The sequence below is a fragment of the Carnobacteriaceae bacterium zg-84 genome (genome assembly GCA_013874835.1).
GTDB lineage: Bacteria > Bacillota > Bacilli > Lactobacillales > Aerococcaceae > WM01.
The window spans coordinates 1384113-1441783 of record CP059430.1 but is presented as its reverse complement, the minus strand read 5'-3'; the positions used below and the strand labels follow the sequence as shown (position 1 = coordinate 1441783).

49 protein-coding genes and 1 other RNA gene (2 of these 50 cut by a window edge) are annotated in these 57671 nt (G+C 33.1%); 42 read left to right on the top strand and 8 right to left on the bottom strand.

Annotation, left to right across the window (positions count from 1 at the left end):
* The 5 genes from arcA to arcC all read left to right on the top strand — a co-directional run.
* Nucleotides 1–1017 carry the 3' portion of an arginine deiminase gene (gene arcA / locus H1220_06745; protein ID QMI85412.1) on the top strand. Its footprint begins 216 nt before the window's first position, so 1017 of the gene's 1233 nt are visible here — the last part of the coding sequence; its start codon lies off the left edge, out of view; the stop codon is at nucleotides 1015–1017.
* Nucleotides 1018–1044: 27 nt separating this feature from the next.
* The gene (gene argF / locus H1220_06740) at nucleotides 1045–2058 is read left to right on the top strand and encodes an ornithine carbamoyltransferase (protein ID QMI85411.1); all 1014 of its coding nucleotides are present in this window, start codon (nucleotides 1045–1047) and stop codon (nucleotides 2056–2058) included.
* 86 nt (nucleotides 2059–2144) lie between these two features.
* Entirely contained in the window at nucleotides 2145–3674 is a 1530-nt protein-coding gene (locus H1220_06735; protein QMI85410.1) for a YfcC family protein, read from the top strand.
* A gap of 17 nt (nucleotides 3675–3691) precedes the next feature.
* Entirely contained in the window at nucleotides 3692–5029 is a 1338-nt protein-coding gene (locus tag H1220_06730) for a Sapep family Mn(2+)-dependent dipeptidase (protein ID QMI85409.1), read from the top strand.
* 23 nt (nucleotides 5030–5052) lie between these two features.
* A complete protein-coding gene (gene arcC / locus H1220_06725; GenBank protein ID QMI85408.1) occupies nucleotides 5053–5997 on the top strand; it encodes a carbamate kinase in 945 nt (314 codons plus the stop codon).
* Nucleotides 5998–6043: 46 nt separating this feature from the next.
* On the opposite strand, the gene H1220_06720 is transcribed toward arcC, so the two are convergent.
* On the bottom strand, nucleotides 6044–6229 hold the full coding sequence (locus H1220_06720; GenBank protein ID QMI85407.1) for a hypothetical protein: 186 nt from the start codon (nucleotides 6227–6229) through the stop codon (nucleotides 6044–6046).
* A 62-nt stretch (nucleotides 6230–6291) separates the two neighbouring features.
* Here H1220_06720 and H1220_06715 point away from each other — a divergent pair, with 62 nt between their 5' ends.
* Entirely contained in the window at nucleotides 6292–7182 is an 891-nt protein-coding gene (locus tag H1220_06715; protein QMI85406.1) for an ISL3 family transposase, read from the top strand.
* On the top strand, nucleotides 7179–7691 hold the full coding sequence (locus H1220_06710) for a transposase (protein ID QMI85405.1): 513 nt from the start codon (nucleotides 7179–7181) through the stop codon (nucleotides 7689–7691). The genes H1220_06715 and H1220_06710 overlap by 4 nt, the downstream gene beginning before the upstream one ends.
* On the opposite strand, the gene H1220_06705 is transcribed toward H1220_06710, so the two are convergent.
* From H1220_06705 to ssrS, 3 genes are all read right to left on the bottom strand, one after another.
* A complete protein-coding gene (locus tag H1220_06705) occupies nucleotides 7633–8931 on the bottom strand; it encodes an IS1182 family transposase (GenBank protein QMI85404.1) in 1299 nt (432 codons plus the stop codon). The genes H1220_06710 and H1220_06705 overlap by 59 nt on opposite strands.
* Before the next feature lie 267 nt (nucleotides 8932–9198).
* Entirely contained in the window at nucleotides 9199–9666 is a 468-nt protein-coding gene (locus tag H1220_06700; protein QMI85403.1) for an arginine repressor, read from the bottom strand.
* 71 nt (nucleotides 9667–9737) lie between these two features.
* Nucleotides 9738–9928, bottom strand: a non-coding RNA gene (gene ssrS / locus H1220_06695) — 6S RNA.
* Between the two features lie 189 nt (nucleotides 9929–10117).
* Between ssrS and topA the strand changes: the two genes are divergently transcribed.
* From topA to mutS, 14 genes are all read left to right on the top strand, one after another.
* Nucleotides 10118–12190 carry a type I DNA topoisomerase gene (gene topA / locus H1220_06690; protein QMI85402.1) on the top strand — a complete coding sequence of 691 codons (2073 nt, stop codon included), beginning with the start codon at nucleotides 10118–10120 and terminating at the stop codon, nucleotides 12188–12190.
* A gap of 112 nt (nucleotides 12191–12302) precedes the next feature.
* Nucleotides 12303–14096, top strand: coding sequence for an oligoendopeptidase F (gene pepF, locus H1220_06685; protein ID QMI85401.1), 1794 nt, complete (start codon nucleotides 12303–12305; stop codon nucleotides 14094–14096).
* A gap of 121 nt (nucleotides 14097–14217) precedes the next feature.
* The gene (gene holA, locus H1220_06680; protein QMI85400.1) at nucleotides 14218–15324 is read left to right on the top strand and encodes a DNA polymerase III subunit delta; all 1107 of its coding nucleotides are present in this window, start codon (nucleotides 14218–14220) and stop codon (nucleotides 15322–15324) included.
* Nucleotides 15281–17533 carry a bifunctional glutamate--cysteine ligase GshA/glutathione synthetase GshB gene (gshAB, locus tag H1220_06675; protein QMI85399.1) on the top strand — a complete coding sequence of 751 codons (2253 nt, stop codon included), beginning with the start codon at nucleotides 15281–15283 and terminating at the stop codon, nucleotides 17531–17533. The genes holA and gshAB overlap by 44 nt, the downstream gene beginning before the upstream one ends.
* Nucleotides 17526–18569, top strand: a complete 1044-nt coding sequence (locus H1220_06670) for a hypothetical protein (protein QMI85398.1) — start codon at nucleotides 17526–17528, stop codon at nucleotides 18567–18569. Before gshAB ends, H1220_06670 begins: the two co-directional genes overlap by 8 nt.
* A complete protein-coding gene (locus tag H1220_06665; protein QMI85397.1) occupies nucleotides 18570–19697 on the top strand; it encodes a cysteine desulfurase in 1128 nt (375 codons plus the stop codon).
* Between the two features lie 31 nt (nucleotides 19698–19728).
* Nucleotides 19729–20862 (top strand): endolytic transglycosylase MltG, encoded by a 1134-nt coding sequence (mltG, locus tag H1220_06660; GenBank protein ID QMI85396.1) that lies wholly within the window; start codon nucleotides 19729–19731, stop codon nucleotides 20860–20862.
* A 58-nt stretch (nucleotides 20863–20920) separates the two neighbouring features.
* Nucleotides 20921–21544, top strand: coding sequence for a uridine kinase (udk, locus tag H1220_06655; GenBank protein ID QMI85395.1), 624 nt, complete (start codon nucleotides 20921–20923; stop codon nucleotides 21542–21544).
* Between the two features lie 183 nt (nucleotides 21545–21727).
* Nucleotides 21728–22222, top strand: a complete 495-nt coding sequence (locus H1220_06650; protein QMI85394.1) for a dihydrofolate reductase — start codon at nucleotides 21728–21730, stop codon at nucleotides 22220–22222.
* Nucleotides 22223–22271: 49 nt separating this feature from the next.
* Complete coding sequence (locus tag H1220_06645) at nucleotides 22272–22445, top strand: hypothetical protein (protein QMI85393.1); 174 nt, start codon at nucleotides 22272–22274, stop codon at nucleotides 22443–22445.
* 18 nt (nucleotides 22446–22463) lie between these two features.
* Entirely contained in the window at nucleotides 22464–22811 is a 348-nt protein-coding gene (locus tag H1220_06640; GenBank protein ID QMI85392.1) for a cysteine desulfurase, read from the top strand.
* 63 nt (nucleotides 22812–22874) lie between these two features.
* Complete coding sequence (locus H1220_06635; GenBank protein QMI85391.1) at nucleotides 22875–24194, top strand: CBS domain-containing protein; 1320 nt, start codon at nucleotides 22875–22877, stop codon at nucleotides 24192–24194.
* 11 nt (nucleotides 24195–24205) lie between these two features.
* The gene (locus H1220_06630) at nucleotides 24206–25147 is read left to right on the top strand and encodes a bifunctional oligoribonuclease/PAP phosphatase NrnA (protein ID QMI85390.1); all 942 of its coding nucleotides are present in this window, start codon (nucleotides 24206–24208) and stop codon (nucleotides 25145–25147) included.
* Nucleotides 25148–25161: 14 nt separating this feature from the next.
* On the top strand, nucleotides 25162–27717 hold the full coding sequence (mutS, locus tag H1220_06625) for a DNA mismatch repair protein MutS (GenBank protein QMI85389.1): 2556 nt from the start codon (nucleotides 25162–25164) through the stop codon (nucleotides 27715–27717).
* A 62-nt stretch (nucleotides 27718–27779) separates the two neighbouring features.
* Here mutS and H1220_06620 read toward each other — a convergent pair whose 3' ends face one another.
* Nucleotides 27780–28391: a hypothetical protein gene (locus H1220_06620; GenBank protein ID QMI85388.1), complete on the bottom strand. Its 612-nt coding sequence runs from the start codon at nucleotides 28389–28391 to the stop codon at nucleotides 27780–27782.
* A 162-nt stretch (nucleotides 28392–28553) separates the two neighbouring features.
* Between H1220_06620 and H1220_06615 the strand changes: the two genes are divergently transcribed.
* The 11 genes from H1220_06615 to H1220_06565 all read left to right on the top strand — a co-directional run bounded on the left by H1220_06615 (nucleotide 28554) and on the right by H1220_06565 (nucleotide 42251).
* Nucleotides 28554–30272: a phospho-sugar mutase gene (locus tag H1220_06615; protein ID QMI85387.1), complete on the top strand. Its 1719-nt coding sequence runs from the start codon at nucleotides 28554–28556 to the stop codon at nucleotides 30270–30272.
* Nucleotides 30273–30688: 416 nt separating this feature from the next.
* The gene (locus tag H1220_06610; GenBank protein ID QMI85386.1) at nucleotides 30689–32506 is read left to right on the top strand and encodes a DUF2207 domain-containing protein; all 1818 of its coding nucleotides are present in this window, start codon (nucleotides 30689–30691) and stop codon (nucleotides 32504–32506) included.
* 228 nt (nucleotides 32507–32734) lie between these two features.
* Nucleotides 32735–35158 carry a hypothetical protein gene (locus H1220_06605; protein QMI85385.1) on the top strand — a complete coding sequence of 808 codons (2424 nt, stop codon included), beginning with the start codon at nucleotides 32735–32737 and terminating at the stop codon, nucleotides 35156–35158.
* Between the two features lie 38 nt (nucleotides 35159–35196).
* Nucleotides 35197–35670, top strand: coding sequence for a DUF5590 domain-containing protein (locus H1220_06600; GenBank protein QMI85384.1), 474 nt, complete (start codon nucleotides 35197–35199; stop codon nucleotides 35668–35670).
* Nucleotides 35671–35682: 12 nt separating this feature from the next.
* A complete protein-coding gene (locus H1220_06595; protein ID QMI85383.1) occupies nucleotides 35683–36879 on the top strand; it encodes a pyridoxal phosphate-dependent aminotransferase in 1197 nt (398 codons plus the stop codon).
* 26 nt (nucleotides 36880–36905) lie between these two features.
* Complete coding sequence (gene asnS / locus H1220_06590) at nucleotides 36906–38204, top strand: asparagine--tRNA ligase (protein QMI85382.1); 1299 nt, start codon at nucleotides 36906–36908, stop codon at nucleotides 38202–38204.
* 323 nt (nucleotides 38205–38527) lie between these two features.
* Nucleotides 38528–39115, top strand: coding sequence for a dephospho-CoA kinase (locus H1220_06585; GenBank protein QMI86683.1), 588 nt, complete (start codon nucleotides 38528–38530; stop codon nucleotides 39113–39115).
* Between the two features lie 41 nt (nucleotides 39116–39156).
* A complete protein-coding gene (nrdR, locus tag H1220_06580) occupies nucleotides 39157–39618 on the top strand; it encodes a transcriptional repressor NrdR (protein ID QMI85381.1) in 462 nt (153 codons plus the stop codon).
* 15 nt (nucleotides 39619–39633) lie between these two features.
* On the top strand, nucleotides 39634–40947 hold the full coding sequence (locus H1220_06575) for a DnaD domain protein (GenBank protein QMI85380.1): 1314 nt from the start codon (nucleotides 39634–39636) through the stop codon (nucleotides 40945–40947).
* A 10-nt stretch (nucleotides 40948–40957) separates the two neighbouring features.
* Nucleotides 40958–41875 (top strand): primosomal protein DnaI, encoded by a 918-nt coding sequence (gene dnaI, locus H1220_06570; GenBank protein QMI85379.1) that lies wholly within the window; start codon nucleotides 40958–40960, stop codon nucleotides 41873–41875.
* 124 nt (nucleotides 41876–41999) lie between these two features.
* Nucleotides 42000–42251: a type B 50S ribosomal protein L31 gene (locus tag H1220_06565; GenBank protein QMI85378.1), complete on the top strand. Its 252-nt coding sequence runs from the start codon at nucleotides 42000–42002 to the stop codon at nucleotides 42249–42251.
* A 324-nt stretch (nucleotides 42252–42575) separates the two neighbouring features.
* Here H1220_06565 and H1220_06560 read toward each other — a convergent pair whose 3' ends face one another.
* Nucleotides 42576–43751 carry a GTP-binding protein gene (locus H1220_06560; GenBank protein QMI85377.1) on the bottom strand — a complete coding sequence of 392 codons (1176 nt, stop codon included), beginning with the start codon at nucleotides 43749–43751 and terminating at the stop codon, nucleotides 42576–42578.
* Between the two features lie 165 nt (nucleotides 43752–43916).
* On the opposite strand from H1220_06560, the gene H1220_06555 reads away from it, so the two are divergent.
* From H1220_06555 to cysE, 4 genes are all read left to right on the top strand, one after another.
* On the top strand, nucleotides 43917–45107 hold the full coding sequence (locus H1220_06555) for a glycosyltransferase family 8 protein (protein ID QMI85376.1): 1191 nt from the start codon (nucleotides 43917–43919) through the stop codon (nucleotides 45105–45107).
* A gap of 18 nt (nucleotides 45108–45125) precedes the next feature.
* The gene (locus H1220_06550; protein ID QMI85375.1) at nucleotides 45126–45287 is read left to right on the top strand and encodes a hypothetical protein; all 162 of its coding nucleotides are present in this window, start codon (nucleotides 45126–45128) and stop codon (nucleotides 45285–45287) included.
* A 99-nt stretch (nucleotides 45288–45386) separates the two neighbouring features.
* Nucleotides 45387–46292, top strand: coding sequence for a cysteine synthase A (gene cysK / locus H1220_06545; GenBank protein ID QMI85374.1), 906 nt, complete (start codon nucleotides 45387–45389; stop codon nucleotides 46290–46292).
* On the top strand, nucleotides 46292–46822 hold the full coding sequence (cysE, locus tag H1220_06540) for a serine O-acetyltransferase (GenBank protein QMI85373.1): 531 nt from the start codon (nucleotides 46292–46294) through the stop codon (nucleotides 46820–46822). Before cysK ends, cysE begins: the two co-directional genes overlap by 1 nt.
* 118 nt (nucleotides 46823–46940) lie before the next feature.
* Here cysE and H1220_06535 read toward each other — a convergent pair whose 3' ends face one another.
* Nucleotides 46941–48545 carry an ABC transporter ATP-binding protein gene (locus tag H1220_06535; protein ID QMI85372.1) on the bottom strand — a complete coding sequence of 535 codons (1605 nt, stop codon included), beginning with the start codon at nucleotides 48543–48545 and terminating at the stop codon, nucleotides 46941–46943.
* A gap of 152 nt (nucleotides 48546–48697) precedes the next feature.
* On the opposite strand from H1220_06535, the gene H1220_06530 reads away from it, so the two are divergent.
* The 6 genes from H1220_06530 (at nucleotide 48698) to lpdA (ending at nucleotide 56460) form a co-directional block, all read left to right on the top strand.
* Nucleotides 48698–49288 carry a ComEA family DNA-binding protein gene (locus H1220_06530; protein ID QMI85371.1) on the top strand — a complete coding sequence of 197 codons (591 nt, stop codon included), beginning with the start codon at nucleotides 48698–48700 and terminating at the stop codon, nucleotides 49286–49288.
* A 26-nt stretch (nucleotides 49289–49314) separates the two neighbouring features.
* Nucleotides 49315–51321, top strand: coding sequence for a DUF4131 domain-containing protein (locus H1220_06525; GenBank protein QMI85370.1), 2007 nt, complete (start codon nucleotides 49315–49317; stop codon nucleotides 51319–51321).
* 237 nt (nucleotides 51322–51558) lie between these two features.
* Nucleotides 51559–52668, top strand: coding sequence for a pyruvate dehydrogenase (acetyl-transferring) E1 component subunit alpha (gene pdhA / locus H1220_06520; protein QMI85369.1), 1110 nt, complete (start codon nucleotides 51559–51561; stop codon nucleotides 52666–52668).
* Nucleotides 52669–52670: 2 nt separating this feature from the next.
* Nucleotides 52671–53648, top strand: a complete 978-nt coding sequence (locus tag H1220_06515) for an alpha-ketoacid dehydrogenase subunit beta (protein ID QMI85368.1) — start codon at nucleotides 52671–52673, stop codon at nucleotides 53646–53648.
* A 75-nt stretch (nucleotides 53649–53723) separates the two neighbouring features.
* Complete coding sequence (locus H1220_06510; GenBank protein QMI86682.1) at nucleotides 53724–55022, top strand: 2-oxo acid dehydrogenase subunit E2; 1299 nt, start codon at nucleotides 53724–53726, stop codon at nucleotides 55020–55022.
* Nucleotides 55023–55050: 28 nt separating this feature from the next.
* Nucleotides 55051–56460, top strand: a complete 1410-nt coding sequence (gene lpdA / locus H1220_06505; protein ID QMI85367.1) for a dihydrolipoyl dehydrogenase — start codon at nucleotides 55051–55053, stop codon at nucleotides 56458–56460.
* A 171-nt stretch (nucleotides 56461–56631) separates the two neighbouring features.
* Here the strand turns inward: lpdA and H1220_06500 are convergent, their stop codons facing one another.
* Nucleotides 56632–57671: the 3' portion of a restriction endonuclease subunit S gene (locus tag H1220_06500; protein QMI85366.1), read on the bottom strand. It continues 232 nt past the right edge of the window; the window shows 1040 of its 1272 coding nt (coding positions 233–1272); the start codon falls outside the window, past its right edge; its stop codon occupies nucleotides 56632–56634.

Genomic DNA, 57671 nt, shown 5'->3' with positions numbered 1-57671 from the left:
GATTTAGCAGCTCAATCACTTACAACGCCAGAAATTCGTGAACAGTTTATTGATGAATATTTAAATGAAGCAAATATTAGAGGGGCAAAAACAAAAGAAGCAATTCGCGAATTATTATTGAATATTGAAGATAATAAAACTTTAGTGGAAAAAACAATGGCAGGGGTACAAAAAAGTGAATTACCAGAAATTAAAGATAAAGGTTTGACAGATTTAGTTGAATCTGATTATCCATTTGCGATTGATCCAATGCCAAACTTATATTTTACACGTGATCCATTTGCGACAATGGGACATGGGGTTTCTTTAAATCACATGTACTCAGAAACACGTAATCGTGAAACATTATATGCAAAATATATTTTCAAATATCATCCAGAATATAAAGATGCACAAGTACCACTTGTTTACAATCGTGAAGAAACAACACGTATCGAAGGTGGCGATGAATTAGTTTTATCAAAAGATGTATTAGCTGTAGGTATTTCTCAAAGAACAGATGCAGCATCTATTGAAAAATTGATGAAAAATGTATTTGATAATAATTTAGGATTTAAAAAAGTTTTAGCGTTTGAATTTGCAAATAATCGTAAATTCATGCATTTAGACACAGTGTTTACAATGATTGATTACGATAAATTTACTATTCATCCAGAAATTGAAGGAGATTTACGTGTCTTTTCTGTAACACCTGACGGACAAGGTGGATTACATATTGTTGAAGAGCATGACTCTTTAGAACATATTTTAGCAGTTAATCTAGGTGTTGAAAAAGTAACATTGATTCGTTGTGGTGCAGGTAATTTTGTAGCAGCAGGACGTGAACAATGGAATGACGGATCAAATACATTAACAATCGCTCCAGGTGTTGTTGTTGTATATGATCGCAATACAGTGACAAACCAAAAATTAGAAGAATATGGTATTCGTTTATTACGTATTCGTGGAAGTGAATTAGTTCGTGGTCGTGGGGGCCCTCGTTGCATGTCTATGCCATTAGTTCGTGAAGATATTTAATATAATAGAAGAAAGAGGTAGTATATAATGACACAAGTATTTCAAGGAAGAAGTTTTTTAAAAGAGAAAGATTTTACACGTGCTGAATTAGAGTATTTAATTGATTTTTCTGCACACGTTAAAGATTTGAAAAAACGTGGTGTACCACATAAATTTTTAGAAGGAAAAAATATTGCTCTATTATTTGAAAAAACATCTACACGTACACGTGCTGCTTTTACAACAGCTGCCATTGACTTAGGTGCACATCCTGAATATTTAGGTAAAAATGATATTCAATTAGGGAAAAAAGAATCAGTTGAAGATACAGCTAAAGTGTTAGGTCGTATGTTTGACGGTATTGAATTCCGTGGTTTTAGTCAAGAAGTAGTGGAAGATTTAGCAAAATATGCAGGTGTTCCAGTATGGAATGGTTTAACAGATGCATGGCATCCAACACAAATGATTGCCGACTATTTAACAGTTAAAGAAAACTTCGGTAAACTTGAAGGATTAACATTAGTTTATTGTGGAGATGGTCGTAACAATGTTGCCAATAGTTTATTGGTAACAGGTGCTCTTTTAGGTGTGAATGTACATATTTTCTCACCAAAAGAATTATTCCCTGAGCAAGAAATCGTTACATTAGCACAAAAATACGCAACAGAAAGCGGAGCACATGTGTTAATTACGGATAATGCAGATGAAGCTGTAAAAGGCGCTGATGTATTATACACAGACGTATGGGTATCTATGGGTGAAGAAGATAAATTTGCAGAACGTGTTGCTTTATTACAACCATATCAAGTAAATATGGATTTAGTACGTAAAGCAAATAACGAAGATTTAATCATTTTACATTGCTTACCTGCATTCCATGATACAGAAACAGAATATGGTAAAAAAATTGCTGAAGAATTTGGTGTAAAAGAAATGGAAATTACAGATGAAGCATTTAGAAGTAAATATGCTCGTCAATTTGATCAAGCTGAAAACCGTATGCACTCAATCAAAGCAATTATGGCATTAACAGCAGGAAATTTATTTGTGAATAAAGTTTAATCTTTTATCGTAAATGGAACAAAATCGTTCTGGTTTTGAGTTTAAATCAGAACCAGAACGATTTTTTGATTAGGGAGGGATATAAAATGAGTAAAGAAAAACGATTCAAAATGCCGTCTTCTTATACAGTTTTAATGATTATTATTTCATTGATGGCTATTTTAACATGGTTTATTCCAGCAGGTCGTTATCAATCAGATGCCGACGGTAATGTAATGTCTGGTACATACGAAAAAGTAGAAAATACACCTCAAGGTGCTTATGATGTGCTAATGGCACCAGTAAATGCCATGCTAGGAAAAGATACTGTTGTCAACGAAGGAACAGATAAAGAATATACCATTCATACAGACGGAGCGATTAAAGTAGCGTTCTTTATTATTATGGTTGGTGCTTTTTTAGGTGTTGTAACAGAAACAGGAGCATTAGACGTAGGGATTGCCTCAATTGTTAAAAAATTCAAAGGACGAGAAAAATTACTTATTCCAATATTGATGTTTTTATTTGCTTTAGGCGGTACAACTTATGGTATGGGGGAAGAAACAATGGCGTTTTATCCTCTACTTATTCCAGTTATGTTAGCTGTTGGATTTGATACAATTACAGCCGTAGCAATTATTTTAGTGGGGTCACAAATAGGGTGTTTGGCCTCAACAGTAAATCCATTTGCAACAGGTGTTGCTTCTGATGCAGCCAATATTAGCGTGGCTGATGGTATTGTGTTACGTTTAATATTCTTCTTCGTTTTATTAGCGTTAGGTATCCTATTCGTTTATCGTTATGCAAGTAAAATTGAAAAAGATCCAACAAAATCATATGTCTTTAAACAACGTGAAGATGATTTAGCATTCTTTAAAGTTGGAGAATCAGTAGAGCAACAATCATTAACAAAACGTCAAAAATATGTATTGGGCGTGTTTGTTGCGACATTTATTATTATGATACTAAGTTTGATTCCATGGACAAAATTCGGTATCAATTTATTCGTTGATATCAATAATGGTATTCAAAATATCCCAGGTGTTGGGCAAATATTTGGACATTCATTAGAATTAGGTGAATGGTATTTCCCAGAAGTAACGATGTTGTTTGTTTTCATGGGTGTTCTAGTCGGTATTGTATCTGGTATGGGAGAACAACGCTTTATTAAAGCTTTTATGAATGGAGCAGCTGATTTATTAAGTGTTGCTTTGATTTGTGCAGTAGCTCGTGGTATTCAAATTATTATGAATGACGGTCAAATTTCTGCGACAATTTTACATTCAGCAGAAGGATTTTTAAGTGGATTTTCTTCACAAGTCTTTATCGTGTTGACATATATTTTCTATTTACCAATGTCATTTTTAATTCCGTCATCTTCTGGATTAGCCGGAGCGACTATAGGTATCATGGCGCCTTTAGGCGAATTTGCCAAAGTTCCTGCTTCATTAGTGGTCACTGCTTTCCAATCTGCTAGTGGTGTGTTAAACTTATTAGCACCAACATCTGGAATTGTGATGGGAGCATTAGCAATAGGACGTATTGATTTAGGCACTTGGATAAAATTTATAAGTAAATTTATCGTCATTGTGGTCGTTGTTAGTATATTATTGTTAATATTGGGAACAATGATTTAAAATAAAGGAGAAACAACATGAAAAACTTTGTGACAGAAACACATCAAAAAGCATGTATTGATGCGATTAAAACACTCGTAAGTTATCCATCTGTTTTAAACGAAGGAGAAAATGAAACACCATTTGGGCAAGCTATTCAGGATGTTTTAGAAAAAACATTAGACATTACGGCATCACTTGGTATGCGCACGTATATAGATCCAAAAGGTTATTATGGCTACGCTGAAATCGGACAAGGGCAAGAGTGCTTAGCTGTTTTATGTCACTTAGATGTTGTTCCTGCAGGTGATCTAAGTAAATGGCAGACAAATCCATTTGAAGCAGTTATCAACGGTGATACGATTTATGGACGAGGGGTTCAAGATGATAAAGGACCTTCTATGGCTGCTCTATTTGCTTTAAAAGCACTTATTGATGCAGGTGTTACGTTTACGAAACGTGTACGTTTCATTTTTGGGACAGATGAAGAAACATTGTGGCGTTGCTTGAATAGATATAACGAAAAAGAAGAGAGTGCCACAATGGGATTCGCTCCTGATTCATCTTTTCCGTTAACATTTGCTGAAAAAGGTCTATTACAAGTGAAATTACATGGAAAAGGTAGTCAAGACTTTAACTGTCACTTAGGAGAAGCTTTTAATGTGGTACCTGCAAAAGCATTGTATAGTGGAATATATTTACAAAGTGTCAAAGAAAAACTTGATGCATACGGCTATGAATATAGTCAAGATGATACAAGTATTACGGTACTTGGAGTATCGAAACATTCAAAAGATGCTCCAAAAGGTATCAATGCGATTATTCGCTTAGCTAAAGTATTGAATGATGAAATCTCTCATGATGCACTGGCATTTTTAACAGAAGCTATTGGAGAAGATGCCACAGGAAGTCAGTTATTTGGAGAAATTAAAGATGAACCAAGTGGTTCATTAACAGTTAATGTTGCTGGTTTAACAATTACACCAAAAAATTCAGAAATCAGAATTGATATGCGTATACCAGTTTTAGCCGATGTTGACTTTTTAGTAGAACGTTTAAAAGAAAAAGCGTCTATGTATCATTTAATATATGAGCAATATGATTTCTTAAATGCTTTATATGTACCGTTAGACAGTGTATTAGTCAAAACTTTAATGTCTGTTTACCAAGAAAAAACAGGTGATATGACACCAGCAAAATCATCTGGAGGTGCAACATTTGCACGTACTATGAAAAATTGTGTGGCATTTGGAGCTTCTTTCCCAACGACTGTTCAAACAGAACATCAAGAAAATGAGCGCACATTATTAACAGATATTTATCGCGCAATGGATATATACGCTGAAGCTATTTATCGTTTAGCGTGTCATGAATAAAGATATTAGGAGGCTATTATAATATGGGTAAAACAATTGTAGTTGCTTTAGGAGGCAATGCCATTTTATCAACGGATGCATCGGCAAAAGCACAACAAGAAGCACTAGTAAAAACATCTAAATATTTAGTAAGATTGATTGAAGAAGGTCATCGTTTAGTTATCACACACGGAAATGGACCACAAGTTGGTAATTTATTGTTACAACAAGCTGCTGCACATTCTGAAAAAAATCCAGCACTGCCATTAGACACATGTGTTGGGATGACAGAAGGTAGCATTGGATATTGGTTACAAAATGCAATGGGCAATATTTTAAAAGAAAAAAATATTAATCGTCCAGTTGTATCTGTTGTGACACAAGTTGTCGTAGATGAAAAAGATGAAGCATTTGTAAACTTAACAAAACCAATTGGACCATTTTTAACAGAAGAAGAAGCAAAAGTTGCAGCACAAGAAACAGGCGACACTTATAAAGAAGATTCAGGTCGTGGATACCGTAAAGTTGTTGCTTCTCCAAAACCTGTACGCATTCATGAAATTGAGGTCATCAAAAAATTAGTTAAAGATGATGTAATTGTTGTTGCTGTTGGTGGTGGTGGTATTCCAGTTGTGGAACGTGCAAATGGTCAGTTAGAAGGTGTAGAAGCTGTTATTGATAAAGATTTTGCAAGCCAACGTTTAGCAGCAGATATTGAAGCAGATTTGTTTATTGTGTTAACAGGTGTAGATAATGTATACGTGAACTTTAATAAACCAGATCAACGTAAACTTGAAGAAGTGACCTTAAACGAATTAGAAGAATATATTGCTCAAAATCAATTTGCTCCAGGTAGTATGTTACCTAAAGTGGAAGCAACAATGTCTTTTGTAAGAAGCTTCCCTAAAGGAAAAGCGGTTATTTCTTCATTAGAAAATATTGAAGCAGTCGTATCTGGAACAGGTGGAACGGTAGTTGTTCCTGACTAATATACAAAAATCTTGATAAAGACATCGCAGATGTCTTTATCAAGATTCAGACTGTTGACAATATATCTAAAAAATCCAACGTATTTTTCAAAACTGGAAAAATACGTTGGATTTTGCATTTAAAAATGATAAATAAAGAACTATATTGTAAAAAATGGCTATCTCTCGTGAGCAGAATTGCCATTTTTTTCATGTTTTGGGCAGCACAAGATAACCAAGTGTACTGCTGCATCTTGGCTACTCCTCTATATTGTGCAAACCGATACCCATGATTTTGTGGCTCTATAATAAATCGTGTTGGTGGGAATAATCCACCAACACGATTTTGTATATAAAAGTGGACAAAAAAAGAGAAATACCTGTATGATTAAATCACCACAATTAAACAAGGAGGTATTTCTCATGGATTATTATACAAAAAAATTATTGACATTAACAGATAAATCTTTCATAGCTGATGAACATTGGTTAGAAGAAAAAACAATAAATGGTATTCCACACCACTTTATTAAAGGTACTTGGACAAAGCCTTGCCACACCTGTCCACATTGTCATGCTAAAACACTCATCAAACATGGGACATATCAAACGAAAACATTATTACCAAAGTTTAGACAAATCAAAACTGTTTTACTTCTTAAAAGAACCCGTTATCGCTGTAAAACGTGTCTAAAAACCTGTTCTTCTTCGTGTTCTTTAGTCGATAAACATTGTTGTATTTCTAAAGAATTAAAACAACTTATTGCACTTGATTTAACGAAAAATATTTCAAGAAAACATATCTGCCAAGACCACTTTGTATCTGATGTGACCGTACAACGTGTCTTAGATAAATATACAAAACAAGTTAAACCGTCTTTTCATTATCTACCTAAGGTACTATGTATCGACGAATTTAAGTCTGTGACATCTCATTTAGGGAAGATGAGTTTTATCTGTGTAGACGGATTGACGCACCGTATTATTGATGTGTTACCTAGTCGCCAATTAGACCATTTAATCACTTATTTTAAACAATTTTCTAAAAAAGCAAGACATAGCGTTCGCTATCTTGTTATGGATATGAATGCCAATTATGGCAAACTTATTCAGAAGGTTTTTCCTAATGCCGTTATTGTCACAGATAGATTTCATATCATACAACATATACATCGGAATTTAAATACACTACGTATAAAAAAATGAACACCTTTAAAAAAGAAGAAAAGGCTTATAAACACTTAAAGAAATACTGGAAATTATTATTAAAAGATGCCTTTGATGTAAATGATACAGACTATCACTATCACCAATCCTTTAAAACATATCTGACACACGCACAAATCCTGGATAGATTATTAGACTATAGTCCTGTTTTAAAACAAGCATATGAGTTTGTACAAGAGTTGAGATATGCTTATAGACAGCGAGATTTTGAGTCATTTATGGAGGTTATTCATCATATTGACCCGTCATTACCAGAGTGGTTTAGAAAGAAATTTGATATTTTTAAAACCTATCAGAATGGTATTTATCAAGCTTTTACCACACCTTATTCAAACGGTATCACAGAAGCTATCAACAATCATATTAAAGTCATCAAACGGATTGCCTATGGCTACAGACGTTTTTCTTATTTTAGATTGCGTATTTTAATCATACAACACCATTCTCAGTGGCAGAAAAAGAATGTGAAAAAGGTAGTGAATGGTTAATGCCATTCACTACCAACATACTCACTATTTCTCTCCACCAACACAATTTGACGAAGAGCCGATTTTGTTTAGAGTCTGCAAAGCTACGCTCAATCGTTTCTTTCCGTCGTTTATATAGTGCTTTCCCAAACGTAGATAATCGACGTTCACGACATCTATCGTATACATCAGCATCTATCGCTCGACGTAGTATCCGTTTATTACTGTTATCGCTTATACGATACTGCTTATATCCTTGTCTATCAATGTTTCTGTAGGTGTAAATTTCTCCCGTACGTGTATCCGTAAAACAATCTCTAGATGAATCATAGCGAAAAAACTTATGGTCAGGATTGCGATGAAAACGTCTATACCCAATCACAGAAAATATCTTTTTCTCTTCTAAAAATTTTAAAATGTCTTTTTTATAATATCCGCTATCTAACGCGACACAATTCACATTAAAATGAAATGTTTCTATTATATGTGTTAATCGTGACACATACGGTACACTATCATGCACGTTCCCCGGTGTAATAAAGCAGTCTACAATAAAATTGTGTTTACCATCGACACTACGATGGTCTAAGTACATAAATCCTTTTTCTTTATTATCCCGATGGTAATATCCGCTTTCTTTATCAGTCGTACTTTCTTTTATGTTTTTAGAGATGATTTTATCTGTGTAGCTAAAAGGCTTTTTTCCAATAGCTTCTCGTTCGGCGTTGATTTCGTTTTCTAAATCTCGCTTACGTTCTTGAACCACTTCAATAACGGCGTTTCTAAATTTATTTTTATTGGCGTTTGCTTTAATGTGTGTGGAATCTGTAAATAAAGCTGTGCCGCTAATTAAATGATGTGAGATAGCTTGGTGTACAATAGTATTAAATATATCTTCAAACACAGACGTCCCTTGAAAACGGCGAATATAATTTTGAGAGAAAGTAGAATAATGTGGGGTAGGTTTAGAGAAAGGGAGGTTTAAAAACCATCTAAACGCTACATCCGTTTCGACACGTTTAATGGTTTCTCGCATGGATTTAATGCCATAAATATCTTTTAAAAAGACCAATTTAAATAAAACAACAGGGTCTAAACTATTGCGACCATTCGTATGGCTATAATAAGGAGAAGTAATCTCATAAATAAAATTGAAATCAATTGATTTATCAATTTTACGTAGTAAATGGTCTTTTGGTACTAATTCGGACAATGTGTTTAATATGATTTCATCATTTGGGTGAGTTTCTTTATAAAACATAGATTTCTTCCTCCTTTTTCTTATCTCTATTATACCACTTTTAAGCGTTATTATTGTATCAGACGTTGTGGTACGAATGGCTTCGTTCTCGCACGTAGTAGAGAACGAGCGATGTATCGTGTACATCGTGGTAAGCCGTATAACTTAACGTCTGATACGAAAAAAGACTGTTGACACTCTTACTTTGTCAACAGTCTGAATCTTGATAAAGACATCGCAGATGTCTTTATCAAGATTTTATTTTTTACAATAGAACTATTGGATTGGTTACTCAAAAAAGTGAGGTGGAGCGTATTGTTTTAGACGATCGAAGCAAAGAAGAGCATGCTCATTGTCTTTGCAAATGATAAGGCATGTATCATCTCCACAAATTGTAGCAATCGCTTCGGGGAACATAATGCCATCTAAAATGGCACCAAAAGATTGTGCAACACCAGGCATCGTTTTAATGACAACTTGATGTTGAACTGGCAAAATATTGATAAGCGCGTCTTCCATATGGAAACGTAGACGCTCTTCCCATTTGATTTTTGTAAAGCTATGTATGACATATTGGGAATCTTCATCAGAAGAAATTTTTACTAAGTTTAAATCTTTAATATCACGGGATAGAGTTGCTTGTGTTACTTTAATACCGTGATCACGTAAAGCTTGTTGTAATTCTACTTGTGTACTGATTCTGTTTTCTAATACAAGCGAACGAATAAGTTGATGTCGAATTTCTTTTTTGTTCATAATCATACACTCCAAATCCAATAATGTAGTTCTAATTTTTTATTTAAAAAAACAAGGGCAAACGCCCTTGAAAGACATCCGGTGATGCCGTTTGATATATTTCTTTGTCTTGAACCTGCTTAAAAACAGGTGGGCTCCAAAGTAAATGTTATTTAACTACCAAGTGAAAGGGCTTGTTATCACATGTATCTAAAGGATCCCTAAATCAATAAAAATATGTAAGGTCAACACATTAGAAATATGACGTACATCTCAGAAATCTATGCCCTTATTATAGCAAAAAATAACAAAAAATCAACCTTTTTCTGTAAATGCTTACAGAAAAATGAGAGTGTCTGATGCATTTTCCGTTGACAATATAAAAAGAATGGCATAAGATGAAAGACGACTTTGACGTTATAAATGAAGTATACACAAAAAGCATGTACATGAAGAGAATTGAGGAGGATATATGGCATACAAAAATCTTGTTATAGTAGAATCCCCAGCAAAAGCGAAAACAATCGAAAAATATTTAGGTAAACAATACAAAGTAGTGGCAAGTAAAGGTCATTTAAGAGATTTACCTAAAAGTAAGATGGGTGTCGATATTGACAACAATTATGAGCCATACTATATTTCGATTCGTGGTAAGGGAGATTTAATTAAAGAATTAAAAAAATATGCGGATAAGGCAGAGAAGGTTTACTTAGCATCTGACCCGGATAGAGAGGGAGAGGCTATTGCGTGGCATTTATCTTATTTATTAGGGTTAAATCCAAAAGACAATATCCGTGTTGTGTTTAATGAGATTACAAAAGATGCTGTTAAATTGGCATTTAAAGATCCTAGACCGATTGATATGAGTTTAGTCGATGCACAACAAGCAAGACGTGTTTTAGATAGACTTGTTGGATACACGATTTCACCAATCCTTTGGAAGAAAGTGAAAAAAGGATTAAGTGCAGGGCGTGTCCAATCTGTTGCTCTAAAACTAATCATTGATAGAGAAAAAGATATTCAAGAGTTTGTACCAAAAGAGTATTGGCAAATTGTTGGAGCATTTATAAAAGATAAAAAAGTATTTTCAGCGCAATTTTATGGTGTAAATGGAAAAAAAGTAGAGTTGAAAACAAAAGAAGATGTAGAAGATATTCAAAAGAAACTAACAAGTAGAGATTATCAAGTAACGGATGTTGTGAAAAAAGAAAGAAAAAGACAGCCTGCGTTACCATTCACAACGAGTAGTTTACAGCAAGAGGCTGTGCGCAAATTAAATTTTAGAACTGGACGAACAATGGCAATAGCACAACAACTTTATGAGGGTGTGTCTATTGGTCGTACTGGAACAGTAGGGTTGATTACATATATGCGTACTGACTCTACACGTATTTCTGATGTTGCCAAAACAGAGGCGATTGATTTTATTACTCAAACTCACGGGCAAGCATATGTAGGGAAAACGACGTCTAAAAATAGTAAAGCAGCTCAAGATGCTCACGAAGCAATTCGTCCAACCAGTGTTTTTCGTACACCGGAGAGTTTGGAAAAATATTTAACAAAAGAACAATTTAAATTATATGCGCTAATTTGGGCAAGATTTGTGGCTAGTCAAATGTCACAAGCTGTGTATGACACCGTTCAAGCAACGTTAATGCAAAACCAAGTACAATTTAAAGCGAATGGATCTGTTGTGAAGTTTCCAGGTTTTTTAAAAGTGTATGAAGAATCATCTGATGATAAAAAATCAGAGAAACAACTCACATTACCAGAATTAGTTGTTGGAGATGTGGTGCTAAGCAAAGATATTGAACCGACGCAACATTTTACACAACCACCTGCACGTTATTCAGAAGCAACGTTAATTAAAGTATTAGAAGAAAATGGTGTGGGACGCCCATCAACATATGCACCAACCTTAGATACCATTCAACGTCGCTATTATGTAAAACTTGTGTCAAAACGTTTTGAACCTACTGAATTAGGTGGTATTGTCAATACATTGATAACGACATTTTTCCCTAATATTGTTGATGTCCATTTTACAGCAGAAATGGAAACGGATTTAGATGATATTGAAGAAGGAAAACGTGTGTGGCAAGAGGTTATAGATTTATTCTATAAACCATTTAGTCTTTATTTAGAAAAAGCCGAAACAGATATTGAAAAAATTGATATTAAAGATGAACCCGCTGGGTTTGACTGTCCAGAATGTAGTAGTCCAATGGTGATTAAAATCGGAAAATTTGGGAAGTTCTATGCGTGTAGTAATTTTCCAGATTGTCGATATACACAAGCTATCGTTAAAAAAATTGATGTGTCGTGTCCACAATGTCAAAAAGGTGAAATACTGGAACGAAAATCGAAGAAAAATAAAATTTTTTATGGATGCTCATGTTATCCAGAATGTGATTTTGTATCGTGGGATAAACCAGTTGGTAGAAATTGCCCGAAAGACAACGCCTATCTCATTGAGAAAAAAGTACGTGGTGGCAAACAAATTGTATGTAGTCATTGTGACTATAAAGAAGAAGTACAAAAATAAGTATACCCCGACAGATGTATCTGTCGGGGTATTTGTATGTAGAAAAATGCAATCTTTTGATACGGTAGCATAAGTATGATATAATTTTTTATATTTAGATTGGAGTGATATCATGGCAGAACAAGTAAAAAGACATGAAATAGAAGAAGCGTTAACGTGGGATTTAACCCTTATTTTTAAATCAGATGAAGAACAAGAAAAAGAAGTTGCTGCACTAGAACAGGACTTAGATGCAATTAAAGCATTAAAAGGTACATTAGGCAGCAGCGCAGAGTCATTATTGAATGCTTTACAGACGGTTGAAAAATTTGAGCGTCGTATTGAAGTAGCATATATTTATGCACATTTAAAAGCAGACCAAGATACAGCTAATGGTAAGTATCAAGCAATGTTTGCTAAAACATACGGTGTATATGTAAAATTTGCTGAAGTAACAGCACCTTTTACACCAGAACTTCTAGAAATACCAGAAGAAACATTAGAAAGCTACTTTGGTTCAAATAGTACATTGGCAACGTATCGTCATTTCTTTGAACGTTTAACAAGTAAACGTGCGTATACATTATCTGAAAAAGAAGAAGCGTTACTTGCAGGTTCTTCAGAAGTGATGGAAGCAGCAGGAGATATTGCAGCACAACTGATGAATGCCGATTTGAAACATGGGGAAGTAACAACAGAAGACGGCACAAAACAACGCTTAACAAATGGATTATATGCACAATTATTAGAATCAAATAATCGTGCTTTACGTCAAGAAGCGTATAATATGATGTTCACAACATTTGGTAGTGTAAAAAATACATTGGCTTCAACATTAAGCACAACGGTTAAAGGACATAATTATAATGCACGTATTCGTGGCTATAAATCAGCACGTCAAGAAGCATTATCAAGTAATTTTGTTCCTGAGGAAGTGTATGACACATTAGTGAAAGTCGTTAATGATAAATTACCGATTTTCCAAAGATATTTAAATTTACGTAAAAAAGTATTAGGTTTAGAAACATTAAATATGTATGATGTGTATACACCACTAGTAGAAGATGTTGACGTAAAATATACAATTGAACAAGCGAAAGAAACAACATTAAAAGCATTAGCACCATTAGGCGAAGAATATCTTTCTGTATTAGAACGTGCTTTTGATGAAAGATGGATTGACTGGATTGAAAATGAGGGCAAACGTACAGGTGCTTATTCTTCAGGTTCATATGACACAGCACCATATATTTTAATGAACTGGCGTGATTCTATCGACCAACTTTATACATTAGTCCATGAGTTAGGTCATAGCATGCATAGTTATTTTACACACCAAGCACAAAATCATACATACGGAAAATATCCAATTTTCTTAGCAGAGATTGCATCAACGACAAATGAAAACTTATTGACAGAATATTTGTTAAAAACAGAAACAGACCCACGTGTACGTCAATATGTAATCAATCATTATTTAGACGGTGTGAAAGGAACTGTTTTCCGTCAAACTCAATTTGCTGAGTTTGAGCATTTCATGCACGAACAAGATGCAGCAGGTGTACCTTTAACACATGAATTTTTAACCCAATCTTATGCTGAACTAAATGCTAAATATTATGCAGTCGTTGAACAAGATGACAAAATTGCATTAGAATGGGCAAGAATCCCACATTTTTATTACAATTATTATGTATTCCAATACGCAACAGGATTTTCTGCTGCATCAGCTTTAGCGGCACGTATTTTAACAGGTAATCAAGAATACATTGATCAATACTTCTACTTCTTAAAAGCAGGAGAAAGTGCGTATCCAATTGATGTTATGAAACACGCAGGCGTTGATATGACACAATCAACATATATTGAAGAAGCACTTGCTGTTTTTGAACAACGTTTAGAAGAATTAGAACAATTATTAGGTTAATCAAAACGGTTATTCATTGAATATAGAAATTAAAAACCTCGCAAAGAGAGTATCTCTTTGCGAGGTTTTTAATTTGTGCTATTGATTATAGAGCAATTCGTATATAAGAATAGCTGAATTTATGATACAATATCAACAATATGGAAGAGTAGGTGAGAAAGTGCAAAAAGTATTATCAAAGATTCGTAAAGGACAATTAGAACCGGTATACTTTGTTCAAGGTACAGAAACATATTTGATGAATTTAGTCAAACAAACATTTTTAAATGATGTGTTAACGCAAGAGGAAAGAGAGCTAAATATTTCTATTTATAATGCACAAGATACAAGTTTAGAATATGTTGTGGAAGATGCATTGAGCATGCCTTTTTTTGGAGAAAAGAAAGTTATTCTATTAGAGCAACCTACCTTTTTATTACAAGAAAAAACAAAATCTGTTACAGACGGAGCGTTAGAAACTTTTTTAACTTATTTAGAAGAACCAAATCAAGATACAATTTTAGTTGTTTTGGCTCCTTTTGATACAGTTGATAATCGTAAGAAAGTCGTAAAACAATTAAAAAAAGTTGCAGAATACATTGATGTTAATCCACTGTCTGAAAAAGAAACGTCACATTTTATACAAGATGTTATTTTAGCAGAAGGATATGCTATTGATAAACAGGTTTTGGCGTTGTTGTTAGAGAGAGTCGGTTATCAATTATCTTTAGCAATGAATGAAGTGGATAAACTATTTTTAGCAACAATGGATACAAAGAAAATCACAAAAGATAGTGTATTATCCCTAGTGCCTAAACATTTGGAAAATAATGTCTTTACACTTGTTGAGGCTGTTTTGAAAAAAAATGTGGAACAGGCATTATTGATTTATCGAGAACTGATTTTACAAAAAGAAGAACCGATTAAGTTACTTGCTTTATTATTAGGGCAGTTTCGATTGTTGATGCAAGTCACCATTTTAGAAAAAAAAGGCTATCAACAACAAGATATTATTAAACAATTAAAACAGCATCCATATCGTGTTCAACTAGCGATGAAACAGTCGAGTGCTTATCATTTAAAGGATATGATTGTTTATTATCAAATATTATCAGAAACGGATTATGCATTAAAAACAAACACAACGGATAAACACCTATTACTTGAATTAGCGTTGTTAAAAACAATGATACAGGAGTCAGAAAATGAAACAGAGAATTTTACAAAAACAATTACAAGGTCTTTTTAAACAAGCAACATTTGGTATTGAAAAAGAAGGGCAACGTGTAACAAGTTCAGGACATATTGCCAAAACATTGCATCCTAAAAACTTTGGAGATAGAGCATATCATCCATATATTCAAACGGATTTTGCAGAATCACAACTTGAATTGATTACAGCAACAACCCAATCAGAAACAGATGCATTGAGATATTTAAGTGCCATTCATGAAGTGACATTACGACAATTACCAGAGGATGAGTATATTTGGCCTTTAAGTATGCCGATGTTGCTGCCACATGAAACAGATATTTTAGAAGCACAATTAAATGAAACGGATACTGCCTATCGTGAGTATCTATCTAAAAAATATGGTAAATATAAACAAATGGTATCAGGTATACATTTTAATATGGGGTTTTCAACAGCCTTTTTAGAACAACTTAAACAAGATACCGAAACCCTTTCAGATATTCAAAATAATGTTTATATGACAGTTGCTCGACGGTTTATGCGTTATCAATGGGTATTGGTTTATCTATTGGGAGCGTCCTCTTTAGTAGATGAAAAATATTACGACCATCATGAGCATTTAAACAAACCCGTAAAAAGTATTCGAGCAAGCCGATATGGCTACGTGAATAGTGACGATATTAAAGTATCTTTTGATAGTTTGACAGACTATGTGACGTCGCTTAGACAACTTGTAGATACGAAAAAACTAATTGCCGAAAAAGAATTTTACTCAAGCGTTCGCTTTAGAGGAGCATCGTCTGTTGTTGAATTTTTAGAAAAAGGCATTCAATATGTCGAATATCGCTTGTTTGATTTAAATCCTTTTGCACCTTACGGTATTTTGGAAAAAGATGCACGTTTTATTCATCTATTTATTATGTTAATGTTGTGGTTAGAAGAAAGCGATGAAAATATAATGCTAGGTAAAGAAAAAAGTGAAAAAACAGCATTATCACATCCACTTGATTTACCACTTTATATCGAAGAAGGACAATGGTTATTTGAACAATTTTTAGATATGGCACAGTACTGTCAGTTTTCTCAAAAAGATATTGATATTATTCGTGAAAAACAGCATCAACTTCTATATCCAGAGGAAACAGTCGGAGGAAAATTATGGATGTTGTATGAAGAAAAAGGAGATATGCTCGAAGTAGGTTTGTCATTGGCAAAACAGTACAAAAAAGAGGCAGTTGAAAAACCATTTGGATTGAGTGCTTTTTCAAATATGGAACTATCCACACAAGCCTTTATGGCAGATGCAATTCAACAAGGTATACATGTTGAGTTGTTAGATGAACATGATCAATTTTTAAAACTAACATACAAAAATCATGATGAATATGTTAAAAATGGGAATATGACAAGTAAGGATAGTTATATTTCACCATTGATTATGGAAAACAAAGTTGTGACAAAAAAAGTTCTTGAAAAAGCAGGTTTTAAAGTTCCGCACAGCATTCAATGTCAAACGGTTGATGAAGCAATGGAACAATTTCCACTTGTGTCTGGAAAACCGATTGTTATTAAACCTAAATCAACAAACTATGGCTTAGGTATCACTATTTTCCAAAATGGGACGCATGATAAAGAAGATTTTAAACAAGCTGTCACGATTGCTTTGAAAGAAGATAAAGAAATCATGATTGAAGACTTTATAGCGGGTACAGAATATCGTTTCTTTGTTATTGATGGTAAAACGAAAGCTGTTTTATTACGTGTACCAGCTAATGTAATTGGAGATGGGCTACATTCGATTAAAGAGTTAGTCGATATGAAAAATCAATCTATTTTACGAGGTGATGGAAAAACAACACCTCTGAAACAAATTGAATTATCAGATATTGAGCAACTTCAATTAAAAGAACAAGGGTTTACTGTGAATACTGTTTTAAAACAAGGTGAAATAGCGTATTTAAGAGCAAATTCAAATATTAGTACGGGTGGAGATTCTATTGATATGACAGATGAGGTGGATAGTAGTTATAAAGATATTGCACAGAATATTACAAAAGCGATGTTTGCAAGAGTGTGTGGTGTCGATTTAATTATTCCGGATATAAAAGTACCGGCTTCTTCTAACTCTAGTTATGGCATTATTGAAGCAAACTTTAATCCAATGATGATGATGCATATTTTTCCAGCTAAAGGCCAATCAAGACGATTGACAACAGATGTGTTAAAAATGTTATTTACAGAAAAGGACGATTGGTATGAATAAGAAGTATAAAATAGGATTTATGATTGTTCTAACAATTTTATTTTTTTTAACAGCTTTTTTAACAGGTTTTATTGCTGCCTCTTTGAAAGAATTACCTTTAGTTATCTTATATTTTTGTGTGTATCTTATAAGTTTAAATGTGTTTTATATCATACATGAATTAGGACATGCTTTTTTTGGGAAAGTAACAGGTTATCGTACTCTAGTCATAGGAATAGGTTCATTTCAGTGGTTTAAAAAAGGTGGAGAATGGCATTTCATAAAAAAACCATCCATTTTTAGTGGTGCTGCACAATATGCAGGTATCGCAAAAGATAGACAGAGCCACTCTTTATGGATGCTTCGTGGAGGACTAATCACACATATTTGTTTTTGTATTCTCTTTTTTGGCTTAGCCTACGTTCGTCAAAGTTTGTTATATGTTCCTTTTGCAATGATGCATGTCTTTTTATTTCTTATGAATAGTTTTCCAATGGGTATTACAGACGGTGCTCGTATTCAGGAGTTAAAAAAACACCCTGAACGTTTTGATTTATTCTATGAAAATAATCGACTATATGAAGCAGAATTAAACAGTGAAAAATTAACAAATTTTGAATTGGTATTACCCGAATTAGAAAAAGGAATTTTAGTAGAAGCAGCCTATATTCAGTATTATACTCAAGCGTTTTATAAAAAAGAATTTGATGAAGTAAAAACAGCTTTGGAATACTACGGTTCATTTACAGAAAATGATATTTTAAGAGCGATGTCCAATGCTATCTTACTAGAAACATATATCATAACAGGTGATATAGAAAAAGCAACAAATTTATATAAAGACAAAACATTGATGAAGTATTTGGCACAAAAACCATTGCTTCATGCAATGTATGTATTGTATATACAAAAAGATTTTAAAAAAGGCAAGAAATATGTACAACAAGCAAAAAAATTGTTGTCGCCTAATATGGAATTTTCTGATGTCTTTGAACATGATAAACAAAATCTCGAAAATTTAGAACAGTTATTAACACTTGATGTGTCATGGAAATAGGTGAAAAATATGATTTATTTAGACAATGCAGCAACAACAATACCACTACCAGACGTTATTAGTGCTATGACAGATACCATGATGAATGTTTATGGAAATCCGTCTAGTACATATCAAGTGGGTAGACAAGCAAAAAAAAAATTAGATGAATCTAGAACGAGTTTGGCGATGTCCATTGGTGCAACATCTGATGAACTCATTTTTACAAGTGGTGGAACAGAATCAAATAATTTTGCTTTGCATAGTTTGGCGTATCGTGATGTGACAAAAAAACATATTATTACAAGCGTAATTGAGCATCCGTCGGTTTTAAATACAGTGGAAGAATTAGAAAAAAAAGGATTTGATGTGACGTATTTGCCAGTCGATAAATCGGGCGTTATTTCTATTCAAGATGTCAAAAATGCGATTCGACCAGATACAAGTTTTATTAGTGTCATGTACGTAAATAATGAAGTTGGGACAGTGCAGCCTATCGAACAAATTGCTGAATTATTAAAAGATAAAGATATTTTATTGCATACAGATGCTGTTCAAGCTTATGGTATTTTACCCATAGATGTTAAAAAATTAGGCGCAGATATGCTCAGTGTATCGTCCCATAAAGTACATGGGCCACGAGGTACTGGATTTGTATTTGTGAAAAAAGGTGTTCGTGTACAACCGTTGCTACATGGTGGTGGACAAGAGCAGGGCGTTCGGTCTGGTACAGAAAATGTCGCAAGTATCGCTGGATTTGCTAAAGCTATATCACAACTGCATTTGACAGACAAACAAAAGCACATAGTACAACTTCAAGAAACGTTATTAAGTGAATTATCCAAAACAGAGATTGATTATGAAGTAAACGGTTCTATGGAAGAAACAAGAAAAGTCCCAACCATTGTGAATGTGTGGTTTAAAGGTATTCCTGCAAGTAAATTGTTGATTCAGCTTGATTTATCGGGTATTATGGTATCTGCAGGCTCAGCTTGCTCTGCAGGAAGTTTAAAACCAAGTAGAATTTTATTGAGCATGTTTCAAGATGAAAAAAGAGCAAGTGAATCTTTACGTATTTCTTTTTCAGAAATGAATACTTTAGAAGAAATAAAAACTTTAGTTGAAACATTGAAGAAATATGCAGTATAATAACACTAAAATAGGAAAAAAAGGAGTTACTATGTCTTATAATAAAAGTGATTTAGAAAGACAAACACGAACGAGAAAGCAAAGATACGATCGTGAAAACCGTATTTCGAGAAAAATTGTCTTTATTATTGTAACGATTGTTTTATGTGTGCTAACGATAGGGGCTATTACAGCATACGGGGCTATTCAGTACAATTTACAACCGTATGATACAAATAATAAAGAAAAAATTGAAGTAAATGTATCTGTTGGTTCTTCTATGAAAGATTTAGCTAAAACATTAGAAGAAATGAAAATTATTCGCAATGCAACAGTGTTTAATTTTTATTTAAAAACAAAAGATGTGGGGACTTTAAAAGCAGGAAATTATGCTTTATCTCCATCTATGACGCTTGACGATATTATCGGTGTATTGAAAAGTGGAGGAACATCTGACCATGCTGTTTTAGCAACGGTACTTGTACGTGAGGGAGATCAAATTTCACAAATTGCTGAAACGATTGGCAAATCTACACCTATTACAAAAGATGAGTTTTTAGAAGCCATTAAAGACGATACTTTTGTAAATGAATTAGTCCAAAAATATCCAAAATTATTGACAAGTATGTCTAAAATGACAGATTTAAAATATAAATTAGAAGGATACTTATTCCCTGCAACGTATGATTATGTTAAAGATGATACAGCAAAATCAATGATTGAAAAAATGGTCAAAAAAATGGATAGTGTGATGCAACATTATTATCAAGCGATGATTGATAGTAGTAAAGATGTGCATCAAGTCTTAACGATTGCCTCTCTAGCAGAAAAAGAGGGTGTTAAAACAGATGACCGTAAAAAAATTGTAAGTGTCTTTGATAATCGTTTACAACAAGATATGCCATTACAATCAGATATTAGTGTGTTGTATGCTTTAGGAGAGCATAAAGAATTGGTTACATTTAAAGATTTAGAAGTAGATTCACCATATAACCTATATAAATATAAAGGATATGGACCAGGACCATTTAACTCGCCAAGTGAAGATGCGATTTCTGCAACACTAAATCCAGATAAAACAGAGTATTTTTATTTTGTAGCGGATGTAAAAACAGGTATTGTGTATTTTGCGAAAACATTACAAGAACACGAAGCTTTAGTTGAAAAATATGTGAATAATAAATAATAAATTGCTTTTGACAAATCATATTTGTCAAAAGCTGTTTTTTAGAAAGGAATAACTTATGAATAAAAAGCCTATTGTCATTGGTGTAACAGGTGGATCTGGTAGTGGAAAAACATCTGTGAGCCGTAAGATTTTAGAATCATTTCCCGGATTGTCGATTTTATTATTAGAACAAGATTCTTATTATAAAAATCAAGATCACTTAACATTTGAAGAAAGATTAAAAACAAATTACGATCATCCAAATGCTTTTGACGGAGATTTATTAGTTCAAGATTTACAAAAACTAATCAATTTTGAATCTATTTCAAAACCAGTATACGATTACGTGAACCATACAAGAAGTTCGGAAGTGATTTTACAAGCACCGAAAGACGTCATTATTTTAGAAGGGCTATTTGTTTTAGAAGACGAGCGTTTACGTCATTTAATGGATATTAAAATATATGTAGACACAGATGATGATTTGCGTATTATTCGTCGTATTAAGAGAGATATTGAAGAAAGAGGACGTTCATTAGACTCTATTATTCAACAGTATTTAGAAGTTGTTAAACCAATGCATCATCAATTTATCGAACCAACAAAACGACTAGCAGATGTGATTATTCCAGAAGGTGTTTCTAACCAAGTTGCACTTGATTTAATTATGACAAAGATTGCTAGTATTTTAGAAGGCTAGATGTGATATAAACATAAGATATTCCAGTGGTGAAAGTCGTTTACCACTTATGAAAAATGATGTTGGTGGCCCCCGCCAACATCATTTTTTTTGTATTATTAGAAAGAGATTTTAATATATTTTACTAGATTTTTTATAAAGAAATCTGTAACATAGAGTAGACGAGTAAAAAAGGAGATATATATGATTATATTTGTATTTGCACAAGATAAAAATGGACTAATCGGAAATAAAGGAACATTGCCGTGGCATTTGCCTAATGATTTAGCATTTTTTAAAAAAACAACATTGCATCAAACCATTGTAATGGGTCGAAAAACATTTGAAGGTATGGGAAAACGATTATTACCTTATAGACATACCATTATTTTAACTACCGATAAATCTTATCAAGTAGAAGGTGCAGAGGTTTGTCATTGTGTGCAAGATATTATGAATTTAAGTCAGCAACAAAATATTTATATTGTAGGTGGTGCAAAAGTATTTAGTATGTTTGCTGATAATGTGGATATGATTTATCAAACAATTATTGATGAAACATTTGACGGTGATGCTTATATGCCTAAATTGGATATGACAAAATTTGAATTGATCGAACGCATAGAAGGGGTTATTGATGAAAAAAATGCCTATCCACATTACTTTTTAATTTATAAGCGTCATTCTAATAAGTGCTAATTTAGGTAAAATATGATAAACTAGATATATCAATAGTAGTAGGTGACGTATGAAAAAACGAATACAAAAAACAAATATATCGCAAGATACATTAAGACTTATTTTTAGCGTCTTTTTATTATCATTGCTACTCATCGTATCATCGTTATTAGATGCAAAACATGTTGAGAGTGTTAAAAACACATCAATGAAAAGCGAACAAATACAACCAGTAAAAAAATAAAGATATAAGGAGATCGTTATGGCATTTCAACAAACAGTAACCGTATCTGGATTAAACAAAACATATTCTATTAGTGATAAATGTAAAAAATATACATTACGTGATAATGGTTTTGAAGAAACAAAAGCAGGAAACTTTCAATTACAACGTTCACTTGATGTTATTGGAGCAGAAAAGAAGAACTTCAAATTAAAAATTACTGTTTCAAAAGATTTAAAAGAATTAAAAATCTCTACGACAACAGGCAATGGTTTAAATGCTGTTGATTTATACAAATTAAAAAATAACGAGATGATTATTGAAAAATTTGAATTTACATTGGACGGTTTAGTTGATCGTGATGTCTTAGTTGAAGTAAACAATTAATAGGATGCATTCATCTTTGATGAGTGCATTTTCAATATAGTAGGTGTAGAAAGAGGTAAGAAAATGCCGACGAAACATGAACTTATTATTCAATTTATCGATAGTTTGGCTGTAGGGGAAAAAGTATCTGTACGCTCCATTGCCAAAAATATGAAAATTAGCGAAGGAACAGCTTATAGAGCGATAAAAGAGGCTGAAAAATTAGGGTTAGTTTCTACGATTGAACGTGTTGGAACGATTCGTGTCGAAAGAAAAACAAAACGTAATTTTGAAAGTTTGACGTATGAAGCCGTCGAAAAAATTGTTGAAGGACAAATTTTAGGCGGACATAGTGGTATCACAAAACAATTAAATAAATTTATTATTGGTGCCATGCAAGAAGATGCCATGCTTCGTTACATTACACCTGATTCTTTAATGATTGTCGGAAATAGAACGAGTGTGCAACGCTTAGCATTAGAAAGTGGTGCAGCAGTTTTAATCACGGGTGGTTTTGAAACGACTCCAGATATTATTTCTCTAGCTAATCAAGTAGGTTTACCAATTATTACAACATCGTACGATACCTTTACTGTAGCAACGATAATTAATCGTGCTATGTCGGATCAACTTATTAAAAAAGAAATTGTCCTTGTTGAAAATATTTATACAGAATTACATAATAGTGTTTATTTAACAACAGATGATACCGTAGCAAAATATCGTGAATTAACACAAACAACAAACCATACACGTTTTCCTGTTATTACACCACAAGGACGACTAGTAGGTATTGTTGCTGCAGCAGATGTTATGAGAAGACCCGATTATATGAGCATTGAAAAAGTAATGACCAAATCGCCCGTTGTTGCTAAAACATATATGAGTATTGCGAGTGTGTCCCATATTATGATTTGGGACGGGTTAGATGTATTGCCTGTTGTTGAAGATAATATGCAATTTATTGGTATTATTTCACGGCGAGATGTTATGAAAGCTATCCAACTATCTCAACGACAACCACAAGTAGGCAATACCATTGAGGATCAAATTGTTTCCAATTTAAATAGTGTTGATGAAAGTGGATTTGAACAAAAAGAATATATTTTTCAAGTTGAACCACAAATGTTAAACAGTGTCGGAACAATTTCTTACGGTGTTTTAGCAGAAATTATTACAGAAAGCTCCCAAAGAATGATTTATGAAATGTATCAACAAGGAGCTATTTTAGAACAACTCCAACTTTATTATTTTAAACTTATACAAAATGAAAATAAATTACATATTTTATGTGATGTTTTAGATGCTAATAGACGTTCTACAAAAATAGATGTCGGTGTCTATAATGAAAATAGACTTGTGGCAAAAGCGGTTGTTTCTTATCAAGTCATTAGTAAAACATAAAGGAGATAGGCATGTTTTTTAAACAATTATCCACATATATTCATGAACATGACACGATTATTATTCATAGACATACAAATCCGGATCCAGATGCTCTTGGTTCACAATTAGGATTAGCAGGTATTATTACTGAAAATTTTAAAGACAAACACGTTTATTGTGTGGGTCGAGATATAAATAGCTTAGCTTTTATGGGACAAATGGATCAGATTGACGACTCATGTTACAAAAACGCATTGATTATTGTGACAGATACAGCTAATACACCTAGAATTGATGATAAACGATTTACGCTTGGGAAAACTCTCGTAAAAATTGATCACCACCCTGATATTGAGCCTTATGGTGACATCTCTTATGTGGATACAAAAGCAAGTAGTACGAGTGAAATTATTACACAATGGGTTTATGAAGAACGTTTGATGATAACATCTGAAACTGCACGGCACTTATACGCGGGTATTGTAGGTGATACAGGACGATTTTTATATGAATCAACATCTAGAAAAACAATGCAATTAGCAAGTTTTCTAAGAAATTATGATTTTTCAGCGACAGATATTCAATATGCGATGATAACGCAGTCTATCCAAACAGCAAAATTATCCGGCTATGTATTACAACATTTAAAATATACAAAACAAGGCGTCGCATATATTGTCCTATCTCAAAAATTATTAACCAAATATGGATTATCAGATGAAGACACAGCCGGGATAGTATCTTTACCGGGTACTATTGAAAATGTGTGTTGTTGGGGCATTTTTGTAGAACAGCCAAGCGGAAAATACAGATGCCGCTTACGCTCTAAAGGACCTGCGATTAACAGTATTGCACAAGAACATGATGGTGGAGGACATCCATTGGCGAGCGGAGCGAATGCACAGCATTTAGATGAAGTGAAAATTATTATTTCCAAATTAAAAAAAGCAGCTGAACACTATCAAAAATAAGAAAGGATTATCCAATGAGTGAACAAACAGAAACAATGACACCTATGATGGCACAATATTTTTCTGTTAAAGAAAACTATAAGGATTGTCTATTGTTTTATCGCCTAGGCGATTTTTATGAACTTTTTTATGATGATGCTAAAATTGCATCAGAAGTATTAGAAATTACATTAACATCACGCAATAAAAATGCACAAAATCCGGTGCCTATGTGCGGGGTGCCTCATCATGCCGCACAAGAATATATAAAAACACTCGTCGACAAAGGTTACAAAATTGCAATTTGTGAACAATTAGAAGACGCTAAGTTAACAAAAGGTATGGTCAAACGTGATGTGGTACAAGTTATTACACCGGGGACAGTGTTAGATCCTAAAAATAAAGATGATAAAAAAAATCATTATTTAGCATCGCTTATCTATGCACAAGGGTATCATTTGGCGTATGTAGACATTGCCACGGGTGAAATAAAAGTGACAAGCACCTCAAATGATGAGAGTTTATTGAATGAATTACGCAGTTTGGATATTTTTGAAATTGTCTACTATAACTTGCCAGATGCGACCATCAAACAATTGCAACAACATTTCTCTTATGTTCTTTCTAAGCAAGAGCAGAATATGGATAGTACAGCGTTTGAAACAATTTTGGAGCCAGTTTATCATAAACAACAATTAGAAGCTGTACAATTATTATTAGCTTATGTGAATAGAACGCAAAAAAGAAGTTTAGTTCATTTACAACCTGTTCAAGTATATGAAATCAATCATTTTTTGAAACTTGATTATAATGCTAAATACAATTTAGAATTAACGGAAAGTATTCGCACAAAGACTAAAAAAGGAAGTCTTTTATGGCTTTTAGATGAAACCAAAACAGCAATGGGTGGACGTATGCTTCGTCAATGGATGGAGAAGCCGTTGATTGATAAAAGTAAGATAGAAAGTCGTCAACAAAAAGTGGCGAATTTAATGAATCACTATTTTGAGCGAATGGATTTAGTTCAAGCCTTAAAATCGGTTTACGACTTAGAACGATTAGTAGCACGTGTGTCTTTTGGTAGTGTAAATGCAAGAGATTTGATACAACTCAAAACGTCATTAGAGCAAATTCCAATGATCAAAGAATATTTATTATTGATGAATGAAACAGGTGAATGGACAGATACGCTTGAACAAATGGATTCTTTAGATCATATTACTCATTTAATTGAAAATGCCATTATAGACGAACCACCGATTTCTACAAAAGAAGGGGGCGTTATAAAAAATGGATATGATGAGTTATTAGATAAATATCGTGATGCAATGGTTAATGGCAAACAATGGATTGCGAACTTACAACAGCAAGAACGTGAAAAAACTGGTATTAAAACATTAAAAATTGGGTATAATAGAGTATTTGGTTACTATATCGAAGTGACGAAAGGAAGTTTACATTTACTGCCCGAAGGACAATACGATCGTAAACAAACACTAGCGAATGCAGAAAGGTTTATAACTCCCGAATTAAAAGAAAAAGAACGTATTATTTTAGAAGCCGAAGAAAAATCTGTTCAATTAGAATATGAATTATTTGTATCTATTCGTGAACAAATCAAACAATACAGTGCTGCTTTACAATTATTGGCAAAACAAGTAGCCAGCATTGATGTGTTACAATCTTTTGCGTATGTCAGCGAACAATATCATTATGTGAAGCCAATCTTACATCAACATCAACAAACCATTTTTATTAAAAATGGACGTCATCCAGTCGTTGAAAAAGTTATTGGCATCCATAAATATGTTCCAAATGATTTAGTCATGTCAGACGATAATACATTATTATTGATAACAGGTCCAAATATGTCTGGGAAAAGTACCTTTATGCGTCAACTAGCACTGACGGTCATTATGGCACAAATGGGTTGCTTTGTTCCTGCTGATACAGCAGAATTACCAATTTTTGACCGTATTTTTACACGAATTGGTGCAGCAGACGACTTGATTTCTGGACAAAGCACATTTATGGTTGAAATGCTTGAAACAAATCAAGCTATACAATATGCCACAGAAAAAAGTTTATTATTATTCGACGAAATTGGACGAGGAACGGCAACATACGACGGTATGGCACTAGCAGAAGCTATTTTACGATATGTTCATCATCATGTGCACGCCATAGCATTATTTTCAACTCACTATCATGAATTAACCGTTTTAGATAAAGAACTAAAAGGATTAAGAAATGTTCATGTAGGTGCGATTGAAGAAAATGGAGAGCTTATTTTCTTGCATAAACTAATGGAAGGCCCAGCAGATAAAAGTTATGGATTACATGTTGCACAATTAGCCGGATTACCTAAGGAATTGTTATTGGAAGCGACACATATTTTAGAGCGATTAGAAGTGGGTCAAAAAGACGTACCGATTTCAAAAGAACCGATACAAGAACAAGTATCTTTATTTGAAGAGTTGGAGTTAAAAGAAAAAGATGTCCTACAAGAACTACGTACAATGGATATGTCACATTTAACTCCAATGGATGTGATGATAAAGATGAATGAATTACAAAAGAAATTGATGTGATAGTAAACCCCCTAGACGAACCAACATAATGGCGGTTCGTCTAGGGGGATTTTACGATATGCTTAATGTTTTTGGAAATTACTGTTTGCCCAATGGATAACACTTGATAGTAAAAATAAACTAATGATTGTCCCTTCTCTTACATATAAAGGAAGATGATAATAAAAAGATAATCCTAATGAGAGAATAACGGATACGACATCAATACTATATCTGTAAAAAGAAAAAGATAGTTTTGTCTTTGCTTCAAGTAATTGACATAGTGTTTCAATTGGAAATTTTAGTGTGCCGTAATATAAAACACGACCCGTTCCAATACCGCCAATAATTGTTCCTAGTATAAAAGTCAGAATTTGTAAAGGGTATATCGTTATATGAACATTCGCTAAAATCGAATAGAGTATAATATTAACGACATTCCCAAAACAGATTAAGGACATAATCATTAACACATATTTTTTAATTGTACGCTGTTTATCAAGAAAAACACACATACTTAAAAAGAAAAAGTTAATACCTGTCGTGACTGTTCCAACTTTAATCTGTGTCACATCTGACACAGCAACATTTAATGCATTGAAACTACTAACACCTATATTGGCTTTAATAGTCAAACTAATACCGAGTGCGGAGATAAGATAAAAAATAAGCGATTTAGCGAGCTGTTTATACATAGTTCCCTCCATAATGAGTTCTTACTTTACATAGTATGCTATTTATTATAAATAGGTCAAGTGAAAACGTATCAATCTTGCTTAATATCAAGGAATATAATAAAATATAAATAACAAAAATAAAACGTTTTAATGACAAAAAATAGAAAGAGGTTTTACTGTATGAGTTGGGAAACAACCTATGAACAATGGAAAAATTTTGATAATTTAGATGAGAAAGTAAAAGAAAGTTTAAATTGTTATGATGATAAACAAGCAGAAGATGCTTTTTATGAACCGCTTAGTTTTGGGACGGCAGGTATGCGTGGTGTTCTAGGTGCAGGTATTAACCGAATGAATATTTACACAGTTCGACAAGCAACAAAAGGGTTAGCCTTATTTATAGAAAGTGTTGGGGAAGAAGCAAAACAACGTGGTGTTGCCATTGCCTACGATTCTAGACATCAATCAAAAGAATTTGCGATTGAATCGGCTCGTGTATTAGGCACGCACGGTATTCCGGCTTATGTTTTTGAAGAATTAAGACCAACACCAGAATTATCCTTTGCGGTACGTGAATTAAAAACATTTGCCGGTATTATGATAACAGCAAGTCATAATCCAGCTAATTACAATGGTTATAAAGTATATGGACAAGACGGTGGACAAATGCCACCACAAGATGCCGATGCATTAACAACATTTATTCGTTCTATTGATAATCCATTGACGATTGATGTGTTATCAGAAGAAGCATTACTGGAACAAAATCTATTACACTGGCAATCAGATGCACTGGATAATCGTTATTTAGAACAGGTAGACACTGTGACAATCAATAAAGAGCTTGTAAAAGAAATGAGTCAAAAAATGACACTTGTCTTTACACCACTTCATGGAGCAGGACAAATGCTTGGTGAAAAAGCATTAAAACAAGCAGGTTTTGAATCTGTCTATCTTGTACCAGAACAAGCCGTAGCTGATGCTGATTTTTCAACAGTACGCTTGCCAAACCCAGAAGATGCTGATGCGTTTGATTATGCTATTGCACTAGGAAAAGAAAAACAAGCGGATGTTTTAGTGGCAACTGATCCAGATGCAGACCGTTTGGGTGCGGCCGTTTTACTACCAAATGGCGAATACCAAGTAATAACAGGAAATCAAATTGCCGCTTTAATGGTCGATTACATTTTAAATGCACATCAACAAGCAGGTACTTTAAAAGAAAATAGTGTTATTGCAAAATCTATTGTATCTAGTGAATTACCAACAGCAATTGCAACATCTTATGGTGCAGAAATGGTTAATGTATTAACAGGCTTTAAGTTTATTGCCGATAAAATTAAACAATATGAAGCAGACGGAAGTAAAACTTTTATGTTTGGTTTTGAAGAAAGCTATGGTTATTTAGTCAAATCATTTGTTCGTGATAAAGACGCCATTCAAGCATTAGTATTGATTGCAGAAGTAGCTGCATACTATAAAAAACAAGGCAAAACATTATATGACGGTTTACAAGCACTATATGAAAAACACGGTTACTTCTTAGAAAAAACAATTTCTGTGACACTTGCTGGTATTGAAGGTATTGCTAAAATCAAAGCCTTAATGACACAATTTAGACAAGAACCTCTCCAAACATTTGGAGGTATTCAAATTGTCGAAACACAAGATTTTGCCACATCGACAATCACGTTGGAAAATGGAGATGTGAAACCATTAGATATGCCAAAATCAGACGTTTTAAAATATCTTTTAGCCGACGGGACATGGGTTGCTATTCGCCCAAGTGGAACAGAACCAAAAATCAAATTTTACATTGGTGTAAAAGCACAAGATTTACAAACAGCAGAAACGACTTTGTCTACCATTAAACAAGACATTGATACATTGGTGAAATAATAGCGTGAAGTCAGATAAAATACAGTATTGGTATATTTATCAGGCTTTTGCGTACAGTGATAATGAAATATAAAGTTAGAGGTAGGGGAATAAAATGAAAGTGGGAACAAAAATGAAAAAAAGGTCTATGCAATAGTTTTAGTGATGTGTTTATGCGATATTTTCGCATTTATGAACGTTCAAATGTATCATCACTATATTATTGTATCCAGTGTTGTATTGGCGATGAGTGCATTGAGATGAAAACATCATCGCACGATATGTATATGTGGAGCATTTCTGTTTTTAGTCGTTCATATTGCATGCTTTACATTTTTATATTCCTTCGTGTTTGCAACATAAAATACACCTAAAGTACGATTATTCACCTCCGATTTATGCTATACTTATAGTGTAGAAAGTACGGGGTGAAGAAAATGAGAAAATATACAAAATGGGTTTTTATCTTTAGTTTATTTTTGTTTATAGTACCTTTTCAAGTGAGTTATGCAAGAGATCTAACGATAAAAGATTATCAAATTGATGCACAAATACAGGAAAATGGTGATGTCGATATAACGGAAAGTATTCTTTATGATGCTTATGGAAAATATAATGGTGTATTTTATAATTTAGATAAACGAGAAGATGGGTCAAATAAAACACAAATAGAAGATATATCCGTATCATTACTTGAAAATAATGAATTGATACCATTGACACAAAATAAGTCTGAAAATCCACAAACGTATTTATTAGATAATAACGGTGATTATTTGAAATTTAAAATCTTTCTACCAATGGAAGATACACAAAAACGTCTTGTTTTTAAATATAGATTAAAGCATTATATTATCAATTATTTAGATGCAGCCGAATTTAATCGAAAATTGATTGGGAAAAGATTTGAAATTCCTCAAGAAAACATACATATTCATATAACATTGCCACAGTCTTTAACGAAAGAAACTTTACGTGCATGGGCGCATGGTGGAAGTGGTAATGGAGAAGTGAAGATTGATGATGACTATAAAGGTGTCACAATAACGACAAGCCATAATTCAAGTGGGCAGTTTGTTGAAGCACATGTCTTATTTCCGCCTAGTGTTACAGCTAGCAATCCCCATTTAATAAATGAAAATAAATGGGACAAAATCATTGCTGAGGAAGCCTATTTAGCACAAGAGCCAATGAGAAGAGAAGCAGAGCGTCTTAAAAACAAACAAATGGCTGAAACGGTTTCACCTTATATTGCAGGTTTTTTAGGACTAACATTGATAGGTGTCTATCCTTTTGTGATTAGACCATATAAAAAATGGAAAGAAAGCATCCCTTATGTACCAAATCATCTATATGATATTCCAAAAGATATTACACCTGCTATTATGACAGATAAAATTTATAATGATTATATAGCAAGTGAAGATGTTGGGGCAACTCTATTAGATTTAGTTCGTAAAAAATGTGTTCGCATTATAGATGGTAGAAATGGTTATGGATTTACCTTAGTGAAAGAACCAGATACATTGTACGAACATGAAGAAGTGTTGATTGATTTTATTTTTAATGATATTGGTAGAGGGAAATCCGTTGTTTATTTAGAAGATATTCAAGACTATGCCGATGAACATCCAGAATTTTATAATGACTCTATGGATTTATTTGAAGATGCTGTACAAGAATATCCATTCGAATATACAGATACAAAGACACGTTTTAGCTCTGCATACACAGTTATTTCCAATGCCATTGTTGTCTGTGTATTAGCTGCAACACTTTTTATTAGTCTTAAATATTTGCTCTTTGGTTTTGTAGGCTTTGTGTTATTGGCAAGTGCTGGTGTTGTTTTGTTAAATCGTACATTTAGTGTAAAACGAACAAAACAGCAAGAATATGAACTTGCACAATGGAATGCTTTTAAACAGATGCTTCTTGATATTAGTTCATTAAATCGTGCTGAGATTGAATCCATTGTCATTTGGGATCATATTTTAGTATATGCAACGTCTTTAGGCGTAGCTACAGAAGTTATTGCTCATTTAAATAGAGTGTTTCCAGAGGGCATACCTAGTACGATTGGTAATCCAAGCACAACACCACTTTTCTATAATCATATTTTTATGAATGATTTTACATCATCTATAAATGAAGCAAATACAACTGCAGCATCTATCAATTCACACGGAGAAGGTGGCAGCTTTAGTAGTGGTTCATCAGGTGGATTTGGTGGTGGATCTAGTATGGGTGGGTTCTAATTTAAAATAAATAAACATCAATAAAGCAGTAAATGAAGTGGTAAATTGACATCTTAGCGAGTCGGTTTACCACTTTTTATTGGTTCTTTGCTAAATTGTATTGATAGATTTTACTTCCGCCAACACAATTTATTATAGGCACAAGGTAGCAAAATGGTTTGCTCTAGTATTTTATATGAAAATTTAGTAAAATAAGGCGAAAGTGAGTAAATGAGTAAGGAGGTTATGATGCATAAATACGCAGTTGTTGACCTAGAAGCAACAGGTATTTCTTCTGGGCAAGTAGGACATATTATTCAAGTCGGTATAACGCTTGTCGAAGAACATAAAATTGAACAAGCATTATGTTTTGACGTACAACCTCCAGTATCCATTCAATCTCATATTACGGAATTAACGGGTATTACAAATAAACAAGTGAAAGATGCGCCTTTATTTAGTGATATTGCGGATTATTTATATACATTACTTGAAGGATGTATTTTTGTAGCACATAATGTTCATTTTGATTATGGCTTATTAAAAAAAGAATTTGAACGAGTAGGTATTATGAATTTTTCAATGCCTCGTATTGATACAATTGAACTTGCAAAAATTATTTATCCAATGGAAAAATCGTATGGGTTGAAGCGATTGACGACAGTACATGGTATTTTATTAGAGCATGAGCATAATGCTGGTGAGGATGCATTCGCAACGGCACAGTTATTTGTAAAAATGCAAAGCGATTTTGGAAGATTAGATGATAAAACCCGTACAACAATTTCCGATTTACTAAAAAGAAAACAAGACACCATGTCTTTGTTTTTTGACGATATAAAAGACTATGAAGCAGATAGTTTCTTTCCGCAGACTGATGTGATAAAGCCAGAATCTCATACAATACTTACAGAAAATACAGTATTAAAACAACAGCTATTGGACTATTTATTAGATGAAACAGACAATAAACATAAATTATTAGAACAACATGAAGCAAATCGCATGTGGGACGATGTATTTTCGATTTTATCATCTTTAAATAAAAAAACCTTTGTTTTAGTACATCACAAAGAATTGGCGCAAAGTATTTCACAACTTTATCAGGTGCCTTATTTTAAAACAAAAGAATATTACCTAGACTTAAATGCTTTAGAATATTTATTGACGATACCACAAGAATTGACTTTTCAAGAAGTACGCTATTTATGTTGTGTGTTAGTGTGGTTAACTCAAACACAAACAGGTGATTTAGAAGAACTGGATTTTCCCAATAAATTTCTTTATCGATTAACGCACGCTTATCCTGAAAATACTTATTTTTTTGATAGAGCAGTACAAAAAATAAAACAATCGACATGTGTCGTGTCGACACATCTTGATTTTCTGGCGTATCTCGATACTTTAAAAGAAATTGAAAAAGTAAATGTATTTATTGACGATGTGCAATATTTTAATGATACATTAACACAGTATTTTAAAACCAAACTATATGATACACGTTATTATCAAGAAGTAAGACGCTATATGCATACATATCAACATGAATTAGACGCTGATAAACAAGAAGCAATGGATATTGTGCTTATGCTCGATAAAGTGCTCGCTGGTTTCCGATCATTCATGACATTACTAAAAAAACAATATCCAGTTATGCCTTATCCAGAAGATGATATGATTAAAACCGTTTATATTGATAAACTAAGTCAAATAAAGAAAGAAATTTTGTATTCTTTAAAAGAAAGTTTTGATACATTAAAACAAGTCATTGCTAATGCAAAAATAAAACAAGGTTCGGGGCTAATGAAAATTGTTGAAGGAGCACAATATCTTGAATCTGTTCTAGAAACTGAAATATCAGATGACTATATGACGATGTTGATAAAAAAACAAGATATATACATGCACTATGAATGCATTTGTCAAAAATATACAAGTGCTCACTTTATGCAAGAGCATGTGTATCCCTTTGTTGATAAGTTGATTTATACAAGTATTAGCATGGATAATAAAGCGACATTTGATTATTTAGAAAAACAGCTTGGCGATACTCAGCTGGATAAAAATGTCATGAAAACAACACATACAAATCCATTAGTTCCTTTACATGTTCTAACTGATTATGTGCCTAAAATATATGTGAAAGAAAATTTATTAGTGCGTAAAACCATACGTCTTTTAGAAAAATTACCCATTAAAAACACAGTTATCATCGTCCCTTCAACGAGCTTTTTAGAAAAAGTAAAAGAGATGGAAACACAGGCTTTAATCATTGAGCATGCCAATTCTAAAAAAGTATGGCTACAATTAGGTGAAACATCTCATGCTGTTTATGTCACATGGCATCAATGGCAACTCATTCAACCAAAATACGACTTGATTGAACGTGCGATTATTGTTAGATTACCATTTGAAGCACCAGATTCTATACATGCACAAGTTAGCAAACATTTTTTATTAAATGGCACAGAGCATTATTTTAAAACAATAGCATTACCAAAAATGATTATGACGATGCGTTATTTTATTCGACAAATGGCACAGAGCACTGGAGAGATGATTGTGCTAGATGAACGTATGATAAATAGTCCTTATCAAGATGAAATTAAAGAAAATTTAGTGCAAGATTGTCAAATTACAGCTGCAACGCTAGAAACATTGTTAAATCAATGATAGAATAGATGTAGCACATATATTAAAGAGGATATGATATGAAAAAAATATTGATAGGTGTAAGTATTGTTTTTGTTGTCGGGCTGATTTTAACAGTATCTACCATAGAAACATTATTATCACCGTATAATAAAGCCAAACAAGAAGCAGCTCAGCTTGTTTTCAATGATGGTATTATGAAAAAAATTGATGATTTTTATTTGTATCAGTTTGATAAAACGGTATACGGGTTATACGGTGATAGTCAAGATAATAAAAAAATATATGTTGTCATTGACGTAGAAAGTAGTCAAGCACAAATTTACGAAACATCTGAATTAATTGATAAAGACAAAGCAAAAGAAGTGGCAATGAACGAAGAAAATACCATTCAAATTTTAAATGTCACATTAGGCTTGATGAAAAATGAACCTATTTGGGAAGTGTCATATAAATCTAGTCAAGTGTCACTTGGTTATATGCGTATATCTGCAAAAACTGGACAGATTATCCAACATATTAAAACAATATAAAGGGAGATATTCATGGTTATATCAAATCGAGCAAAAAATATCCAAGAATCTGCAACTCTAGCAAGTGCACAACGTGCTAGAGAATTGATTGCACAAGGGATAGATGTCATTCAATTAACGCTAGGAGAACCTGATTTTAGTACACCACAACATATTAAACAAGCTGCTATTCAAGCAATTAAAGAAGGTAACTCAGATCATTATACGAATGCTACGGGTATTTTACCTCTAAAGCAAGCCATTGTTGATTTTCATAAACAGTATGACGGTGTTACATATCAACCACAAGACGTTGTGGTAGGTACAGGTGCAAAACATATTTTATTTGTTTTGTGCCAAGCACTGCTAAACAAAGACGATAAAGTGATTATTCCAACACCGTACTGGGTAAGTTATAGTGAACAAGTTAAATTAGCAGGTGGTGTTCCATTATTTGTAGAAACAACTTTTGAACAACAGTATAAAGTAACAGTGGAACAACTAAATGCCTTAGACTTAACGCATGTAAAAGCTATTATTATCAATTCTCCAAATAATCCAACAGGTAGTGTTTATACAAAAGAAGAGTTATTGCAAATTGGAGAATGGGCTGTTCAACATGATTTATTCATTATTTCTGATGAAATTTATTATCGTTTAGTTTATGGGGATACTCAGGCTATTTCTATGGCAAGTCTGTCAGAAAGCATAAAAAGTCGAACGATTATTGTAAATGGAGTCGCAAAAAGTTATGCGATGACAGGTTGGCGTATCGGTTATGCATTGTCAACAAATAAAGATATTATTGGTGCAATGGGACAAATTATTAGTCATGAAACGAGTAATTTAACGGCTGTTAGCCAATATGCAGGTGTTGCAGCTTACTCAGGTACACAAGAACCTGTGGAAGAGATGAGAAAAGTATTTGAAGAACGTTTGCATTTGTTTTATAATTTGATTAGCCAAATCGAAGGGTTTAAATTAACAAAACCACAAGGTGCTTTTTATTTGTTTCCAAATGTAAAAGAAGCAGCACGTTTAACAGGATATGACTCTGTTAAAGAGTTTGCAGATGCATTATTAACGAAGGCTCATGTTGCGGTAGTATCGGGTGATGCATTCGGTATGGATGACTGTATTCGTTTGAGTTATGCAGGAGATAGTGAACAACTCATCGAAGCAGCACGCCGTATAGCACGTTTTATAGATGAACATAAAAGAAACATATAAGAAAGCAATGTTAGAAGGAGTATACAATGGAAAGAATTACAATGAATCATGCCAAAGATTTCGTCGGTCAAACCGTTGAAATAGGTGCATGGGTAACGAATAAACGTAGTAGTGGGAAAATAGCGTTTTTACAATTACGTGATGGAAAAACATATTTTCAAGGGATTGTTGTAAAACAAGATGTCGGTGAAGAGGTTTTTGACATCGCAAAAAACTTAGCACAAGAAACATCGGTTTTAGTAACAGGAATTGTCCAAGAAGATACACGCTCAAAATTGGGGTATGAATTATTGGTGACCGGATTAACTGTTGTTGGTGAAAGTGGAGATTACCCAATCACACCGAAAGAGCATGGAACAGATTTCTTAATGGATCATCGCCATTTATGGTTACGTTCAAGTAAACAACACGCTGTGATGCAAATTAGAAATGAAATCATTCGTGCAACATACGAATTTTTCAATAAAGAAGGGTTTATTAAAATTGATCCACCAATTTTAACAGGAAGTTCACCAGAAGGCACAACAGAATTATTTGAAACAGATTATTTTGATCAAAAAGCATATTTATCACAAAGTGGTCAATTATATATGGAAGCTGCAGCTATGGCATTTGGTAAAGTATTCTCATTCGGACCAACATTCCGTGCAGAAAAATCAAAAACACGTCGTCATTTAATTGAATTTTGGATGATGGAACCAGAAATGGCATTTACAACACATGAAGAAAGTTTAGTTATTCAAGAACGCTATGTTGCTTTCTTAGTTGAAAATGTCTTAGAAAATTGTCAGTTAGCTTTACACACATTAGAACGTGATGTAGAAGTATTGAAAAAATATACACAATTACCTTATCCACGTATTTCTTATGATGAAGCTATTACTTTATTAAATGATAATGGTTTTGATGATATCACATGGGGAGAAGATTTTGGTTCACCTCATGAAACATTTATTGCTAATCATTTTGAAAAACCAGTCTTTATTTTAAATTATCCAAAAGGTATTAAACCATTCTACATGAAACTACATGAAGAACGTGACGATGTAGTGATCAATGCAGATATGATTGCTCCAGAAGGATATGGTGAGATTATTGGTGGTAGCGAACGTAATATTGACTATGATAGTTTAAAAGAAAAAATTCAAGAATTTGGTTTAAGTTTAGAAGAATATGGTTGGTACTTAGATTTACGCAAATACGGAACAGTACCACATTCTGGTTTTGGATTAGGTTTAGAGCGTATGGTAACATGGATTAGTGGAACAGAACATATCCGTGAAGCCAGCCCATTCCCAAGATTATTAAATCGTTTATACCCATGATGAAAAGAGAGTAGATTTTACTCTCTTTTTTCTTACACATTGACAAATATCTTAAAAAAAGATATACTTCAACTCATGCGACGGGTCGAGGCGTAACCGTGATAGGCATATCACAAAAAGGTTACAAATCAAAGTAGCGTGCACGTGAGGTAACTCACACTGTCGGATACAGGCACGAGTTAAGGAGTATGTGAACTGCTCTTTAACGTCTACTAGCTGATTAGAGTTTTTCTAATCGGCTTTTTTTGTTATACTAGTTTTATAAATAGAGTTGAATGTTATATGAGAAAAAGATAAGATAAATAGGCATAAAAAAGAGGTGGATAATGAAAGTCATTGGGTTAACAGGAGGTATTGCGACAGGGAAGTCAACAGTCACTAACATACTTTTGGCACGAGGTGTTCCTGTGTGTGATACGGATAAAATTGCTAGAAAAGTCGTAGAAAAAGGTACACCGGCATTACAAGCATTGGCAACTGCTTTTGGAACAGAAATTTTAACGTCTGAGAAAACACTAAATCGTCAAGTACTAGCGACGATTATTTTTCAAGATGAACAGAAAAGACATCTTGTTAATAGTATTGTTCATCCGTATGTGTTTGAGGCTATTTTAAATTGGAAAAAAGAGCAAACAGCATCGGTTGTCTTTATTGATATGCCTTTATTGTATGAAGTCGGTTATGATACACAAGTGGATTCTGTTTTAGTCGTCTATATACCAAAAGAAAAACAATTAGAACGATTGATGAAGCGAAATGGGTATACGTTAGAGGAGGCATCTATACGGATTGAAGCGCAAATGCCTATCGAGGAAAAAAGAGTATGTGCGGATGATGTGATTGATAATTCTGGAACAATCGAAGAAACAGAAAAACAAGTCATTGCATATTTAGAAAAACAGAAAATGTGATATAATAGACATAATATTAGTCATTTATAAGGAGAAAATTCATGCAATGTCCACGTTGTAAATATACAGGTTCTAGAGTAATTGATAGTCGTCCGGCTGAGGATAATACGGTCATTAGACGTCGTAGAGAATGTGAGGAATGTAAACATCGTTTTACAACATTTGAACGACTTGAAAGAACGCCACTACTCGTTGTGAAACGTGATGGGAACCGTGAAGATTTTAATCGTGAAAAATTGTTACGAGGATTGGTACGTTCGTGCGAAAAACGTCCGGTTTCATTGGAAGTTTTGGAAAAAATTGTGAGTGAAGTTGAGTTTGAAGTGTATAATGTTGGTGAAAGTGAAGTATCTACGACTGAAATAGGTGAATTGGTAATGGATAGATTAGCGAAGATTGATGAAATTGCCTATATTCGTTTCGCAAGTGTTTACCGTCAATTTACAGATAAAAGTCGTTTTTTACAAGAATTAGAAGAATTAGCAAGAAGATTACAACAATAATAGGGAGAAAAGCAGATGACGTATTTAGGAAAAGATATTAGTCCAAGAGATTATATTTTTATACAAAAATTAAATACTATCACGGATATAGATAAACAAGTTGTGCTATCTTTATATCAACCAATTATTGGAGCATCTGCAACGGCTTTATATTTATTTTTAGTGAATTGCCCACAAAGAATACAGCATAAGACGATTTTTGATATGTTGCATTTTGGTACACAAATACTATATGATGCACGTATTCGTCTAGAAGCTATTGGTTTATTGAAAACGTATATTACTCAAGTAGAGCAGCAAGATAAATATATTTATGAAGTGTGTACACCAGTATCACCAAAAACATTTTTTAGTGACCCGGTTTATTGTGGTTTATTAGTAGCGCAAGTTGGGGAAAATCAATTCAATGTTTTAAAAGATATGTACATGATTAAAAGTGTATCTACAAAGGACTATCAGGATATTTCATATTCTTTTCATGCACTATTTGGTAAACAGTTAAAGGTGTATACAAGTGATTTTCATAGTGTGATTGGTCAGGAGAAATCACAACTCGTTTTAGATGACAAAGATTTTGATTGGACATTTTTTCATCAATTATTACAAGGGTCATATATTTTACCAACACAATTAACAGCTCAAGTCAAATATGCTATTCAAGGATTACATCATATTTATGGCATTCAGCCACTTGATATGAGAGATTATGTTTTACAATCTCATGATATGGTAACAAACAAGATTGATGTTGATAAATTATATCAAATAGTTAGAAATGCGATGCAAAACCAATCAAAGAGTAGCACTCAAATAGAAATAACACCTTTAAGTGAAACTGCCGTGGGGCATACGGATAAAAAAAGTGCGTTGATGACTTTGTGTCAAAATACGGTTCCGGCTGAGTTTTTAAAACACATTAAACATGCAAAGAATCAGCAAAATGCGTCAGGATTATATTATCAAGTATCTCAAAATGAATTAAAACTTATTGAACGGTTAATGACACAGTATGGTTTTCATCAAGAGGTTGTTAATTTATTAGTTCATTATATATTAGTTGTTTTAAATCACGATACATTATCTGCTAGTTATGTTGATAAGGTAGCAAATGATTGGGTAAAACAACATATTACAACAGTAGAAATGGCGATGGCTTATTTACAAACAAGAGAACAAAAACGGGATGTACCGTCTTCAAAATCTGTACGTTCAAAAAAAGGCAATGTGAAGCAAATTAAGATGACCGAAGAAGAAAAGAATGCTTTAAATGATGAAGACACGCCGATTGATGATGAAGAGTGGAACAATATTTTATCCACATTGAAATAGGAGATGACAAATGGATTCTATACAAAATCATTTAAAAAAATATGTTTATTCAGATAAATTCAAACAACGATATAATGATTTAATTCAAGACATTCAAAAAGATGCTGAGATTCAAGCGTTTATTTTAGAAAATAAAGAAATATTATCAGAAGATATTTTACAAAATAGTTATGCTAAATTGTATGAATTTATGAAAGAAAAACAACGCATTAAAGAAAGTGGCTACTCCCAAAATCCAGGTTTTGAACCAAAATTAGTCATGAATGTTGGATTTATTGATGTTGCCTATCAACCGACAGCTGATTTTTTAGCACAAGAAGAAAGACGAGAACTATCGAATCGTATTCAAACATTACAAATGCCTAGAAATATAAAAAATATTACATTTGCATCACTAGACAAAACGAAAGCCCGAGCAGATGTATTAAAATATTTTATTGATTTCTGTAATGAATATACACAAACAAAAAATAACTTTATAAAAGGAGCGTATTTATACGGTTCTTATGGTGTCGGTAAAACGTATATGATTGGTGGTCTGGCTAATGAATTAGCAAGTAGAGGTGTTTCTAGTTATTTAGCACACTTTCCTAGTTTAGTTGTGGAATTAAAAGCAGCGATTGGAGATAATTCTGTCCAACAAAAATTAGATGTCATTAAAAAATCAACGATTTTAATGTTAGACGATATTGGTGGAGAAAGCATGACGCCATGGGTAAGAGATGATATTTTAATGACGATTTTAGATTATCGCATGCGTGAACAATTACCAACATTTTTTACATCAAATCTATCTTTTGCTTTATTAGAGGAACATTTAAAAGGTGTTACCATTGAAGATGAAAGAAAAGCTAAACGCTTAATGGAACGTATTAAATATTTAAGTAAAGAAATCAACATCGTCGGTAAAAATCGCCGCGAGATGTAAAGTTTATGGTTGCATTTTATTGCATAACATGATACTATATAGCAGATGTTTAAATACATTTGTATTAGACAGATTATAACTCTGTTTTAGCAAATAATTCAGGGCAAAAGGAGAGAAAATAAATATGAAAAAAGATATTCATCCAAATTACCAACCAGTTGTATTCATGGATACAACAACAGGTTTCAAATTCTTATCTGGCTCAACAAAATCATCTTCTGAAACTGTTGAGTGGGAAGACGGAAACACATACCCATTGATTCGTGTTGAGATTTCTTCTGATTCTCATCCATTCTATACAGGACGTCAAAAATTCACTCAAGCAGACGGACGTGTGGACAAATTCAACAAAAAATACGGTTTGGGACAAAACTAATCTATGTAGACACCTTCGGGTGTCTTTTTTAGTTTCTATGATAAATCGAGTTGTTGGTGATAAAATCCACCAACAACTCGATTTAATGAAAAGCATAGTGATATTTAACCGACCTAAAACGTTAAATAAATGGGTACAGTTCATAGCTTTATACTAAAGATGTATCCATTTTTCTTTATCAATACAATTTAACGAAGTGTATGTTAAAAAGTGGTGAACGAATATGTTGAGTATTCGTTCACCACTTGATGTTAATACTATCAAATAGCGTTGATATGTAAACGTATGAACTCGATTACGTATTAAGATTATAGAATGTGTCAATTATTTTGTGCACTCATCAAATCCTTTACGTAACTGTTTTTCAGGGAGATTTTTTCCAATAAAGACAAGTGTAGATTTACGTTCTGTAGGTCCCCAATCACGTCCTTTTGAAATATCGAAACTCATTTGAACACCTTGGAAAATAATTTGATGTTCAATACCTTCAACGTTTAAAATACCTTTATAACGATATAATTGTTCGCCATAATAGTATACTAATTCATTTAACCATTGATTGATTTTGCTTAAATTTAATGGTTTCTCTGCTTCAAATACAAAGGACGTAATGCCGCTATGATGAGGGTGTCTATGATGATGTTTATGTTCACCGTGATGTTTGCAATGACCGTGTTCGTCATGATGATCACAGTCGCAATCACAATCATGTTCGTCATGATGACAATGTTCATGGTCATGACAATCGCAGTCTTCATCATGATGACAACATTCACCGTGTTCGTGGTGGCAGCAGTGTTCACCGTGTTCATGATGTTCATGACAATGAGGGCATTCGTCCTCTTTTGCACGTTCTTCCATTTCAAGAACTTTTTCTTCACTAGCGTAGAAAAGTTCTAAATTAAACATATCTTTTAAGGTAACTTCTTTTTCGCTTAAATCTTGAATCGGTGCAAAAGCATTGATAGAACGAACTGATTCGATAACATCATGATATGTTTGTGAATCAACAAGTTGATGTTTTGAAATAAAAATTTTATCAGCAAAGCCAACTTGTTTAGCAGGTTCTTCTTGTTCTTTTGTTTCTTTTAAGAAGTTTTTTGCATCAACAACAGTTAATACAGCATCTACAATAAAGTTTTCATTTAAAAATGGAACATTGATAAATGTGTGTGCAATTGGGGCAGGGTCTGCTAACCCTGTTGTTTCAAATAAAATACGGTCAACTTTTACACCCATTTTTTCTTTTGCAGATAGAATAGATTCTAAAGTTGAAGGAATATCGTTTCTTAATGTACAGCATAAACAGCCATTGTCCATTTGATAAATATCTTCTTTAACATCTAAAACAAATTGATGATCCACACCAACAGATCCAAATTCATTGATAATAACAGCAATATGTTCTTTATGCTCTTCTTTTAATACTTTATTGATTAAGGTTGTTTTTCCGGCTCCTAAAAATCCGCTTACAATGGTTACTGGAATTTGTTTCGGCATAATATATCCTCTTTTCTTTTAGTATGTTCTTATTATAAAACGAATAGTTTCATGTGTAAATGTATATGGTTTACAAAAGTAAACCGAAATAATGCATATTTGTACGAATAATGCTTGACAATGAAACAGGGGGTATAATAGACTAAACAGATAGGAGGATGAATTATGTCGTATCGTGCCATTGTATTCGCAGCAGATAATAAATATACTGATCCATTATTAACAGCAATAAAATCTGTTTGTGTTTATAACCAACATATTAAGTTTTATATTTTAAATGATGATATTCCAAAAAAATGGTTTCTTTCTGTTGAAAAACATCTTGAACCGTTAAATTGTACCATTCAAGATGTTAAATTAGTAGACTATACATTAAGTAAATTTAATGGTCCTTATGCCCATATCAATTATGTGACTTATTTTAGATATATGATACCCGAAGTTGTAGAAGAAGATAGAGCTCTTTATTTGGACGTGGATTTGATTGTCACAGAAAATTTAGATGAGTTGTTTGCGATAGATCTTGAACATTATACTATTGCTGCTGTAAAAGATTGGGATCAACAACGTTATACTGGACATTTTAATGCAGGTGTATTACTCTTAAATTTAGTTAGATGCCGTGAAGAAAAATTCATGGAGAAAACGATAGCTTATACAAAAGAGCATATCGGTCAGTTAGAAGTAGGCGATCAAACGGTATTAAATACATTGTATCCTGATTATTTCGTTTTGCCACAATGTTACAACTATCAAATAGGTGCAGAGTGGGTTGGAACTGTTGAGCGTGAATCAGAAAGACAACCGATTATTTTTCATTATAGTACGCATCATAAACCGTGGAATTCAGTAAGTTACAATGGTATTCGAGAGTTATGGTGGTTCTATCATGATTTAGATTGGTCTGACATAAAATCCCATTGGAAAATAAAAAATGTCGATACAAATACATTCACACAATATCATCAAAAAAATCATTGCTTTATTTTAACGAATACACAATACATTGAGCATATCGAATATTTAATTCGTTCTTTACCAAATTATCGATTTAGTGTAGCTGCTCATACAATGATGTCTTCTACTTTATTAAATTTAGCTCAATATAAAAATGCCTTTATTTGTCCACTTGCGATAGATGCAAAAATAGAAGATCTATTAAATCGATGTTCGGTTTATTTAGATATCAATCATTTTAATGAAGTGGATAATATTGTACAAAGAGCATTACATAAAGGAAAACCAGTTATAACATTCCAGTGTACAAAACATAAAGAGGATGGTGTATACACACATATTATTTCAGAACATGAACCAGAGAAAATGGTAGAAGTGTTAAAAGAGTTGGAAGTATAAAAGAAAGGAGATGGCATAATGGATTTTGAAAAATTAGCAAAACAAGCTGAAGAAAAAGTATCAGAAGTCTATAAAGATGTTGAGAAAAAAGCAACAGAAACATTTGAAAATGTGACTGAAACAGTGACAGAAAAAGCATCTGAAGTTGTTGAAAAAGTAAAAGATACATTCAATAAATAAAAAAGTGGGTTTACCCGCTTTTTTTATTTGTTGAATAATTCACTTGTTTTTTGTTAGTTTTATGTTATAATTTTCACATCACTTTTAGGAGGTATATAGATGACATCATCATTAACATTTATAGGGAATACACCCGTTTATCAAATAGACGGAACAAATATTTATGCTAAATTAGAAAAATACAATTTAAGTGGTAGTGTAAAAGACCGTGCTGTATTAGGTATGTTTGAAGAAGCAGTACGTCAAGGTGCTATAAATGAAAACACCGTTTTAGTAGAAGCAACAAGTGGAAATACAGGAATCTCAGTAGCGTTAATTGCAGCGATTCATGGGATAAAAGCCGTTATTGTGATGCCAGATAGTATGAGTATTGAACGTCGTACAGTGATTAAAGCATACGGAGCTCAATTAGTTTTAACACCGAAAGAATTAGGAACAAAAGGTGCTATTGATAAAGCCGCTGAATTAGTGGCAAATAATGAAAATGCTATTTCATTAGGCCAATTTGATAACCCGGCTAATCCAAATTACCATTATAAAACAACAGCAAAAGAAATTTTAGAACAAGTGCCAAATATTGACTTATTTGTTGCAGGAGTTGGAACAGGTGGTACATTTACAGGTGTTACACGTTATTTAAAAGAAGAAAAACCAGAAATCAAAGCCATTGCATTAGAACCAACAGATTCGCCAGCAATTTCTAAAGGAATTGGCGGACCACATAAAATCCAAGGAATTGGAACAGGATTCATTCCTGAAAACTTTGATCGCTCACTTATGGATGATGTTTTAACTATTACAAATGATGAAGCAATCGAAGAAGCAAAAAACTTTATGCGTACAACAGGTATTGGTATCGGTATTTCATCTGGTGCAGCGCTTGTAGGTGCTAAAAAAGTTGCTGAACAATATCCTGATAAAGTGATTGTTACCGTTTTGGCTGATGGAGCAGATAAATATTTCTCTGTTTTTGATTACCAAGATGTAACCTATTTAGAGGTATAATGGGATTTTTTAAACAATTAAACAACAGTATTGAACGTGCAATGACTATTGACCCAAGTGCTAAATCAAAATGGATGGTATTATTAACATATCCACATATAAAAGCATTAAATTACCATTATTTTGCACATAAATTATATAATAAAAAGCATTATCTGTTAGCACGTCTTTTATCAAAAAGAGCAAGACGAAAAACAGGTATTGAAATACATCCGGGTGCAAAGATTGGAAAAGGGTTGTTCATTGATCATGGTATGGGCGTTGTGATTGGTGAAACAGCTATAATTGGTGATAATGTTTTGATGTATCACGGTGTTACATTAGGTGGAACGAGTTTAGGGCATGAAAAAAGACATCCAACGATTGAAAATAATGTATTAATTGGTGCGGGTGCTAAAATTTTAGGAAATATTACTATCGGAGAACACACAAAAATTGGTGCAAATGCGGTTGTAAAAAAAGATGTTCCAAAATTTTCAGTTGTCTTTGAACCACAACCTACTGTTATGACACATAAGGATTTCGAGTAAATTAGAATAAAAAAGTGAGGCAACATATTGTCATGTTGTCCTCACTTTTTTGTTTTTTAGTATCTAAAAATATCCACTTTACGATGCTCTTTGTCTTTTTGTTATTAAAGCAATCCTACTATAATTGTACTGTTTTTCTAGCAAACATATCAAATTCTTCTTTATGAGTAATAATAATGGTTGTGATGTGGTGTGCTTTTGTAAAATGAATAATCTTTTTGGCTATTTCTTGGCTCAAAGATTTATCAAGAGCACTTGTTGGTTCATCTAAAATAAGTAGTTGGGGTTTTCTAATTAAAATTCTTGCTAAACCAATTCGTTGTTTTTGTCCACCACTAATATTTTGCCCACTTTCTAATAGATTAAATGATAAACCTTTTTCTTTTACAAACTCTTCTAGACCAACTATATGTATAATAGTATCCATTTCTTCTTGTGAAAATATATCGCCTAATGATATATTTTCTAAAATACTTCCCTCAAAAATGAACGGATCTTGTGTTGTTTTTAGTATACTAGAAAATCGATTATATATGACTGCTTCATTAAGCAAAATATCATTCCACATGATAGTACCATTCAGTTGATGAGTATCTATTGTGTTCATGATGAGATGACTAAGTGTTGTTTTACCGACCCCACTTTCTCCCTTTATGATTAAAACATCTCCTCTATTTAAAGAAAAGAAAACATCGCAAAGAATGCTTTTATTGTTATAGTTAAATGATTGAATAGCAATGTTTAATGTTTTTAGTTCGGGTAATGATTGATAAGATATTTTTGGAGTAGGGGAATATATATGATGCAAATTTTTTTGAGTTTGTAAAGCAATATCTCGTTCATTTAATTTATCCGCAATCACACGTATCGGTTCATGTAATAATCGAGTTAAAGAATACATAGCAATAGCAGCCCCTAATGTCATTTGGCTATTTAGAATAAATAAAACAGATAGCAATAAACTAATCATAGGCAACACAAAAGCAACGAAAGAAGATATACTGACATAAAGTGAAAAATAAACAGCAATTTTTTGATTAATATATTTTTGTTTTGTTAGTTTATGTGACATGTAATTCGTAAAGTAGTTTTCTTTTTGGAGTTGTTTAATATGAAATATACCATCAAAAGATTCTGAAATAGCTTTATGAATATCTGCAAATAAATGTTGGCTATCGGATGTTAAACGTGCTATTTTTTTTGTAATCATCTTGACGATAAAAAAACAAGTAAGAATGGTTGTGAATATAATCACTGTAATAATACCGTGATAAAAGCTCATTAGACAAAGCGTTGTCACTAATATAATGACTTGTGTGAGAAAAATAATAATACCTTGAGAATACCAGTCCGATATTTTGTTACTATCAATGGTAATATTAGATACTAAATGACGGTGAGAATATTTTTGAAAAAAGGAAATTGGTTTATTTATGGTAAGTTGATACAGATTTTCTATAATAGACAATTTACCAATATAGAATAATTGTCTAAGAAAATATTGAGCAATGAACAAAACAATGCCGTAAAAGCCTAAAATAATAGTGATGTGAATGAGTGTTTCATTAAGTTGAGTATGCTTTTTTTCAGCAATATAATCAATTATTTTTTGAATATTAACAACGAGCAGCAAATTCAATGCTGTTCGTATTAAAATAAAAAGTAGCGTTAAAACTTGAATTTTGGTAACTTTTTGAAATTTTTGACTAGTTTTATAGAACATTTGTCAATTCCCCTTTATATTTTATTTTTTAGGATAATACCAAAAATATGGCTGAAAATCAATGGAAGAATAACATTTAATGCTTTGAATAAAATAAATTTCTTATCAAATTCTACAACAACTTGCATATATAATAAGTGAGGTGAAAAATTGTGTTAAATAAAGACGTCATTATAAAATGGGCGAGCACTTATAAATATATATGTATAGTATTTTTTATAGTTGTATCTATTAGTATAGGAATAGGGTCTGCTTTTTTTATACAAGCTCCTAAACCAACTTTAATCTCTCAAGAAACAACTGATATACAAACAGAAAAAAAGATTTATGTAGATATTAAAGGTGCTGTAAATCATGAAGGTATTTATGAAATGGCAAAAGATTCCAGAGTAAAAGATGTAGTAGAGCAAGCAGGCGGATTTACAGATAATGCAGATAGGAAAGCAGTTAATCTCGCTCAGCTTGTTTATGATGAAATGATGATTATTATTCCAAATATTGATGAACAGAATGATTTACAATCAACTAAAATCAATTTAAATACAGCAACAAAATCACAACTTATGACAATTACGGGGATAGGTGAGAAAAAAGCGGATGCTATTTTAGAATATCGTAAACAAAAACGTCTGACGAAAATAGAAGATTTAAAACAGATAAAAGGCTTTTCCAATAGCCTCATTGAAAAAATAAAACCCTTGGTTAGTCTTTCATGCAAGGAAAATGGATATTTCTTAGTTTAACAGCCGTCATAACGGTTGTATCCTTCTTGTATGGAGGTGTATTTTGGTTTATTTTTGCGATATGGTGGGTTAGGTTATTGTGTTTTAGACATAAACAAGTATTATATCTATCTTTCATTACTGTACTTATTTTTGCATATATTTCTATACACCATCAACATAAACATAGTTCTCTTTTTGCAAATCAAACACACTATTCAGTAACATTATTTGCCAATACAGTGCGTGTGAATGGAGATACTGTGACAGCTAAAGGTGTTATTCAACAAGAGAAAATTTATTTAAAAATAAAAGCTAAAACACAAAAAGAGGCTATGTTTTGGCTGGATTTAACAGATGATATTGTGATAGAGGCAACAGGTACCTTAGAAACACTGCCATCAGCTCGTAATCCATATCAGTTTGATATGGCAAAATATATGAAAGAACAGTATTCTATTTTTTGGTCTTTCAATATCAAGGCGTATCATCTCATATCTCGTCACTTTAATATCGAAAGATTTATACAAAAACAATTAGAAGAGTATCTTCCCAATCCTTTACGAGCGTTTTTAAATGCTAGTTTATTTAAAGATGTGGAGCGTGATATTCTGGAACCCTTTCAAGAAAGTGGAATGTTATTTTTAGTATTATTATCAGGCGTACACATTCAATATATACTGATATGTCTGAAAAAATATCTTTATAAATGTGGTTTTACACGAGAAACGGTTCAATTATTGATGATGATTTGTAGTGTTTTCGCTTGTTTAAGTCAAGTGACACTCGGTATCAAGCGTGCTTTTTTAAATGAAGCAATCACAAAATCTCGTTTAGATACTCTATCGGGTTTTATGCTTATAACGATATTTATTAATCCTTACAGCGTTTTTACACTCGCTTTCCAATTAGGATTTGGTATCCCCGTTTTGTATCAAATATATCCCCATCAAAAGATGCTCAATTTCCTTTTTTCTATTCCTTTCATGAGTGCGCACTATTTTGGTGTTTTTCTATTTCCGTTCCTTTTACCTAGAAAATGGTTCAGCATCACAATGTTATGGATATGGCTAATGTCTTTAATTCCTGTATTGCTTGATCCTTTAAATACTTGTGTTAGTCTGCTATTAGCATGTGTACAATGGATAAGCCGACAACCGTTCGTATTTTTTGTGACAGGACGCCTATTCGATATACAGTATGTGGCTTTAGGTATTTGTCTTATTTTGTATACAAAAGTTAAGAAAAAGTATCTCGTTTATGTACTGATGATATGTATTTTATTTGTGCAGCTACCAAAAGAGCAAGTAACAGTACTTGATGTAGGACAAGGGAGTAGTTTATTACTTCAAACAGATGGTCAAACAGTTCTGATTGATACAGGAGGAGATGTTTTATTTCGTCCTAAACAAAAATGGAAAGAGAAAAAAAGACAATCACTAGCCCAGCGAACATTGATACCAACATTAAAAGCTTTAGGTATCTCAAAAATAAATACTGTATTTATCACGCATCAAGATAAAGATCATTGCGGTGCATTAGAAGAATTAAGAGAAAAAATACCTGTTGAGAAAATTGTGTTTGGAAAAGGAGCAACTATTCGAGGAACGGATAGTGTTGTTGCTCCAAAAACATTTGATGTAGGACATGCAACGATACAGTTACTTTACCCATTTGAAGAGGGGATAGGAAACAATGACCATTCTTTAGTTTTTTTAATGACATTCAATAAGAAAAAGTGGTTGTTGATGGGGGATGCAAGTCAAAAAGTAGAGCATTCATTGTTAAGTATGTACCCATATTTACAAGCAGATATTTTAGTCGTTGGGCATCACGGGAGTAAAACATCAAGTAGTAAAGCATTTATCGAGCATATTAGACCAAGTGTCAGTATTATCTCGTGCGGAGTGAATAATCGCTTTGGTCACCCTCATCAAGAGGTACTTGACAGATTAGAAAAAACATTGATTTATCGAACAGATAAACAAGGGGCAATTATGTATAAAGAAGAAAAGCAAGGGTTTGAAATAATGGTACACGATACGACAGAATGAAACAGTTTTATTTTCTGTTTTATAACACATTTCTGTAAAATGAGAAAAAAGAGTATGATTTTAATAGTGCTAAAAATCACAATAAAAATAAGGGTTATACAATTAACAACTTTTATAATAAATACTTGCTAAACTTGTTTAATAGTGTTAAAGTTGTAGATGAAGGGTCGATAAATGAATACAGTTTTGAAGTGTGTTTTATCGCCTGTAATAAACGAGCAAAGAGAGGAATAAAACATGGTAGCAAAAAAAGCAAAATTTAGTGTTGAATCATTGTTTGATACAAATAATACTGATTTTTCTATGGTACAAGTTTTAGATGAAGAAGGAAAAGTTGTAAATCCTGATTTATTACCTGATTTATCAGATGACGAATTAGTAGGATTGATGACAGATATGGTATGGTCACGTATTTTACATGAGCGTTCAACAGCATTGAATAGACAAGGACGTTTAGGATTTTATGCACCAACTGCAGGTCAAGAAGCAAGTCAATTAGGAAGTATTGCTGCGATTGAAAAAGAAGACGTATTATTACCTGGATACCGTGATGTACCACAGTTGATTAAACATGGTTTACCTTTACATCAAGCATTCTTATGGTCAAGAGGTCACGCAGCAGGAAATGTGTACCCAGAAACATTAAAAGCATTACCACCACAAATTATTATTGGTGCGCAATATGTACAAGCTGCAGGTGTCGCTTTAGGTTTAAAAATGCGTGGTAAACAAGCTGTTGCTGTTACATATACAGGAGATGGAGGTTCTTCACAAGGTGACTTCTATGAAGGAATTAACTATGCTGGAGCATACAATGCACCTGCTATCTTCTTTATCCAAAATAATGGTTGGGCAATTTCAACACCACGTTCTTTACAAACAAAAGCAACAACATTAGCACAAAAAGCTGTTGCAGCAGGTATTCCAGGTATCCAAGTTGACGGAATGGATATTTTAGCTGTATATGCTATTACGAAAAAAGCACGTGAATATGCAGTAGCAGGAAATGGTCCAGTATTGATTGAAACAATTTGTTATCGTTTTGGTCCACACACTTTATCAGGAGATGATCCAACACGTTATCAACCAGAAGGTGTTCAAGATGAGTGGCAAAAGAAAGATCCACTTATCCGCTTCCGCAAATATTTAGAAGCAAAAGGATTATGGTCTAAAGAAAAAGAAGACGAAGTTATCGAAGCAACAAAAGAAGAAATTAAAGAAGCTGTTAAATTGGCAGATCAAGAGCCTAAACAAAAAGTTTCTGATTTCTTGAGAAATATGTTTGAAACACCAACAAGAGATATTCAAGAACAAATTGAAAAATTTGAAGCAAAGGAGAATAAATAATCATGGCACAAAAAACAATGATTCAAGCGATTACGGACGCTTTAGCACATGAATTAGAACGTGATCCAAATGTATTGATTTTTGGGGAAGACGTTGGTAAAAACGGTGGGGTTTTCCGTGCTACTCAAGATTTACAAGATAAATTTGGAGAAGACCGTGTTTTCAATACACCATTAGCAGAATCAGGTATTGGTGGTTTAGCCATTGGTTTAGCATTAGAAGGATACCGTCCAGTTCCTGAAATTCAATTTTTAGGTTTTATTTTTGAAGTAATGGATTCAGTTGTAGCACAAGCGGCACGTACACGTTACCGTATGAGTGGTACACGTACAATGCCAATTACTTTCCGTGCACCTTTTGGTGGTGGTGTGCATACACCAGAATTACACTCTGATAATTTAGAAGGATTATTAGCACAATCTCCAGGGATTAAAGTTGTTATTCCAAGTAATCCGTATGATGCAAAAGGATTGATGATTGCTTCAATTCGCGATAACGATCCAGTTATTTTCTTAGAACACATGAAATTATACCGCTCATTCCGTGAGGAAGTACCAGATGAAGAATACATCGTACCAATCGGTAAAGCATCTGTTCCAGTTGAAGGAACTGATGTGTCTGTTATTACATACGGTGCAATGGTACGTGAAGCAATGAAAGTAGCAGAAAAATTAGCAAAAGAAAATATTTCTGTTGAAGTTGTAGACTTACGTACAGTATCTCCATTGGACTTAGACACAATCTTAGCATCAGTTAAGAAAACAGGACGTGTTGTTGTTGTTCAAGAAGCACAACGTCAAGCAGGTATTGGTGCAATGGTTATGGCTGAAATTGCAGAGCGTGCTGTTCTACATTTAGAAGCGCCAATTGGTCGTGTGGCAGCTCCAGATACAATTTTCCCATTTGGTCAAGCAGAGCATGATTGGTTACCAAATGCGAACGATATTGAAGAAAAAGTAAGAGAAGTTTATAATTTCTAATTCAGAAAGAGAAAGATGTGCAAACATTTTTCTCTTATCTATTAATAAATGTCTAAAAAAGAAAGGATAATAAACATGGCATTCCAATTTAAATTACCAGATATTGGTGAAGGTATTCATGAAGGTGAGATTGTGAAATGGCATATTGCTGTTGGCGATACAATCAACGAAGATGACACCTTATTAGAAGTACAAAATGATAAATCAGTTGAAGAAATTCCTTCTCCTGTAACAGGGAAAGTATTAACTATTTTAGTTGAAGAAGGTTTTGTTGCAACTGTTGGACAAGTTTTAGTTGAAATTGAAGCAGAGGGACATGAAGGTGGCGAAACAGCATCAGCACCGGTTGAAGCAGCACCTGCTCCAGAAGCACCAAAATCACAAGAACAAGTAAAACCATCAGCTCCAACTGGTGCTCCAAGTAAAAATGTATTAGCAATGCCATCTGTACGTCAGCATGCACGTGAGTTAGGTGTAGATATTACATTAGTAACACCAAGTGGAAAAGGTGGACGTGTTACAAAACCAGACGTAGATGCCTTTGCACAAGGTGGAACAGTATCAGCTCCAGTACAAGAAACAGTAGTAGAAGTAGCACCAGTGCAAGAAGTTAACCAACCAGTACAAGTGGCTCAAGCAGCACCTGCTCCTTATGTATCACAAACACCTGAAGCAGAAACTCGTGAAAAATTAACACCAATCCGTAAAGCTATTTCTAAAGCAATGGTTAATAGTAAACATACAGCACCGCATGTAACATTATTTGACCAAGTAGAAGTAACAAAATTATGGAATCATCGTAAAAAATTCAAAGACGTTGCAGCTAGCCAAGATGTTAAATTAACATTCTTACCATACGTTGTGAAAGCATTGGTTGCAACTGTACGCAAATATCCGGTATTAAATGCTTCTATTGATGATGCAGCTCAAGAAATTGTGTACAAAAACTACTACAATGTAGGTATTGCCACAGATACTGATCATGGTTTATATGTACCAACAATTAAAAACGCTGATGCAAAAGGTATGTTTGCTATTGCGAATGAAATTAATAGTAAAGCAGCTTTAGCCCATGCAGGACAATTAAAACCAGCTGATATGTCAAATGGTACAATTACAATTAGTAATATTGGTTCAGTAGGCGGCATGTGGTTTACTCCAATTATTAACTATCCAGAAGTTGCTATTTTGGGTGTTGGTACAATCGCGACAGAGCCAGTTGTAAATGCAGATGGCGAATTAGCTGTTGGTCGTATGATGAAATTATCATTAAGTTTTGATCATCGTATCGTTGATGGAGCAACTGCTCAAAAAGCGATGAATGAAATCAAACGTTTATTAGCAGATCCAGAATTAATGTTAATGGAAGGCTAATTAAGAAAAGAGAAAAGAGGATAAAAACATGGTAGTAGGAGATTTCGCCATTGAGCTAGATACAGTCGTTATCGGTGCTGGACCTGGTGGATATGTTGCTGCAATTCGTGCAGCACAAATGGGACAAAAAGTTACTGTTATTGAAAAAGGTAATTTAGGTGGCGTTTGTTTAAACGTTGGTTGTATTCCATCTAAAGCATTGATTGCTGCTGGACATCGTTATCAAGAAGCTCAACACTCAGATATTTTTGGTGTAACTGCTGAAAATGTTAAAATTGATTTTACAAAAACACAAGAATGGAAAGACAATCAAGTTGTCAATAAATTGACATCTGGAATTGGCATGCTTTTGAAAAAAAATAAAGTTGATGTTGTTTATGGAGAAGCATTCTTAGTTGATTCAAACACACTACGTGTTGTTACAGAAGAATCTGCTCAAACATACACATTTAACAATATGATTTTAGCTACTGGTAGCCGTCCAATCGAAATTAAAGGTTTTAAATTCGGTAAACGTGTCATTGACTCTACTGGTGCATTAAATTTAAAAGAAATTCCTAAAAAATTCGTTGTTATCGGTGGAGGTGTCATCGGTTCAGAATTAGGTGGTGCTTATGCCAACTTAGGTTCAGAAGTAACTATTTTAGAAGGTTCACCAAGTATTTTACCGTCATTTGATGCAGATATGGTTAAATTAGTAGAAGCATCATTTGCGAAAAAAGGTGTTAAAGTTGTGACAAAAGCAATGGCTAAAGAGGCTATTGATAATGGTGACAGTGTTACTGTAAAATACGAAGTCGACGGTAAACAAGAAGAAGTAACTGCTGACTATGTAATGGTTTGTGTAGGTCGTCGCCCAAATACAGATGATGAGTTAGGCTTATCAGCAGCAGGCGTTAATACAACAGAGCGTGGTTTAGTTATTGTTGATGAACAATGCCGTACATCACAACCAAACATCTATGCGATTGGTGATATTACAGCAGGCCCTGCTTTAGCACATAAAGCAAGTTATGAAGCAAAAATTGCAGCAGAAGCTATTTCAGGAAAAGCGGTAGCCGTTGACTACAAAGCGATTCCAGCTGTAAGCTTTACAGACCCAGAATTAGCAACAGTTGGTTTAACAGAAAAAGAAGCAAAAGAAAAAGGCTTATCTGTTAAAGCTGTTAAATTCCCATTAGCAGGAAATGGTCGTGCATTATCACTAAATGCAACAGAAGGTTTTGTACGCTTAGTTGTGACAAAAGAAGATGAAGTGATTGTGGGTGCTCAAGTAGCAGGTATCAGCGCTTCAGATATTATCGCAGAATTAGGCTTAGCAATCGAATCAGGTATGAATGCCGAAGATATTGCATTAACAATCCACTCACATCCATCACTATCAGAAACAGTTATGGATGCAGCAGAAATGGCATTAGGCCTACCAATTCATGCTTAATTAAAACAAATAATATAGAAAACAAGGAAATTCTGTTGAAATAGAATTTCCTTGTTTTTATTATTTTAACGGCTTTTTTAGTATAAAATGTTATTTTATAATGCTTGCTGTTACTAATATTTATCTGTTTTTTGGTCGATATTGTAATAATTATAAATACACATGTTGGTATCAAACAAATAGCTCGTTTAAATAAGCTTTTTTTAAATTTTTTAACTTTTCTAATTTACGCTGATGAAGGGCGATGAGGTGGTTCAAGTTGGATAAATACTCTCCAATTACCTCTTGTTCTTTAAGATTTTTAGGATATATTATTTCTGTTTCTTTTATCGAAGACTTTGAAATTGACGATACTTTTGTTCCTTGCAATAAAGGCAATAACTGATTGTGGAAAGAGTCTGAATTCATATAATATCCCAAATAACCTTTTGCAAATTCTATTTTTGAGCGGCAAGGAATTGTATGTAGTCCTGACAATGCTATTTGTTCATTTAAACCAGTTATTTCACTACATTTTCCAACGGTATTATCTTCAGCGGCATCAGCAATAATAACATCTCCATTTTTCAAATAAGAAACCTGATATTTCTTGGCAAGTGAATCGTCTAATATGTAAGTAAGCTCATCCTTATTTACATTTAATACCTCTCCGTATTTAATAAGAACATCTCCATAATGTACATTAATTACTGAACCTTTATTTGTTAATTCTGAGCGTGATAGTGAATTATTTTGTAAATAATCAAAAACGTTTATGAACTTACGTTGTTCCCAAGCATAAATAAAACTAGAAAAATGCCTTTTTGGTATACGCTTTCTTTCATCGAGAAACATTTCTGATAAATAAGTCTTTTTTAATATTTTTAACTTATTAAGTTTACGCTGGTGAAAGGCGATGAGGTTGTCGAGTTGATTAAATAAATCTGCAATTTTCCTTTGTTCATCTTTCAATACAGGAATTTCATAAGTTAATTCTCTAATAGAAGTCCAATTTACATATATTTGTGTATTTCCTTGAGAAGCACAAATAATTTTCCCACGAATATTATCAGCATTCAAAAATTGATATAAAAATTCTGGTAGATATTCATTTTCATAAACTTCAATTCTTTCAGTCCGTTGATTAAAAATATAGGAATTATCAGAATCTATCAGTAAAACTCGACCAATTATGTTCCCTGAAGCAGTCTTATCATTTAATATCATTGTTA

Excerpts from the sequence above, each read along its gene's own strand:
- H1220_06720 (QMI85407.1), bottom strand. The coding sequence starts at position 6,229 with ATGCAGCAGTACACTTGGTTATCTTGTGCTGCCCAAAACATGAAAAAA.
- gshAB (QMI85399.1), top strand. The coding sequence starts at position 15,281 with ATGAAACAGAGAATTTTACAAAAACAATTACAAGGTCTTTTTAAACAA.
- H1220_06510 (QMI86682.1), top strand. The coding sequence starts at position 53,724 with ATGGCATTCCAATTTAAATTACCAGATATTGGTGAAGGTATTCATGAA.
- cysE (QMI85373.1), top strand. The coding sequence starts at position 46,292 with ATGGGATTTTTTAAACAATTAAACAACAGTATTGAACGTGCAATGACT.
- H1220_06730 (QMI85409.1), top strand. The coding sequence starts at position 3,692 with ATGAAAAACTTTGTGACAGAAACACATCAAAAAGCATGTATTGATGCG.
- H1220_06560 (QMI85377.1), bottom strand. The coding sequence starts at position 43,751 with ATGCCGAAACAAATTCCAGTAACCATTGTAAGCGGATTTTTAGGAGCC.
- H1220_06700 (QMI85403.1), bottom strand. The coding sequence starts at position 9,666 with ATGAACAAAAAAGAAATTCGACATCAACTTATTCGTTCGCTTGTATTA.
- H1220_06735 (QMI85410.1), top strand. The coding sequence starts at position 2,145 with ATGAGTAAAGAAAAACGATTCAAAATGCCGTCTTCTTATACAGTTTTA.
- mutS (QMI85389.1), top strand. The coding sequence starts at position 25,162 with ATGAGTGAACAAACAGAAACAATGACACCTATGATGGCACAATATTTT.
- H1220_06595 (QMI85383.1), top strand. The coding sequence starts at position 35,683 with ATGGTTATATCAAATCGAGCAAAAAATATCCAAGAATCTGCAACTCTA.
- udk (QMI85395.1), top strand. The coding sequence starts at position 20,921 with ATGAATAAAAAGCCTATTGTCATTGGTGTAACAGGTGGATCTGGTAGT.
- H1220_06670 (QMI85398.1), top strand. The coding sequence starts at position 17,526 with ATGAATAAGAAGTATAAAATAGGATTTATGATTGTTCTAACAATTTTA.
- dnaI (QMI85379.1), top strand. The coding sequence starts at position 40,958 with ATGGATTCTATACAAAATCATTTAAAAAAATATGTTTATTCAGATAAA.
- H1220_06605 (QMI85385.1), top strand. The coding sequence starts at position 32,735 with ATGCATAAATACGCAGTTGTTGACCTAGAAGCAACAGGTATTTCTTCT.
- H1220_06550 (QMI85375.1), top strand. The coding sequence starts at position 45,126 with ATGGATTTTGAAAAATTAGCAAAACAAGCTGAAGAAAAAGTATCAGAA.
- H1220_06600 (QMI85384.1), top strand. The coding sequence starts at position 35,197 with ATGAAAAAAATATTGATAGGTGTAAGTATTGTTTTTGTTGTCGGGCTG.
- H1220_06710 (QMI85405.1), top strand. The coding sequence starts at position 7,179 with ATGAACACCTTTAAAAAAGAAGAAAAGGCTTATAAACACTTAAAGAAA.
- H1220_06565 (QMI85378.1), top strand. The coding sequence starts at position 42,000 with ATGAAAAAAGATATTCATCCAAATTACCAACCAGTTGTATTCATGGAT.
- argF (QMI85411.1), top strand. The coding sequence starts at position 1,045 with ATGACACAAGTATTTCAAGGAAGAAGTTTTTTAAAAGAGAAAGATTTT.
- lpdA (QMI85367.1), top strand. The coding sequence starts at position 55,051 with ATGGTAGTAGGAGATTTCGCCATTGAGCTAGATACAGTCGTTATCGGT.
- mltG (QMI85396.1), top strand. The coding sequence starts at position 19,729 with ATGTCTTATAATAAAAGTGATTTAGAAAGACAAACACGAACGAGAAAG.
- H1220_06535 (QMI85372.1), bottom strand. The coding sequence starts at position 48,545 with ATGTTCTATAAAACTAGTCAAAAATTTCAAAAAGTTACCAAAATTCAA.
- H1220_06610 (QMI85386.1), top strand. The coding sequence starts at position 30,689 with ATGAGAAAATATACAAAATGGGTTTTTATCTTTAGTTTATTTTTGTTT.
- pepF (QMI85401.1), top strand. The coding sequence starts at position 12,303 with ATGGCAGAACAAGTAAAAAGACATGAAATAGAAGAAGCGTTAACGTGG.
- H1220_06635 (QMI85391.1), top strand. The coding sequence starts at position 22,875 with ATGCCGACGAAACATGAACTTATTATTCAATTTATCGATAGTTTGGCT.
- cysK (QMI85374.1), top strand. The coding sequence starts at position 45,387 with ATGACATCATCATTAACATTTATAGGGAATACACCCGTTTATCAAATA.
- H1220_06575 (QMI85380.1), top strand. The coding sequence starts at position 39,634 with ATGACGTATTTAGGAAAAGATATTAGTCCAAGAGATTATATTTTTATA.
- H1220_06620 (QMI85388.1), bottom strand. The coding sequence starts at position 28,391 with ATGTATAAACAGCTCGCTAAATCGCTTATTTTTTATCTTATCTCCGCA.
- holA (QMI85400.1), top strand. The coding sequence starts at position 14,218 with ATGATACAATATCAACAATATGGAAGAGTAGGTGAGAAAGTGCAAAAA.
- H1220_06705 (QMI85404.1), bottom strand. The coding sequence starts at position 8,931 with ATGTTTTATAAAGAAACTCACCCAAATGATGAAATCATATTAAACACA.
- arcC (QMI85408.1), top strand. The coding sequence starts at position 5,053 with ATGGGTAAAACAATTGTAGTTGCTTTAGGAGGCAATGCCATTTTATCA.
- pdhA (QMI85369.1), top strand. The coding sequence starts at position 51,559 with ATGGTAGCAAAAAAAGCAAAATTTAGTGTTGAATCATTGTTTGATACA.
- H1220_06515 (QMI85368.1), top strand. The coding sequence starts at position 52,671 with ATGGCACAAAAAACAATGATTCAAGCGATTACGGACGCTTTAGCACAT.
- asnS (QMI85382.1), top strand. The coding sequence starts at position 36,906 with ATGGAAAGAATTACAATGAATCATGCCAAAGATTTCGTCGGTCAAACC.
- topA (QMI85402.1), top strand. The coding sequence starts at position 10,118 with ATGGCATACAAAAATCTTGTTATAGTAGAATCCCCAGCAAAAGCGAAA.
- H1220_06630 (QMI85390.1), top strand. The coding sequence starts at position 24,206 with ATGTTTTTTAAACAATTATCCACATATATTCATGAACATGACACGATT.
- nrdR (QMI85381.1), top strand. The coding sequence starts at position 39,157 with ATGCAATGTCCACGTTGTAAATATACAGGTTCTAGAGTAATTGATAGT.
- H1220_06555 (QMI85376.1), top strand. The coding sequence starts at position 43,917 with ATGTCGTATCGTGCCATTGTATTCGCAGCAGATAATAAATATACTGAT.
- H1220_06640 (QMI85392.1), top strand. The coding sequence starts at position 22,464 with ATGGCATTTCAACAAACAGTAACCGTATCTGGATTAAACAAAACATAT.
- H1220_06650 (QMI85394.1), top strand. The coding sequence starts at position 21,728 with ATGATTATATTTGTATTTGCACAAGATAAAAATGGACTAATCGGAAAT.
- H1220_06615 (QMI85387.1), top strand. The coding sequence starts at position 28,554 with ATGAGTTGGGAAACAACCTATGAACAATGGAAAAATTTTGATAATTTA.
- H1220_06645 (QMI85393.1), top strand. The coding sequence starts at position 22,272 with ATGAAAAAACGAATACAAAAAACAAATATATCGCAAGATACATTAAGA.